Genomic DNA, 57,671 nt, shown 5'->3' on the forward strand with positions numbered 1-57,671 from the left:
CTGTTCATTTTATTAGGTAGTATTAATATTCTGCCACAGTATATTGGCAATCAGGCTGTTTTAGGTATAACTGTTTTTACGGTGATGTTGCTGGCCATGCTGCTATTGGTGGCAGCCATTATTTTCTTTCTGGATACTCTTCTCTTTAGTGCTTTCAAAAAATCCCGATGGTTTTCATCCATCTATTTTCCGCTCTATAGGCTCTTTAGCATAATAAGCCTGTCGTTCATTTACAGAAGCATATATTATCACCTCATCACCAATTACAAGAAGAAGCACATTGTGAGCGTTAGTGCTACGCTGCTAGTGCTTTTGCTTTTGTCGGTGCAGTTCGGTAAATGGGACAGATACATGTATTTTCCCCATCAAAACGGAAGCAACCGGTTTATTGTAAAAAATGATGTTTATGACGATGAAAGGGGTAATGCCTATATAAGAGAGGCCAGTATCCCTTCCAAAATAGTAGGTTCGGACTTTCTTCCTCTTTTTATTCGCTACAGCCCTGAACAAAACACCAGTTTTAAATACTTCTGCCCTGAGGTGAATTTTTTGAACGATGAAGTGACTATCACCGATGGTATAAAGGCCGGTATGGCTTCGGCTCAAGATACTATCCACACCCTTAGCGAACTGATGTACGATGCCGGGTCTTTTGAAGAAAAGCTGGCCAGAGGATTGGCCTGTGTTCAGAAAAACTACGAGGTATATTTAGACGATGAGTTGGTGGAAAATGACTTCCTTTATACCACTCATGGCAACAGGAATGAGAAAGGTTTTTTGCAAATGCTGGATTTAACCGAGATAGAACGGGGTAAGCACGTGATCTCCATCAAGCGGCTCGACTTTCAGGGCAATCCCATGATTCAGGAAATGTCAGACAGTCGCTTTAAAATGGTTGATATGCTGGAAATAGTATTCTGGAAAGAATAAGTAACCGCTAACATAATGAGCAAGAATTAACCTGTTGGGGCTTAGTATATTAATGCTTGCAAATGCATTGATATGATTAGGAACTATCTCAAAGTTGCTCTTAGAAACATTCTCAGACAGAAGTTTTTTGCAGTTATTAATATCAGCGGGCTGGCCATTGGCATATCTTGCTGCCTGCTTATTTTGGCCTATGTAAGCGAGGAGTTTAGCTATGATAATTTTCACCCTGAAAAAGAAAATATTTATCGAATAGCCTTAGACCGGAAGTTTCCTGATAACGCCTTTGTTTATGCCCGTACTCCCATGCCAATGGGCACAACCCTGGCCACCGATGTGCCCACCGTTACTTCATTTACTCGCATTTATGCAGCCTTTAACTCCCTCACATTTGTGGATGAAGACCGTCAGTTCGATGAGCGAAATGTAATGGCAGTAGACTCAACCTTCTTCGATTTCTTTGCTGTAGAATTTGTGGCGGGCGATAAAAACACAGCACTCGACATGCCCAACTCGCTGGTTGTAACGGAAGATATGGCCAGAAAATACTTTGGAGACGAACCGGCTGTGGGTAAACAGCTAACTATACAAAATGTGGGTGAAGTAATGGTTAGAGGGGTAGTGAAGCCAATGCCCGTAAACAGTCACTTTCATTTCGATTTTCTGTTTTCATTGAGCACTATTCCTAGCTTGTATCAGAATAATTTTTGGGGCTCTTACAATACGCATACCTATATAAAACTAGAACCTGGAACTTCGGTGGAAAGCATTGAGGCCAGTATTCGGCAGATTGTAAAGACCTATATGGAGCCTCAGGTACAGAATATTTTAGGCATAAGCTGGGCTCAGTATGAGGAGGCTGGTAACGACCACCGGTATTTTCTTCAGCCCCTGGAGTCAATTCATCTCAACTCAAACCTTCAGTGGGAAATAGAGCCCAATGGCAATAAGACAGTCGTTCATTTATTCCTGGCCATATCTATATTCATTCTTCTCATTGCCTGCATCAACTTTATTAATCTTACAACGGCACGGGCGGCCAATAGAGCGCGCGAGGTGGGTATGCGCAAGGTGCTTGGTGCACTCAAAAACCAGCTCATAGGTCAATTTTTGGTAGAGTCAATTATTATGTGTCTGCTAGCTACTGTGTTGGCCACCGGAATGGCCTCACTACTCTTACCTTTTTTCAATCAATTGGCCGGAAAATCATTCAGCATTGAAGGTTTGCTTAGCACAGAGGTATGCCTGGGACTGGCGGCCTTTTCCATGGCTTTAGGCATATTGGCTGGTTTATACCCGGCCTTTGTGCTTTCGGCATTCAAGCCGGTAGTTGTGCTTAAGGGCAAGGCCAGTATGGGAGCCAGAAATTCCTGGTTACGCAATACCCTGGTAATTCTTCAGTTTGGTATCTCCATTATTCTTGTGATTGGTACACTCATTATCTATCAGCAAATCAATTACATGGTCAACAAGCCTCTTGGCTTTGATAGAGATCAGCTGGTTATAGTAGAAAGAGCAGGCATGATGGGGCAGGAGATTGAGACGTTTAAAAACATACTATTGGACAACCCGAATATTAGTTCGGCAGCCGGAGTAAACACCTTTCCCGGCCGACAGGTAAATGGCGGAACTTTTATGGACGTGCAGGGAAGCGCCAGCGACCGGTATTTAATTCCGAACTTAAGAGGAGATTATGATTTGATTGAAACCATGGGGCTTGAAGTGATTGATGGGCGAGCTTTTGACCGCAACATAGTAACAGATACCACTGCCATTATAATCAACGAAGCAGCCGTGCGTACTTTTGGATGGAGCGATCCAATTGGCAAACAATTGCAGCCTATTAATGGGCCAATCTATAACGTGATTGGGGTGGTAAAAGACTTCCACTTTGAATCGTTGCATCAAAACATTGGGCCTTTGGCCTTGATGGCCTCCGACTTGCGAAACGGAGCCGGACTTATGGTATTAAAAATGGGCAACGAAAATGTGGCTTCAACCATGGCTACTATAGAACAAGCCTGGAGTAATTTTGTGCCTCAGCGCCCTCTACAACTCACCTTTGTAGATCAGGAGTTTGGGGCACTGTATGAGGCAGAAAGAAGGAGTGGCCGGTTGTTTTCTTCCTTTGCGGTACTGGCCATAGTTATAGCCTGTTTGGGAGCCTTCGGACTGGCGGCATTTTTGGCTACTCAACGCAGAAAGGAAATTGGTATTAGAAAAGTACTTGGGGCTTCAGTGAGTAGCATTGTTCGTCTGCTGAGTATGGAGTTTGTAAAACTCATATTGTTGGCCAATCTCTTGGCCTGGCCTTTAGCTTACTATTTAATGCAGCAATGGCTAAGCAGCTTTGCCTATGCGGTGGGGGTTAATCTGTGGTATTTTGGAATAGCCACAATTGTCTCTATTCTGATAGCTCTATTGACTATATCATTCCATAGCATAAGAGCGGCTCTTATGAACCCCTCTCATACATTGCATACGGAATAATCTATTTGGTGAAGAAGGGAGTCCTTATTGTCCTTTTACGATTTGACGAATCTTAAGAAATACAAAACCAAAGATCATCAAATAACCAGTTGCCATTAGGGTAAGTGTTGTTTCAATTGCCATATCTCTTTCTTAATGTTTATTCAAAATTGAGACATTTGGGCAGGGTATGACTGAGCGATTTGCTCAAATTGTTTTCTACGTATTTTGCGTAGACGGCCTATGGTTTACCCTATGGCCTAGGGCTATCTCCACCGTATACGATTAAACTTTTTGGCCTTCACAAAGCTATCGGGGATATTCTTTACAATACTTTCTCTGAGGCTTTCCAGTACCGCTTCTTTATTGAATCCCTTATGTACAGCCAGACTTATCTCTCGGGTAGGCTCTGGCTTTTCGAAGCGTTTTATGCGCAAATCATCCATTTGATCTATTACTGAAAGTTCAGGTACAAGGGTGTAGCCCATGTGGTTTTTTACCAGGTTGCGCAATGTTTCAATGGAGCCACTTTCATAACTAATGTTTTCCATTTTGGACGAGCGCCTTTGGTTGCAAAGAGAAAGTACCTGATCGCGCAGGCAATGCCCCTGATTGAGCAGCCATAAGCCTTTCTCGGGCAATTGCTCGGGAGTAACAGATCTGCGGGCAAAAAGTGGGTGCTGTTCGGCAACGTAGAGTAAAAAAGGCTCGTTGTACAGCGGGATTTCACGGATGTTGGATTCATCGAGAGGGGTGGCCAAAATACCAATGTCCAGCAGATCGTGTTTGATGTCATGGATAATTTGTTCCGATTCAATTTCCCTTACCTTCAGCGAAATTTTTGGATTGTTATCAGTGAAGTGTTTTAAAAAACGAGGCATAAGATAGGGCGCAACGGTAGGAATTACGCCAATGCGGAATACCCCACTCATGGCATCTTTCTCCGTATTTACATAGTCTTTCAAACCATTTACCTCTCTCAGAATTTGGCGAGCCCTATCTATGATCTGTCGCCCGGTTTTTGTCGGTTCTATAGGGTGCTTGGACCGGTCGAAAATCAATGTCCCCATTTCGTTTTCCAGCTTTTTTATTTGCAGCGTTAGCGTGGGCTGCGTAACAAAGCAACTGTCGGCTGCCGTAACAAAATGGCGGTGAGTGTCTAAGGCAACGATGTACTCTAATTGTTGTAATGTCATATTTATGAAATCAATAGAGAGTAAAGGAACATATAAATTCTAAATATAGTTGGATTATTGTATGAGTACAGTAAAAACAGAACTTAAAACAGAAATGCAAATGGGAATACAAGCAGATTCACCAGTAGTTGAAAAACTCAACCAACTTTTAATTAATTATCAGGTGCACTACCAAAACCTCAGACTTTTTCACTGGAACGTGAAGGGGCCTTTTTTCTTTGTGTTGCACGATAAATTTGAAGAACTCTACAGAGAAGCTGCCGAAAAGATAGATGAGATTGCCGAAAGGGTGCTGGCTCTGGGGGGCACTCCCAAAGGTTCGTTAAAAAACATTGTATCCAACGCACATGTAGAATCTCATGAGGAGATAATGGAGGCCAATAAAATGGTAGAAGCTGTTGTAACGGCCAACAAAATTCTAATTGGCAACCTCAATGAGTTGCTCGATGCGGCCGGTAAGACCAACGATGAGGGAACTACGGATATCTTTACCTCCTATATTCAGGAGCTCGAGAAACAAAACTGGATGTTCAAATCTTATTTACAATAGCCTATGAATTTCCATACCAGAAAATGGGTGAAACCGGAAGACCTTAACCCCAACGGAACACTATTTGGGGGGAGTCTTCTGGCTTGGATCGATGAGGAGGCAGCGCTTTATGCGGTGGTTCAATTGGAGAATAAACATGTGGTAACCAAGTTTATTTCGGAGATCAACTTTATCTCAGCTCCTCGGCAGGGCGATATTATTGAAATAGGAATAGAGGCAGTGGCTTTTGGAACCACCTCCATTACCATGAGGTGTGAGGTGAGAAATAAAATCACCAGAGAAGATATTCTCTCTATTGATAAGATAATAATGGTTAACCTGGGAGAAGATGGTAAACCTAAGCCGCATGGTAAAACCAAAATAGAGTATGTGAAAGATAGACTCTCTTCGTAGTATACGAATGAAGTCCTCGTGTTTAAAAAGATTCAAGAACCTGTTTACTCGTAAGCAGGTTCTTGTGGTATCTTAAGTTTTCCTTATTACCTGTGACTGTCATAATCTTCCAGCATGCTTAGGTAGCTCATGTAGCGTTCAGGAAAAATTTCTCCGTCTTCCAGAGCTTCTACTATCCGGCATCCGGGTTCGTTTACATGCAGACAGTTGTTGAAACGACATTCACCCAAATGCTCCCTCATTTCAGGAAAGTAATGACTAATTTCTTCAGGTTCCATATCTACCAGACCAAGCTCTTTGATACCGGGAGTATCAATGACTTTGGAAACGCCATCTATATCGAACATTTCGGCAAATGTAGTGGTGTGTGTGCCTTTATTTGCAAAGGCCGATACCTCTCCGGTTTTCTGTTTTAACCCGGGTATCAGGGCGTTGAGCAAAGTGGATTTGCCTACTCCTGAGTGCCCTGCAATGAGTGTTGTTTTATTTTTGAGGTATGATAGAACCGTGTCAATTCCTTCTTGGGTTTCGAGCGAAATAAGGTCGGTAGTATAGCCAATATGCTCATACATTTCTTGCCATTCATTTACCTTCTCAAGCTCTTTTTCGTTTAGCAGGTCTTTCTTGTTAAAGATAACCAGGCTTGGAATTCGAAACGATTCGGCACTTACCAGAAACCGATCGATGAACCCCTGAGAGGTTCTCGGAAATGACACCGTAGCCAATAAAAGTGTTTGGTCTAGATTAGAGGCCAGTATATGCGAAAACCCACTCTTACGTGTAGATTTCCTGATCAGATAGTTTTCTCTGTTTAAAATGCCCGTTATAAGCCCCGTATTTTCATGCTGTTCATCAGGCTCAAGTTCAACAAAATCGCCCACGGCAATGGGGTTGTTTACTTTTAACCCTTTTTGCTTGAATTTACCCCTTAGCCTGCTTTGGTAAACTTTTCCATCTTCGGCTTTTACATCATACCAACTGCCGGTCGATTTGTATACCTGCCCCTTCATTGTAAAATCCCTTTTAAATGACGCATTATTTTTTCCGTGGCTCCGGCATTTTCAAGCACATAGTTTTGGCAAATGGTCGAGGCAACTTCTCGTTCTTCTTTATTCATTAGTTTTTTTAGAGCCTCATAGGCCTCCTGCTTATTGGCAATGGCAATAGCTCCTCCAAGTTCAATAAGTTCGGTAGACTCAGGAAACTTTTCCAAACCCTTATTGCCAAATGTAACCGGCAATCCAAAGGCAACGGCTTCGAGTATGTTGTGTAGCCCATCGCCAAATGCTCCGCCAATGTAGGCAAAGTGGCCATATTGGTAAACGGAAGAGAGCATTCCAATGGTATCTAATATGAGCACAGCAGTGTTTTCTAAGTTTTTGCTGTCGGTGTACAGGCTATAATCTACCGATAGGTGCCTGGTGATTTTATTGAGAGCTTCCGGCTCTACAAGGTGAGGAGCAATAATCACTTTGATCTTTCCGGAAAAGTCATGGATGAACTGTTCAATTACCAGCATATCTTCTGGCCATGCGCTACCCACAATCAGGGTAGTGTAATCTTTCGTCCAGCGTGCAATTTCCGGGTAGTGCTGAGGCTTAGATATGGTTTGAATCACCCTGTCGAATCGGGTGTCTCCAGAAACAGAGGCTCGATCTATTCCTATGGACTTAAGCATTTGAAGCGAAGACTGATTTTGTACAAAGAGGTGGTCGAACCTATGCAGCATTTTGCGGTAAAAGGCCCCATACTTTTTAAAGAAGATGTGTTTTGGAGTAAAAAGTGCAGAGATAGAAACAAGGGGGACTCGCTGCTCGCTGCAGGCCTTAAGGTAGAAATGCCAGAATTCATATTTTATGAACACCGCCATTTCGGGTTTAAGAGTCTCTACAAATCGCCTGGCATTTTTGGGTGTATCTAATGGAAGATAACATACCCAACTGGCTACGGGATGGTTTTTTCGATACAAAAAGCCGGAGGGTGAAAAGAAACTGACTACCAGTTGGTGGTTAGGGAATTGTTGGCGCACAGACTGCATCACCGGCAGCCCCTGCTCGAACTCTCCCAACGAAGCCGCGTGAAACCAAATCACGGGCTCCTGGTGTTCCGCTTTGAAATGTTCTAGCTGAGACCATATCTTCTGGCGGCCTCTCACAAACTCTTTTGCTTTAGTATTGAACATGCCCGCCATTCTAATAATGGCTCCATAACAGTATATGGCAATGGTATAAAGGGCAGACATTTTGTTTCTTCAGGATAATAAGCCCCAAAGATAGAGGCTTTGTCCGATCCTTGGGCTAATTCTTTGCGCTCTTATACCGCGCATGTATTGCTCAATTAAATTCGATTGAAAAATTCGTAACTTGTTGAGGCAATTCAAACTCAATGAAAAAGCTATTTTTTGCTTCCCTTATACTTTTTTTAGCGGCTTGTACAGAAGAAGGTCCTACCATTACCGAACCTGCGTCCGGTTCTTTTCAATTCAATATTTCGCGCCATACCATTAATAATTCGGCCACTTTAGAAGCAACGGTGGAGAAGAATGTTGTGCCGGCTCAGGTGTTTAATAGAAATGGTTCACAAATACGATCGATAGAACTGGTTGATCTAAAAGCGACCATACAGAATTACAACAATAGCGGGTCGGCCGAAGAGCGTATGACGCTTATTTTGCAGACAAGAATAGATGATCAGCTCACGGAAATAGGCAGGTTGGAAGAACTGGTTCTTGAAAATAAGTCGGGTATTGTTTTATTTGAAGAAGGAAACAGTAAGTCGGTTTTATCTTCTGCCCAAGTAGGAAGTTTGGAAGCAATTCTCGATAATTACGAACCATTCAGCTTTGTGCTGACCACTCAATTGAACAAGACTGTAGACAGTGACTTCTCTGTCGTATTATCACTGAATGTAAACCTAATGGTGGCCCATGATTGATTTTGTTGAGCCCCAGGCGTTACTTTCCTTTGCTGCACTAACTAACTAAATTATTAACATTAACTATTTAATCATGCAAAAACGTCTTTTACCATTTTTATCACTGTTACTGGTGATTTGGGGATGTGGAGATGCTGGCATTGAGTCAGACATTTCTAAAAATGTGGCTATCGACCCGATTGAAGTTCAGCTATCTGTACCTCCCATTTTTGTTGGACAAAGAGTTGATGAAACTCCACCAATCAACACAAACACCGGAGCCATTGATATATCTGACAACGAATTCAGTGAATATCTGGACGATGCGGAGCGCTTTACCATTAACAAAATTACTTACAGTATTGTAGGATTTCCGCAAAACAGCGAAGCCGATTTGGATTTGAGTATAGACATTGAGATTGGTCAGAACACCCAAGAGTTACTTTCTATTTTGGTGGCCGATGCACAGTCTAATGTAACCGATGTAGTATTGTTTGAAGCGGGAACTCCCGGAAACGTAAACCTCAACGCAATTGCAGACCTGGAGAACGCATTGCTTAATGGCCAAACTTTTGCCATGGATATTGAAATTATAGGCAGAGATGTGCTCTTGAGAGAGGAGGAAGTAAACTTCCAGTTGGTGTTCAAATTTGATGTAACTACAAGAATTAAACTTGACTAATCTTCAACCAAAAGATGATCATGAAAAGAATTAACAGACTTTTAATAGCCGGCCTTATGTTGTTTAGTACAACCTTTGGCCTAAAGGCACAATTGGATTTCGATTCGTTTTTGGAGGCTGGTATTGTAGATGCCAACAAACTTCTTCAAAACTACATGCAGCCTGCCTTCGAAGGTTTTGGCTATGGCCTGGCCAGCGGATGGTACAACACGGCTAAAACTCACAAAACTCTCGGTTTCGATTTATCTCTGACTATTTCTGCGGCTCGTGTGCCTTCCTCGGCCGAGTTTTTCACCTTCAGAAATTCAGACTACAGCAATGTGCGATACGATGGTGGTGCTTCTGTGGATATTCCAACCATGTTTGGTCCCAATCTTGGCGCAGACGACCTGCCACAGCTAACTTTTCTTGACCCCGATACTGGCGATGAGATTGTGAGAATTTCTGCGCCTACCGGTTTAGGGGTTGAAGAAGGCTTTATGCCCTTCAATGCTGTGCCGGTGCCAATGGCACAAATAGGTATTGGTTTACCTAAGGGCTTTGAGCTTAAGCTACGGTATGTTCCTGAGCAAACTATTGAAGAAGATGGTAGCGTGAAGCTTTTTGGTATTGGCCTAATGCACGATATTAAGCAGTGGTTGCCGGGTGAAAAAATTCTTCCTTTTGATCTTTCGGCCTTTGTAGGTTACACCAGCATGACCGCTCAAGCGTTCATAGATGTAGATCAGGATCAGGTAGCCGAGTTCGATGCCAGCTCCCTGGTAGTACAAGCGGTAATTTCTAAGAAAATACTCTTCATGACGGCTTTTGCCGGTCTTGGATACTCAAACTACGATATCGGACTTAATCTACTCGGTACATATACTACCGAAACTTCATCGTTTACTGATCCTATAAGCCTGAGCTACAAGAACAATGGAATAAGAACCAATGTTGGAGTTCGAATGAAACTTCTTTTCCTTACCCTCACCGGTGAATACGCCTTCCAGGAGTACAACACCATGTCTTTGGGTGTGGGCTTTTCTTTCAGATAAGATAAGCAAGAGAAAAGTTAAAAAAGGCTGCTTTGGTTTTACTAAGGCAGCCTTTTTCTTGTGTGGTAAGAAAGGTAACAGGCTTCTTAAAGAAGCGGAGTATATTTTTTTACCTGCCTTTAAAGTCAGGCTTTCTTTTTTCTACAAAGGCATTCATGCCTTCTTTCTGGTCTTCAGAAGCAAATAACATGTAGAAGTTTTTTCGCTCAAAATGGAGGCCTTCTTCCAAATGAACTTCAAACGATCGTTTAACAGACTCTTTGGCCATTTGCACAGCAATGGGCGACATTGCGGCAATTTCAGAGGCTAGTTTTGTGGCTTCTTCCAGATATAGTTCAACCGGCACTATTTTGTTCACTAGTTTATACCTGAGAGCTTCTTCAGCATCGATAAACTTTCCTGTAAGTACCAGTTCCATAGCCTTAGCTTTACCTAAAGCTTTGGTAAGGCGCTGCGTTCCTCCGGCTCCGGGCATCACACCAATTTTAATTTCAGGTTGCCCGAACTGAGCTGTTTCTGAAGCCACAATCATGTCGCAGGTCATGGCCAACTCGCAACCGCCTCCCAGGGCAAAGCCAGAGACAGCTGCTATAATTGGCTTGCGGGTTTTATTTATCTGATCCCAGGTGCTGAACTGATCGACCTTCCACATGTCTATGGTTCCTTTGCCAGCCATTTGCTTAATATCGGCACCGGCAGCAAATGCTCGTTCGTTTCCGGTAAGAATAATTACCCGAACATTGTCGTCATTATCTAGTTCTTTCAGGGCATCGCGCAGTTCGCCCATGAGCTGCAAATTCAGAGCGTTTAATTCTTTGGGTCGGTTAAGCTCAATTAAAGCAATGTATGGTGCGTGATCTTTGGTTACTTTTATAAATTCCATAGGTTTGATCGTTCAGAATGCTAAGTTAAAACAGTATGGTAAAATGGCTCAAGTGAAAGTGTTATTTGTGTGTTTGGGAAATATATGTCGCTCTCCGTTGGCCGAAGGTATTTTTCGGAACAAAATTGAGAAAAAAGGAATGGCCAGTCGGTTTGTAGTAGACTCGTGTGGTACTGCGGCTTATCATGTTGGGGAGCATCCTGATGGCAGGTCTGTGGCTAATGCCAGAAAAAATGGTGTGGAGTACGACCATTTGGGAAGGCAACTGAAAGAACAGGACTTCTATCGCTTTGACTATATACTGGCTATGGATGAATATAACCTGGCCGATATTCACCGACTACAGCCTGCCGATGCTAAAGCACAGGTAATGATGATGAGGGCCTTCGACCCAATGGATGAGAACGCCAATGTTCCCGACCCATACTATGGCGGAGAAGATGGGTTTCAGCTAGTGTTTGAAATACTGGAAAGGTCTACCGAACATCTTCTGGCCCGGCTTATGAAAGATCATTCCCTTAGCTAATGCACGATTATTATACCGAATTGCTTGGAAGTATGTTGTTTCAGGTGCTGGGCGATGACCTGACCATTGAAGGTATACTTATGCAAAGTGGTGGCGATATTAATATGGCCGTTTGTGTGCAAACCGCGCACGGTGATTTTTTTGTGAAATGGCACGAGGGAGGGTATGAAGACATGATGGAAAAAGAGGCACTTGGCCTTAAGCTACTCAAGAAAGTTCCCGGTCTTAAAGTACCTGAAGTGTTCGGCCATGGCCGCTTGAATGATATCTCGTTTTTGGTATTGGAGTTTTTGGAAAGAGGCAGAGAAGATGAAGTCTATTGGACCCGCCTTGGTGAGGCCCTGGCCGAACTACACCGCGTAAAGGGAGATAGCTTTGGTTTAGACCATGACAATTACATTGGTAGGTTGCAGCAATGCAATAAACCAACTCAAGATTGGGTATCGTTTTTTGCAGAATTTCGTTTGAACGCGCAGCTGGGTCTGGCTATTTATAATCAGCAGGTCAATCAGGAGTTTGTTAGAGATTTTAAGCAGTTTCTGCATAAACTGCCCGGATTAATGCCCGAATCGGAGCCTTCGTTGCTGCATGGCGATCTTTGGAGCGGCAATGCTTTTGGTTCTACCAAGGGCCCCGCGTTGTTCGATCCGGCTGTGTACTATGGTGCCCGCGAAATGGATTTGGCCATGACCCGTCTGTTTGGAGGGTTCAATCAGCGGTTTTATGAAGCATATGATGCAATCTACCCCTTGCCCGATGATTTCGATGCTCTGGTGGAAATATATAATCTATACCCACTGATGGTGCATGTAAATCTCTTTGGAGCCAACTCGGGTTATCTGGGCTCTGTCTGGAGAACCATTAAGAGGTATATATAGTCGCTGGTCAATAGTTACAGATCATTCCCTAAATGGCATCAACAATATCTAGTTAACTTTATAAACCATCTGGAAGTTATTTCTGGAACGCTGTTCAATAATCACCTGCTTGCCCTGCATCAACTCGTTAATTGTTTCTTGATTGTAGTTCTTTACGGTAATCATTTCCAAGCCCTCGTTGTAGTAAATGTTGAATTCTTCCATAAGAGCCGTGCGCAACTGCTCGCGCTTTTTGGGGTTGTCATCCATGCAAACGGTAAAAGTAATGGCCGAATTTTGCATGAGATTAATGGATAGGTTCAGTCGTTTGATGTGCTCAAATATGGTATAGATGTGATGTTCATTAATGAATGAAAAGTCGCTGATTTTAAAGGAAATAACCGTTTGCTTGTCTTTATGAATGATGGCCGGGTTTAAGTTGGGCACCTGGCATTCTTCGATTACCGTGCCACTGGCTTCCACCTGTTGAAAAGAGCGAACAAACAGTGGGATTTTCTTTTGTGCAAGTGGTTTGATGGTTTTGGGATGAATAACCGTAGCACCATAGTAAGTCATTTCGGCTGCCTCTTTATAAGGCAGTCGCTCATAGAGTTTGGTATTTTCAAATTTTTTAGGATCGGCATTGAGCACTCCGGGAACATCCTTCCAGATGGTTACCGACTCTGCGTTCATGCAAGTGGCAAATATAGCTGCGCTAAAATCGCTGCCTTCCCGACCAAGTGTAGTGGTATTATACTTGGCATTACTTCCTATAAACCCTTGCGTGAGCACTATCTTGTCTTTGAGTAGCGGAACTACTTGCGATTTAATCATGGCCTGGCTGGCACCCCAATCTACCATGGCCTGCCGGTGTGTGTTGTTGGTTTTTACCACTTTGCGAGCATCTACCCATTCATTGGTAATGCCTTGATGGGTTAGGTAAGCCGAAATAATTTTGGTGGATATAACCTCGGCAAGCGATACGGTTTGATCATAGATAAAATCATAGCCGGTGGCCGAACTGTAACTGTTTAGCCGCATCACCAATTGCTCGTAAATCTCTTCCAGGTCTTCCTGAAGCTGCTTTTGAGTAGCAATTTCCAGCCCTTTTACAATAGATAAGTGGAAGTTCTTTACGTCTTCAATGGCCTCTTCAAAAGGTTCCTGATCAATGGTTTTTGCTAAAATGGCTTCGAAGGCATTGGTCATTTTACCCATAGCAGAAACCACAACTACCAACTGCTCATTCTGGTGTGCCGCAATTATGCGAGCCATGTTCTGTACCGACTGGGCATCTTTTACAGAAGCTCCACCAAACTTAAATACTTTCAAGTGACCTTTTTAAATTTTACTATTTTCGCGCAAGTTATTAACGTTTGATTAGAATCAAATTATAACTCACCCATGGGAAAAGCTGAAAATTCGAGAATTGCCCTTCCGGTAGGCTCTAATCTCGACAGGTTCATAAACAAGAACCAAGAGGCATTTAAATATGCCACCGGAGAATTGTCACAACTGATTCGCGATTTGGCCTATGCAGGCAAGGTAGTGAACCGGGAAATCAACCGGGCCGGCTTAGCGGGCATCACCGGTGCCTACGGTTCGGAAAATGTGCAAGGGGAGGAGCAACAAAACCTCGATGTAGCTGCTAATATTCGGTTTACCAGAGCTCTCCAAAAAGGAGGAGAAGTAGCCGCTATTATTTCTGAGGAGGATGAGGACATTATTGATCTCAACAACCCCAGGTCTAAATACATTATCGCCATAGATCCTCTCGATGGATCGTCTAATATTGATGTGAACGTTTCTATCGGTACTATCTTTAGTATATATAGGCGTATTTCGCCCCTCGGTAGTCCTGTGCAGATGGAAGATGTGCTCCAGGCGGGTAAACATCAGGTGGCGGCAGGCTATATTTTATATGGCTCGTCTACAATGTTTGTATACACCACCGGCAAGGGGGTCAATGGGTTTACCTATGAGCCAAGCCTTGGCGAATACATACTTTCGCACCAGAACATGAAAATGCCTAAGGACGGAACCATTTATTCGGTAAATGAGGGTTCGTATAATTCCTTTGGTCCCGAGGTAAAGAAGTATATAGAGAAATGTAAGGAGCGCGGATACTCTGCCCGTTACATTGGCTCATTGGTAGCCGATTTTCATAGAAACTTGCTCAAAGGAGGTATTTACTTTTACCCATCTACAAGCAAAGCACCTAACGGTAAGTTAAGGCTTATGTATGAGTGCAATGCCTTGGCATTTATTGCAGAGCAGGCCGGAGGAAAAGCTACTGACGGAAAGAACCGAATTCTCGATATCGAGCCGGAAAGTCTGCACCAGCGTGTTCCCTTCTATGTGGGTAGCAAGCATATGGTAGAAGAGGCTTCGAGGTAGTTTGTGGTTCACGATTCATGGTTTATAGTTCATGGTTCACGGATTATAGTTCATGGATCATGGTTCATGGTTTTTCGTGTCAGTAATGAGCTGATCACAAAGGTGGCGCCTTGCGGTAGGTAGAGAAGTAGCGTCAGTTCACGGAAGAAACAGGGGGAAGAATAGTGGACAATGGGGGAGCTTGCTTTTGCCTAAGCCAGAGGCAAGCGCTTATTGGTTGGCTACTTGCTGTATTTCTTTCTGAACTCCACTTTTAGCAGTTCGCGTTCAATAATCATCTTGGTAATAACAGAGGCGGGGTTGTCTGTAGAGGTGGCCAGAGCTTCTTTGAGCTTTTCTTCGGAAACATCGATTCTATAGAGCACATTAACCAGTTGCTGAAAGTCTTTGGCTAAGAGGTCTTCTACCACTCGCATGATTTTTAAAAACGCCTCTTCGTAGGTGTACTCCTTTTTTTTGGCCAGTTGCAGGTAATCCTTGTCGAGCTGAAAATCCTTCTCGAAAAGCTTTAAACTCTGCTTGATATCTTTAGAATCAGACATGATCAAATTTAGGTAAAAGAGTTTTTCTAATTGTTAATGGGTGTATTAAGAAAACGAAAAATGCCACCGCTTTCGGGTGGCACTTAGTATGTTTTTGGTTATTTCATCGTCACCCTGAACCTGTCTGCCGAAAGGCAGGCTTGTTTTATGGTCTTTGCATGCTGAAAGGTAGATTCTGAAATAAATTCAGAATGACGACTACTCGGCCTCTTTTTCTTCTGGTGCTTCATCTGCCGGCTGCTCCATAAAAGATTCAGGAGCTATTTTGGCCAACAGGTTGTACCAGGTAACCAGTTTTTTGATGTCAGACACATATACGCGGTCCTCATCATAGTCGGGCAATATGTGCTTTAAAAAAGACTTCAGCTCTTCTCCGTCTGAGTTTTTATCCAGCCCCGTATCTCCTTCAAACTCTTCATGAATTTTTCGCATTACTTCAATAAGAGGAGTTGAGCCTTCCTGGGTATGGGTGTAGATAGAGATTTCAGATAAAATTGAAACTCTGGCATCGGCCCCTACTACCAGCTTGGTTTTCTTATCATCGAGCGATTCTAAAATTACACCTGCTTTAGAGGGTTTCAGTACCTTAAATAATCCGCCTTTTCCGGCTACTGCTGCTATCTCACCAAAATTCATATTGTTCTCAATTTATGCGGCAAAGTAAGTTTTAGTACAATCGAAAGACAAACAAAAAATCAATTTTCAAGAAGTGATTGAATATAGCTTGTGATTTGTTCTTTACCCAGGCCTGTCTCAGAAGAGGTCAGAAAAAATGGAGGCAATTCGGCCCAGTCTTTTTTCATCACCCTCTTAAACTTGGCCATGTTTTGTTGCCCCTTGTTTACGGATTGTTTATCGGCCTTAGTAAACACCAAAGCGAAAGGCACTCCATTTTCTCCCAGCCAGGTAATAAATTCCAAATCGATTTTTTGAGGGTCCAGCCGTGAGTCAATCAACACAAAAACAATCTGCAAGCTCTCTCTGTGAACCAAATAGTCTTCGATCATCAATGCCCAGGCATCTCTATTTTTTTTGCTGGTTTTGGCATAGCCATAGCCGGGCAAATCGACCAGATACCAAGAGTCATCGATCAAGAAATGATTGATGAGCTGTGTTTTGCCGGGTTTTCCTGAGGTTTTGGCCAGGTTCTTTCGCCCAGTGAGCATATTAATGAGTGAAGATTTTCCCACGTTAGATCGACCAATAAAAGCAATCTCAAACTTATCCGGTTTTGGGCATTGGTCGTAGCTGGGGCTGCTTATCAGGTATGTGGCTTGTTCGAACATTTCGCAAAGTTAGGGCTTATTCTTTGTTTGCCATCAGGGTAAAAACCTTTCAGCTCTATCTTGCTATTTGTTTCTCTTGCAGAGAACGCTGTGAACAATTGGCCTGATGCCATGCCGGAAAACACGGCATTAGAGCTACATCCAAATAAACACTGAATGGGAGAAGTGTTGGCTCGGGGGTGTTAATGCTAATTAGACTGAGGTTTTGCTTTCCATACTAAACCTGTACCTTTGCAAATCCTTGATATTGAGGATTAATCAAAAACAACAAATTATGCCAAAAGCAAAAAAAGGCGATAACGTAAAAGTGCACTATACCGGTAAGCTTAAAGATGGAACCATTTTCGACTCTTCTAAAGGTCGTGAACCATTGGCTTTTCAGGTTGGTGCCGGACAAATGATTAAGGGTTTTGATGCGGCTGTTGACGGTATGGAAATGGGAGATACTAAAGTGGCTGAAATTCCGGCTGCTGAGGCTTACGGAGAAGCAAGACAAGACCTGATTTTTGATGTGCCTAAGACAAATTTGCCGCCCGATTTAAAGCCAGAGGTAGGTCAGCAATTGGCCATGACTCAGCCCAACGGTCAACAAGTACCCGTAACCGTAGCTAAAGTTGAAGAAGACAAAGTAGTAATAGATGCCAACCATCAATTGGCAGGTAAAGACCTGGTGTTTGAAATTGAGTTGGTTGAAATAGCCTAGCTATTCTAAGAGTTCACCCGAAGGGAGGTGTGGCAGTGTTCGCTATTGGCTTTCGCAGTAAAGAAAGTTAACTCAGGCGCGCTGAAATGCCTCTCTTTTTAGTTTGTGAGCGATCGCTTTTTGAGCAATTCATTTATCATGTAATAGAGCATTTGTTCTTGCCCTACCATTTCGTCCATAACCAGATTTAGCTGAATGAGCGTAGTTTCCAAATGTTCTTTCTCGTGCGTTTGGCGATCCATGTACACCTCCAGAAACTTGGCAGTGGTGTTTTCCATCAAGATTTTTTGTAGCCCATAAATTCGGGTAAAAGCCTGAACTTCTTCAAAATCAAAATCGGAAGCCGCTTTTGTAGATTTGGCCGCTTCCCAGGCTGTTTCGGTCAAAAGTGCATCAATTAAAACCTGGCCATCGGTTATCACTTCAAAATCCATTCGTGGGCCTTTCACCAAAAGCTGTCTCACACTGTCTTGCTCATTGGCCACCATATTTCTTATTCTATCTCTAATTTTTCCATGGGTTACAGTCCATCGTTTTAGGGTAACGAAATTTTCTCCCAACTCCTGATAGATGTAATCAAGAGCCTTTTCCTTCGCCTTTTCGGCATTGCTTTTTTCTACCAATTGGCCAATAAAAAGAGCGAAAAGCACACTGAATACAATTAAGAACCCTTCGGTGAAGAGTTGCTTGATGCGATTGGTTTTAGGTTTCATAAAAGGTTTTTCAGGTTCTGGTTAAAAAAAGACCAAAGAGTCTGTTGAAAAAAATCCCAATTTGGTGGTAGTGCATGAAAACAGAAAGTGACTCACACACTAAAATAAGCATTACAACGGAATAGGATAATGCTGCTGATTCCAAGCTTTTTCTAACAAATTGCCCAATCCCCCTGTTTCCTTCGTATTATTGCACCCAAATTTGAGCAGATGACAGTAGTGCCTTATAAAGAAAAGCAGTCGGGGAAGAAAGAGCAGGTGGCCGAAATGTTCAACAACATTAGCAGACGTTATGACTTCCTCAATCATTTTCTAAGCCTTGGAATAGATATTCTATGGCGAAAGAAGGCCATCCGATTGCTCAAAAAAGACCAGCCCAAACAAATTTTAGATGTAGCCACAGGAACGGGAGACTTTGCTTTAGAGGCTTTGGCCCTAAACCCGGATCGGATAGTGGGAGTGGATATTTCTGAGGGCATGCTGGAAATGGGGCGTAAGAAAATGGAGCGCAAAGGTGTTGACCATATTATTGATATGCAGATGGGAGACAGCGAAAAGCTGCTCTTTGATGACAATACCTTCGATGCGGCTATCGTTGCTTTTGGTGTTAGGAATTTTGAAAACCTAAAGCAGGGACTCAGCGATATGTGCAGAGTGTTGAAGTCGGGAGGAAAGATTGTGGTTATTGAATTTTCACGACCAAAACGCTTCCCCATGAAGCAGCTCTACAATTTTTATTTTAAGTCGATTCTGCCGATTATTGGCAAGATAATTTCCAAGGATCAATCGGCTTATACCTATTTGCCGGAGTCAGTCGAGGCTTTTCCTGATGGACAGGATTTTCTCAATATCCTTACGGAAGTTGGATTTAAGAACGTAGAATGCAGGCCACTCACTTTTGGAATCAGTTCTATTTACATAGGGCAAAAATAATTACCCTCTTTTTACTTTGTGTGTGTGCGGCACTGGGAGCCCAGTCCAGAAAGCAAGGGGTTACCTTGCACCGCATAGATAGCGATAAGAAGAAAACCCAGTATGGTTTTTTTCTGGGAGCACATCAGAATTATTACGGTATTCGATATTCTGAGGCCTTTGAGAGCACTCAGTACGACCAGATTCACTCCATAGTCTCCGAAAAAAGTGCCGGGTTCAACCTTGGGTTTATGGTCAACTTTCGCCTGGCCGATCAGTTTACCCTAAGGCTTGTGCCGGTTAAAATTGGTCTTTATCAGAATACCGTAGCCTATCATAATGTAGATGGTAGCGTAGATAGACAGCTCATAGAGTCTACCCGGGTAGAACCCGGAATTTTCTTAAAATACCGCTCCATTCGGAGAGAAAACTCGCGTATGTATATCATTGCCGGAGTGAGTGGTTCGCTTAGAGCGGGCAAAGAAGACCTTGTGACCAACACCGACAGGTTAGAGATAAGAAGAATGGATGCTAAAGCAGAGATAGGCTTTGGGCTAGAGCGCTACTTCGAATTTTTTAAGTTCTCTCCGGAAATCAGGTATGCAAGAGGGTTTATGAATGTAATGAACAACTCCAGCAACTTTTACCATGACGGTATTTCGCGTATTACCACCCATAATTTTTCACTGTATCTCCATTTCTCCGATTAATGCGCCTTTGCTTCTAAGAGTTTTTACCGGCAAGTGTTTCATGTAATTTCCACTTAGCGCTTCATCTATTTTCTATTAACTTGGAGCTTTACTAGCTACAGAAACAATGCAAAAAACAGCTTTGATAACCGGGGCAAGTTCCGGAATAGGTTGGGCCACAGCCCTGGCACTGGCCGAGGAGGGTTTCCGACTGATTTTGTGTGGAAGAAGGAAAGAGAAACTAGAAGAACTGGCCGGTTTGGTGTCTGTAGACACTCACTTACTGGTGTTTGATGTTCGCCATAAAAAAGAAGTGGATGAGGCTCTGGTAGCTCTGCCTGATGGTTGGCAAACGGTAGATGTTTTGGTGAACAATGCAGGCAATGCCCACGGATTGTCTAAGTTGCACGAAGGCAATGTGGAAGACTGGGACGCCATGATAGATATTAATGTTAAGGGCTTGTTGTACATGACCCGGGCCATAGTGCCGGGTATGGTAGAGCGGCAAACCGGGCATGTAGTCAATGTAGGCTCCATTGCCGGTAAAGAGGTGTACCCCAATGGCAATGTGTATTGCGCATCAAAACATGCCGTAGATGCCATCAATCATGGCATGCGTATGGATTTGATGGGTACAGGAGTTAAGGTATCGCAGGTTTGTCCGGGCCTGGTAGAAACGGAGTTCTCTTTGGTACGTTTTAAAGGAGACAGTTCCAGAGCTGAATCGGTTTATCAGGGATATGAGCCCCTCACAGCTCATGATATTGCAGACCTTATTCGCTTTATTGTTACACGTCCGGCACACGTCAACATTGCCGATACACTAATTCTGCCAACCGCCCAGGTGGCCTCTACCATGGTGCATAAAACGCTTTAGAATGGAGGAAAATAAAAACGAAGAAAAAAGCGGAATACCTATACCACAGGTTTTTCTCAATACCGATACCGGAGGCCCAATAGAACGCTGCATTCAGTGCGACTATCAGGTTTTGGATGGCGGGCGCCACTACATGATCGAAAAAGTGTTTAAGCGCTATCCGGAGTTTAAAAAGACAGAGGTTTTGTTTGAGTATGCTATATGCAGCAAGTGTTATGAAGAAATGAAAGAAGCCATGTCGGCCGAAAGCATGCAGAATCTGTCGGCTTACATGATGGGCAATATGAACTTCAGCCAGTTGCAACAGCGTATGGAAGAAGAACCTGATAATCCGGACCATTGGCTGTCGTCTTGCCTCATAAAAGGCACCCCTAAGGAAGAACTCAGGGAGTATCAGATGGGGGCGTGCTTCAAAGGCGATCGGTTAGTTATGGACATGATGCCTCCCTTTTTAATTGGAGAAATGGCACTTGAAGAACTCAATGCGCTACTGTCTAAAGAGACCAAAGATGAAATGGATGGTTTTATGGGAGATCACTTTGGTATTCCTCCCGAACTAAGAAAAGACTTAATACTTATCTAATGAAGAGACTATTGTTGGTGGTTTGGCTGGGCGCATGCCTTTTGGGCTGTTCTTCCGATACCAAAGAATTGGAAGCGCCTGAAATTGGTGTTTCACTCGAGCTGGCGGAATACAGAAAGTCTGTTCTTTCAGGCATCAATTACAAACTGGAGTTTAGAGTGCCCGAAGAATTTGGTAGGCAAATACAGGCTTTAGAAGAGCTTACCTTCAATTTAGAGGACAATTCCAGAGATCTGCCTCTCGATTTTAAAGTGCCCCAAAGCCACCTGAAAGGTCTTGTGGTGAATGGCAAGAGCCAGCCGCTGGAGATAGTCAACGAACACATTGTTTTAAAGGCCCAAAACTTACAGAAAGGATACAACAAAGTAGAAGTGAATTTTTGGGCTGGAGAAACTTCTCTCAACCGCAAGGAAGACTTTCTTTATACCCTCTTTGTACCCGATAGGGCAAGAACTGCCTTTCCTTGCTTCGACCAGCCCAACCTGAAAGCCCGTTTTAATCTTACCCTGGACCTGCCGACTAATTGGAGTGCTATAGCCAATGCACCTGTTTCGCTGGCTCGTATAGTGAATAATCGAAAGAACATAATCTACGAAGAGTCTGATTTGATAAGCACCTACCTTTTCTCTTTTGTTGCCGGAGAGTTTAAGCGGGTAACACAAACGGTTAATGGTAGAACTTTTACCATGCTTCATAGAGAAACGGACGAAGAAAAGGTGGAGCGTAATAAAGACCTCATCTTCTCTCTTCACGCAGCCTCTCTCAAATGGTTGGAGCTATATACAGGTATAGAATACCCTTTCAAAAAGCTTGATTTTGCTCTAATTCCCAGTTTTCAGTATGGAGGAATGGAGCATGTGGGAGCCATACAATACCGAGCCAATAGTTTGTTTTTGGAAAAAGACCCTTCTCAAAATCAGTTATTGGGCAGAGCAAGCCTCATTGCTCATGAGGTAGCCCACATGTGGTTTGGCAATTTGGTGACTATGGACTGGTTCAACGATGTTTGGACCAAAGAGGTCTTTGCCAATTTTATGGCCTCTAAAATGGTCAACCCAAGTTTTCCCAACATCAATCACGATTTGAGTTTTCTGGTGAGACATTACCCATCGGCCTATGGTGTAGATCGTACTCAGGGAGCCAACCCTATTCGTCAGAATTTGCCTAACCTCAATGAAGCGGGGCAAATGTATGGAGCGATTATATACAATAAGGCGCCAATTATGATGCGTCAATTAGAGTCCTTACTGGGAGAACAGGCCTTTCAGTCGGGCATGCAAGAGTATCTGAGAACCTACGGCATGAAGAATGCCACCTGGCCCAATCTGATCGAAATTCTGGATAAAAGAACACAGGTCGACCTGAAGCGTTGGAGCGAGGTGTGGGTAAATACCTCAGGCAGACCGGTATTTGAATTGGAAACAATTAACAACGAAGGGCAAGTCGAATTGCAACTTAGCCAAAAAGATGTTTCCGGTAAAAACAGGGCCTGGCCACAGAGTTTTAGAATGAAGCTCTTCAATGCCGATAAAAAGGATAGAAAAGAGCTGTTAGTGGTAAGTGCCGACCAGCCCTATAAAGTGAAATTGGGAGCCGAATGGGCGAATTTTGAGGCTTTGGCCAACTCCAATGGCATGGGTTATGGCCTTTTTTCCTCATCGTACAGCCTACTTGTGAGTCAGTGGGAACGACTTAACGAAGTAGAGAAGGGTAGCCTTCTCATCAACATGTATGAGAACTTGCTCGAACCGGGCTTTATAGGGAGAGAAGGTCAATACAAACCCACCGAATACATAGAGTTGCTCAAGTGGTTTTTGATGAAAGAGAAAAATCAATTGCTCATCAACCTGGCATTGGGGCAGTTGCGGTCAGTTTACTGGAATTTGATTTCGGAAGATCAAAGGGCCAATCTGGCTCCCGATTTAGAGAGAACCTTGCTGCATTGCCTTAATGATATTCACGAAGATCCGTCAATCAAGAAAATATTCTTTAACACCTACAGCCAGTTGGTTACCACAACAGTGAACTTGCAACGATTGTACAGTATTTGGGCCAAAGATGGTATGGTTCAGATTTCGGGGCTCAACTTATCGGAGAATGATTATATAGGCCTTGCCGAAGATCTGGCCATTAAAATACCTGAAAGAGCCGAAGCCATTGTGGTTCAGCAGTTGGAACGTATAAAAAACCCTGATTCAAGAAAAAGATTTGAGTTTATTGCTCCAACACTCTCGGCCAGTGCCACAGTGCGCGATGCATTTTTTGAGACCCTGAAAGAGGAGAAAATGCGCGAAACAGAATCGTGGGTTCTAGCAGCTTTGAGTAATCTTCATCATCCGCTGCGCAGAGACCAGGCCAGAAGCTATATATTGCCAAGTCTGGAATTATTGCAGGAGATTCAACAAACGGGTGATATATTCTTCCCTACTCGTTGGTTAGATCAGACATTGGGTAGTCATAATTCACATGAGGTTGTGAAAGTGGTAGATGACTTCCTTGCAAAAAGGCCGCGATACAATGAACAGCTAAAAATGAAAATCTTGCAGTCGGTAGATATGGCTAGAAGGGCTAGCCAAATACTTGACAAAACGGCAAAAAAATAACCCCTCTTTCGAGCGGCTTTTTATTCATCTCATTTTTCTGACTAGATGATGTCACTTATTTAATCTATTGCCCCATTTTATAGCGACTCGGGTTTGTCATTTCAAGAGTAAAACTAAGCTGAGTTTAGATTAGTTCATAATGCATTGCATGAATTTTTTGTGAAGTTATTATGAGTTCTGAATAGATGATGGGATTTGTGAAGAACTTTCATAAAACTTGTTTCTACATTTTATCCCTTCGTTTGATACGATCATTTAAGGTCAGGTAATGGAAAGTTAGCAAAATTCTAAGTTCAATATTTTGCTGGTGTTCAAGAGGAATGAGTGAAGCCAATTGGCCAATACTAGCGGGACTAATGTCTCCTACGATATTGAGACGATTCAGGTAGTCAGTAACTGTTTTAACTTTTTTAGACTTCTTCTTCAAATAGTGAAATAAGGGGCTCCCTGACTTCAGGTTTAGTAAGATATATGTGGTTCCGTCCGGGCCGTATGATGCAAGTCCGTAGTCCCAGGTTTGAATGAAAAAGTGAGTGTCTAACTTTTGATATAGTTCCTGTTGGGCCGAAAAGTCTAATGGTATTTCAAATTCGGGGTAATTCTCTTCAGTGTATTCTATATACATGGCTATAGGGTCTTGCCCTGAGTTCTCACTTAGGTTAAAGAAGGTGCTGAGCTCGTGTTCGAAGAACTCCATGCAGAGTAATATGCTTTCCGTTTTATCTTCATCAAACTCTTTTAAAAGTCTCCTTTTGAGTTCGTATTTGAATAGCTGTGCTGAAGCTTGAAATGAAGTAACGATTAAGAATGTGGCTATTAGTATTCGGTTAACCATGGCCTGAGTTGACTATTTTTGAAGTATCTTTTCCTCCTGGAACCATTGTTTGGTACATCGCATAGCTCTCCGGAGAGGAGAAATTAAACTATTTTATAGGGTTACTTACTTATGTTGCAAGAAGCGCATTTCTGAACCTTGCCTCCATTTGTGTCTTCACAAATGGTTGTTAAAAGACGCTGTGAGGACACAGCTTATGGCTAGTATACTGGGCCTAACAAATGCGATCTAAATGAGTAACCCTACTATTTTATTCTAAGTTTTTCTGAACCACCACATTTCCGGTAGCCACAACTAATTGCCTAAACCGTTCTAATAATCCCTTTGAGTACGCTTTACATATTCATTCATTGCACATTCTTTTGTGTAAGGTTATTTCAGGACGATACAGGTTTCAAATAAAAAAAGCCCTGATGGCAACATCAGGGCTCTATATTCACTTTGCTTTTTAATTAGCCACCGATTTTAACGATAAGGTCAGCGGCTCTGTTAGAATAGCCTGCTTCGTTATCGTACCATCCTACTACTTTTACCAAGGTACCGGCAGCGGCAGTCAGTTCTGCATCGAAAATATTTGAGTGAGGGTTTCCAATAATGTCCACAGAAACAATTGGATCTTCGCAGTACTCAATAATGCCTTTCATTGGGCCTTCAGCGGCAGCTTTCATGGCCGCATTCACTTCTTCGGCAGTTACTTCTTTTTTCACCACTACAGTTAGGTCTGTCAATGAACCGTCCGGCACAGGGACCCTTAAAGCAATACCATCGAGTTTGCCGGCTAGGTGAGGAAGCACCAAACCTACAGCTTTGGCTGCTCCGGTAGAAGTTGGTATGATGGAAACCGCTCCGGCTCTGGCTCTTCTCAAGTCTTTGTGAGGAGCATCCTGAATTCTTTGGTCGGCCGTATAAGCGTGTACAGTAGAAATATAACCCTTTTCAATGCCAAAGGCATCGTCCAATACCTTAGCCATTGGAGCCAGGCAGTTGGTGGTACAAGAGGCGTTAGAAACAATGGTTTCGTTGCCGGTTAGAATATCTTCGTTTACTCCAAGCACTACCGTAGGGATGTTGCCTTTGGCAGGAGCAGAAATTACAACTTTTTTGGCTCCGGCCTGCAAGTGCCCTCCGGCTCCTTCTTCATCAACGAATCTACCAGTAGACTCAAGAACTACATCAACGCCCAACTTGCCCCAAGGAAGGTTCTTTGGTTCTTTTTCAGCGTAGATTTTAATTTCCTTGCCATTGACCACAATGCCGTCTGCAGTAGACGATACAGTGCCGTCAAATTTGCCGTGTACAGAATCGTACTTTAGCAGGTGGGCAAGGGTAGCAGTATCGGTCAGGTCATTGATCGCTACTACTTCAACGTTTTCTTTGCTCAATAACGCTTTGAAAGTCAGTCGTCCGATTCTTCCAAAACCATTAATGGCTACTCTAATTTTAGACATGTCCTTTTACGGTTTTATTTGTGATTGATGTGGCGCAAAACTAAGAAAGCCCTATGCCATTTCAAATATAAATCAATGTTGTCGTAAAGGGGTTCCATCGGAATCGATTGAAATATTTCAATGAAAATATTTTTGGAAATAAAAAACCGAAATCTATATTTGCACACCGAAAATCAAGGAGCTCTGAGGCAAATTGGTTTAAGGTTGTGAAAATCCTAACACGGTCCCTTCGTCTAGGGGTTAGGACGCCAGGTTTTCATCCTGGAAACAGGGGTTCGATTCCCCTAGGGACTGCTGAAAAGCCCGACATTTGTCGGGCTTTTTTTGTTATGCTCGTTTCAAAGATTAGGAAATCAGAAGGCTGTGTCCGTTCCTAATGAAAGGTGTTCATGAGTCGCCAAAGAAGCTTGGAGTGTCGACTCATTTCTACTCTTTCTATCAAAAAATGCCTATAAAAGGATAGTGTAAGGAGGAATCCTGATTGGGCTGGTTGGTTTAGAGAACTTACTGATCGGACTCTATTCTTCCCAATAGCTCAAATTTGAGTACAATTTCAAACCGCTCTCCGGAAGTCACCAGGTGAATGTTTTTACCTACGCCATCGAGCTTAATGTTAATTCTTCCTCTGGCCATGGTAGTGGTTATGAGAGCCAAGCCGTTGGCATTGGTGTTGCCAGGGTTTTCAGGATCAAAAATGGGGATCTCTGCAAATACTTCGTTGTTGTCGTTGTCCAGGGTAATGGTGTTCTCAACATCTACAATGGTAAAGTCGGTCAGACGTTCTGTGTAACCACCATCGGCAATAGCACTTAGGCTGGCTTCAAAGAGGCCAATGGAGTTGCCGCTTTCTATGCCTCTAATGTCGTAGTAGAGACCAACCAGTTGAGGGGCAATAATGGCCTTGCCGGCCGGAGCGTCAAAATCGTTGGTAGAAACAGCTATAAACTCATTGAGGCTAAGCAGATCTGTTCGGGCAATGTCTTCGTTGGGAGGTAAATCAGACCAATCAATTTCAATGGTATGGGTTAACTCACCACTTACAAACTCGTAGTTCGGACCGTCTTCATCGGGAAAACATCCGGTAAACATTAGAACCACTACAATGAGTAAAGACAGCTTCTTCATATAATTATTAATCTCTTGCAAACTTAAAACTTTTGGGGTTGTATATATTAGCTTTCCTGATTTTAACACATCTCTTTTCGAACAACCTTACCCGGCAACTTTCTCACCAATGGGCTTTGTTCCGGTATTTACGCATATGAGCGTCAATGACCTAACGTTCGAACTTGAGCCACAGGAAAATGCAACCACATTATTTTGTAAAACTTTGTGCATGAAGTCTACTGAATGACACCCTTACTTTTTAGCGGGTTGTAAACCAGCAAAATATGGGCATGTGCATTGATGTAAGAAATGCTCCAATAATCAAAAAAATGCATGTGAACGTTTCTTTCTTGGGCATATTCGTGTTTTGTTTCTCGCAAGTCGTGGCAGAAAGGCAAAGGCTTAACCCATGCAGTTCGGTTAATTCAAAGCCAATTCCAACCATTATCCTGTTCAGGCAGTCGAGAAACATGTGCATAGAAACTGCTTTGAAGCCTTGGTCGCGCAAGGTTTCAGGGTGAAACGCGATTTTTTGGTAAGGAAGATTAGGAGTATTTACCTCATAACAATGTGGGCGTATTTGGGCTTGGATTGAACCATAGTCCCTTAGCTTATTGTTGAAAAGCGTGTTCCGTTTTCAGGTTCTGGTATTTGCCGGAAATGCACTTCTCTTTCCATTAATTTATTCAAAGCATAACACTAAGGAAGCACGTAATATGGGCATAATGCCATCTTTGCGGGCAATTGGGCTTTGGCCCAGGCATGTGCCAAACTATTCTCGGAATATCTGTTAGGGCAGACGGTCCTAATGATTTTTCATACAATCATTTTTAAGAACCCCGGTACGCAATCACCGGGGTTTGTTTATTCCCTCAAAAGCTTTAGAAGCACTCCATTTGTCCAGCCAAAACCATCTTGTACCGGATACTCGCCTCCACCGCTAAGCAGGCTTGTGTCAACCACGTTGTACTTTTCCATAAGCTTGCCCGTATTTTTAAAAACCTTAATATTCAGGGCTGTCCAGCGATTTTTAATGGTTGTGGCCAAATGGTCGTGGCCGTAATTTCTAAGTCCCCAAATGGCCATCCACTGCAATGGAGCCCAGCCGTTGGGGGCATCCCATTGCTCGCCAGACTCAAAGTTTGTGGTAAGCAGCCCACCATCTTTCAGTAGTTCTTGTGCCAGGGTATTGGCTACACTTTCGGCCTGTTGGGCAGAAGCGAGCTGAAAAGCCAGTGGATAGACAGCCGCGGCTGTCAGGCTTGTGGTTTGAGCCTCATGGTGGTGGTTAAAATCAAAGAAGTAGCCTTCAGAAGCATTCCAACAATATTGCTGAATGGCCTTAGCCCTGCTTTCTGCTCTTTGGGCATAGTTGGTGCCCAACTTGCCTTCTCCTTGCAGTACATAGGCTTTGCTAATCATCTTTTCCAGATGGTAGAGCAGGCAATTTAGGTCTACAGGTATCAGGTTGGTGGTATAAATGGTGGTGAGATCGTCAGGTACTTCGCACCATCGCGAACTAAAGTCCCAGCCGCTTTCACAGGCCGCCCGTATATTCAAAAGCGTTTGCTTACCCGCTTTCCCTTTTCGCTCAATTAATTCCACATCGTCTTGATACATTTCTGCTCTCGGACTGAAAATATTATCATAGTGCCGATTCAGTACTTCTCCATTCGGCATGAGAACTACTCGTTTGTAATTGGCTTGCGTTTTGGACAGTTCTTGTTCACCCTCCATCCAAAATTTATGTTCTTTTACCATGGCAGGTAAAAAATCTATAAGATACTTTTCTCCCTTTTCTTGTGCCAGCAGGCTTACCATAAGTGAAAAGAAGGGAGGTTGGGAGCGGCCTAGGTAGTATGTTCGGTTGCCATTGGGTATGAAGCCGAAATTTTCAATCATGTATGCAAAGTTTTTCACCATATGCTCCACCATGTCGGTTCGGCCACTTTCTACTAAACCCAGCATGGTAAAATAGCTATCCCAGTAATAGATTTCATTAAAGCGCCCGCCCGGAACTACGTAAGGATAGGGCAGAGGAATAAGCGTGGAAAAGTATTCCTCATTGTCGGGCTCACGGGCAAGAACAGACCATAAGCGTTCTATGTGATCTTCTACAGGCAGGGAGCTATCGCTTTGGTATTCTTTCCCTTGGCTTTGAGCACTCACAAAATAATTATTGAAGAAGGTTTTTAGGTCAAAATTGGGGTGGTTCTTTTCTTGCCTGTAGATGGCAAGTATATTGGCCGGATCTTCAATAGCATAGGCATCGGAAATCTCCTTGCCATCTGCCCACTGCCCGGAAGCATGCAAGTCAGTGAACAATTCTTTTAGGTCTTCCTCCAAAAAAATCAGTCGATTGGCCATAATCTTGTGGTTTTGAGCCATTCAAGTTACAAGGTTAACTTGTTCTTTTCCAAAGCGAGCCCTTGCGCATTTTACGATTTCTAAGCACGGAATGAGCTCTTTGCCAATGCATTGCAGCCTACACTTAAAAAAAAAATCTCAGGTTTGTAAGAATCGCCAGGTTAGAGGGTACTAATAGGTTGACAGGTTGAAATGACAGAAGTACAGCAGAAACAGATTTTTGAATCTTGGTTGGAAACCCACAAGGGTATCTTATTTAAGGTGGTGCGGTCGTACTGCGAGCAGGAAGAGGACCGCGAAGATTTGTTTCAGGAGATTGCTGTCAATGTCTGGAAATCGGTTAGCAATTTCAGGAACGACTGCGCGGTCTCTACCTGGGTTTATAGAATAGCACTTAATCAGGCTTTAAAATGGAAGCTGAAGAAAAGCAGGGATCAAAATAAAGCAGATAATGGTGAGGTGGTTCGAATTCTACAGCCTGCAGAAGAAAAGCCAGACCAAAGACTAGAATGGCTATATGGGCAAATTCAACAGTTGGATGAGATAGATCGCTCCCTTTGTTTGCTTTTGCTCGATGGATTCAGCTATAAAGAAATAGCTTCGATTGTTGGTATTTCTGAAAACTACGTGGGAGTGAAGATTAATCGAATAAAAAAGCACCTCACCGAACAGTCTAAAAAAATGTTGAACAATGGAATTTGATGAAATGAAAAAAATATGGGATGAACAGAGTCAAAAGGCGTTGTATGCCTTAGACGAGGAAGCGCTTCACAATAGGGTGATACAGCGTAAAAATAAAGCTGCTGCAGTGGCCGGGAGAAGTGAACAACTAATGATGGGGTCGCTGGTGTTTTGCACGCTGGTTATTTTGGGTGCCAGTCTCATCAAGTCGGATTTTCAGCTATTCCCTAGTCTGTTGGCCGTAATTACAATGGTATTGGCCGGAGTAATATACCTTAGAAGACAGCAACGACTGAACCATCAAAACACTTTCGATAAAAGCATATTGGGCGATATGAACGCGGCCATTGCCCATGCTGATTTTCAGGTCAGGCTATCGGCTATGGGTAAGTGGATTTATTTGGTGGTGGCTTTGCTGAGTATTGCCTCTGTTGTCGATGAGTGGGCAGAGTGGTACAAGGGAGCCTTATTGCTTCTGTTTTTTGTGGCCGGGTACTTTGGTGCCCGTTGGGAGCATAAAACCTTTTACGTGTCGCAGAAGCAAAAGCTTGAGCACATGCGCGAAAAACTCATCAGTTTGAAAGATGGAGCATCAGTCTAATGATCTTAAATCAGCAGCCGTTTCATTAGTAAATCGCGCTGCAGGTCGCCTCCCAATTTAAAAGGGTGGCTGCCAAATACCTCAAAGCCATGGCGTTTGTAGAAGGCTATGGCTTTATTGTTTTCTTCCCAAACACCCAGCCAAATGGCCATCAGCCCTTTATTTTTGGCTTCTTGCATTGCAAAATTCAATAGTAAAGTGCCAAGGCCCTTGCCCTGAACATGTCTTTTTAGGTATATGCGCTCAACTTCCATGGCATTGTCCAAAACCTGGTCTGACTGAGCTTTTTTCGTATTGAGCTTAAGATAGCCCACCGGCTCATCTGTATTTTTTAAAAAGTAAAAGTAACTGTCCGGGGTTTCCAGTTCGTTGCGCAATTGGTTGGCATCGAATGCCTTTTGCAAATAACCGTCAAAATCGGCCTGATGGTTCTTATCGCCAAATGCATCGGTAAAAGTCTCTATAGAAATAGATCTGAGCTCCTCTAGCTGCTCGATAGAAATCTTATCGATTCGATAGTTTTCCATAGACTTTGGGAATTTTAAAAATTACTTAACCGTCTAATATACAATTATAAGCTCTTGTGGAGGCTTACTTTTCGGGTCGCAAAAATATATTTTTTGAAAACGTGATCAATTCGGATTTGGCATTTGTGCCTAACCTGCTAATCATTTAAATTCCACCCATTCAAGTTTTGAGCATGGAAACAAACATTCGCAAATTCAATAAAATACTGGTGGCCAATCGTGGCGAAATTGCTATACGCGTACTGAGAGCAGCTTCTGAAATGAAGATTCGTACGGTGGCCATTTACACATACGAAGACCGTTATTCCCTCCATCGATACAAGGCCGATGAGGCTTATCAGATTGGAGACGATGATGATCCGCTCAAACCTTATTTGAATATTGATGAGATCATTGCTCTGGCCAAAAGGGAAGGGGTAGATGCTATACATCCCGGTTATGGGTTTCTTTCAGAAAACGTACACTTTGTAAGAGCTTGTAAAGCAGCCGGAATCACATTTGTTGGCCCCGAGCCGGAAGTAATGCAACGCTTGGGCGACAAGGTGCAGGCTAAAATTGTGGCCCGCAATGCCCAGGTGCCGCTTATTGAAGACAGTCAGGAGCCGCTCACAAGCAGTGCCATTGCTCTTAAAGAAGCAAAGCGAATTGGCTTTCCTGTAATGGTAAAGGCCGCAGCCGGTGGGGGAGGCCGCGGTATGCGGGTGGTACGCTCGGAAGATGAATTGGAGCGCGCTTTCAATGAGGCTCGTGGAGAGGCTGGAAAAGCCTTTGGAGACGATACTATCTTCATTGAAAAATTTATTGATAGCCCCAAGCACATTGAGGTGCAAATCATGGGCGATAATTACGGTAACCTTGTACACCTGTATGAGCGCGATTGCTCAGTGCAGCGCAGGTACCAAAAGGTTGTAGAAGTGGCTCCTTCCATAGGGCTAAAAGATGAAACTCGTGAAAAACTCTATGAGTATGCGCTGAGAATTACCCGCGAAGTGAATTACAATAATGTGGGTACAGTAGAGTTTCTGGTCGATGCCGATGAGCAGATTTACTTTATTGAAGTAAACCCAAGAGTACAGGTTGAACATACGGTGACTGAAGAAATTACAGGCATTGATATTGTTCGCTCTCAAATAGAAATAGCCCAGGGTTATCCGCTCGACCACCCTCGGATTTTCATCAAAAGCCAGGCCGATGTGCAGAAGAATGGTTTTGCCATTCAGTGCCGAATTACTACAGAAGACCCGGAAAACAATTTTAAGCCCGATTATGGCACCATTATAGCCTACCGGTCTCCGGGAGGGTTTGGTATTAGGCTAGATGCCGGTAACTGCTATGCCGGAGTAACCATATCGCCCTTTTTCGATTCGATGTTGGTGAAAATCACTGCTTCAGGACGCACGTTAAAAGGAGCTGCTCAAAGGCTGCAACGCGCACTTTCTGAGTTTAGAATACGAGGCGTAGTAACCAACAAAGGCTTTTTAGAGAATGTACTTAGTCATGAGACTTTCTTTACCGGAAAGGCCACAGTAAAGTTTATAGAAAATCATCCGGAGTTACTCCAGATGCCACGGTACATGAACCGGGCCACAAAGTTACTCAACTACCTGGGAGAGGTGGCCGTAAATGGCAATCCGAGCGTAAAGAAAATAGACCCTTCAGTAAAGTTGAGGGTACCGAAGGTTCCTGAGTTCGACCGTTTGGGAGCGTATCCTTCCGGCACCAGGCAAATTTTGGAAGAAAAGGGAGCCGAAGGATTGGCCAAGTGGATTAAAGAGCAGCCGCAAATCCTATTTACCGATACTACCTGGCGCGATGCCCATCAGTCGTTGTTGGCTACGCGAATGCGTTCGCTGGACATGCTCAAAGTGGCCGAAGGTTTTGCCAAAAATCAACCCAACGTATTTTCTTGGGAAATGTGGGGAGGGGCTACCTTCGATGTGAGTATGCGGTTCCTTTATGAAAACCCATGGGACCGGTTGAAGCGAATGCGTGCGGCAGCACCCAACATACTTATGCAAATGCTTATAAGAGGTTCCAACGGTGTAGGTTACAAAGCTTATCCGGATAACCTTATTGAGCGATTTATTGAGAAGTCGGCTGAGAATGGCATGGATATTTTCCGAATATTCGATTCTCTCAACTGGGTGGAGGCCATGAAGGTGAGCATTCGCACGGTTCGTGAGAGAACCAACTCAGTGGCAGAAGCTTGCATTTGCTATACGGGCGATGTGCTCGATAAGGAAAGCAAATACAACTTGCAGTATTATCTGGACATGGCTCGGGCACTGGAAGACGAAGGAGCCCATATTATAGCCATTAAAGATATGGCAGGTTTGCTAAAGCCCGAAGCAGCTACCGTATTGGTAAGTGCTCTTAAAGAAACGGTGAATTTACCCATTCACCTGCACACTCACGATACATCGTCCATGCAAGCCACCACATACTTTAAAGCCATAGAAGCTGGAGTAGATATTGTGGATGTAGCCATTGCTTCCATGTCAGGCCTCACTTCTCAACCCAATTTTAACTCGCTGGCAGCGGCACTCAAGGGGCATCCCCGAGACCCTAAGATTGATGTGCAAAACCTGAATAAGTATGCCAACTACTGGGAAGATGTGCGCGAATATTACTACCCCTTCGAAAGCGGTCTGAAGGCCGGCACAGCTGAGGTGTACGACCATGAGATACCGGGCGGGCAATACTCCAACCTAAGACCACAGGCTGCTGCTCTGGGCCTGGAGCATAAGTTTGAAGAGGTAAAGCGTAATTATGCGGTGGTCAACAAAATGTTTGGAGATTTAGTAAAGGTGACCCCGTCTAGCAAGGTGGTTGGCGACATGGCCATATTTATGACTTCTAACAACTTGACACCGGCCGATATACTGGAACGTGGCGAGACCCTCTCTTTTCCGGAGTCAGTCATTAGCTTGTTCAGGGGAGATCTGGGGCAAATGCCTGGAGGTTTTCCGCAAGAGCTTTCCAGAATTATTCTAAAAGGCGAAAAGCCATATACAGACCGGCCAAACGCACACCTGGAGCCCGTAGACTTTGATAAGGAGTTTAAAGCGTTTCAGCAAGAGTTCGACATTTACTGCGATGAGCTGGACTTTCTTTCGTACAAGTTATACCCCAAAGTTTTTAAGGATTTCTATCAGCATTGGCAAAACTATGGAGCCGTTTGGCAACTACCTACCAAGGCATTTTTCTTTGGCTTAAAGCCTAATGAAGAGGTGTTTGTGGAGATTGGGAAAGGCAAGCATATCATCATTAAGATGCTTTATATTGCTGAGCCCGATGAAAACGGAATGCGCAAAGTGTACTTTGAGCTGAATGGCCAAACACGGGTGATCGATGTTCGGGATCAGAACCTTAAAGTTACTAAGGTTGCCAACCGCAAGGTAGATGGTGAACATCAAGTAGGAGCACCTCTGCAGGGTAGAATTGCTGAAGTAAAAGTGAATGTCGGTGATACTGTAAAAGAAAATCAGGCTCTTTTTGTAGTTGAAGCTATGAAAATGGAGACAACAGTCTCAGCTCCTGAAGCCGGAAAGGTAAAGGCCATTTATCTCAAAGGCGGAGATATGGTTGAACAGGACGACCTGGTGGTTGAATTGGAATAGGTTTACGATTCCGGCAGTTGCCGATGATTGGGGAGAGTTGAAAAGGCTTTAGCTCTTTCGTTATCCCAACTGCCGGATTTTATCTCTCACACCCCAACTTCCGTCTTCCCAATTCCACCATTATGGAAAGATCTGCTAGGCTAGATCATGGGCAGATGCTTCGGCTTCGCTCAGCATGGAAACCAAAGTGTCCTCTTTTCACAGCTTTTCGCTTCCCGCTCCCGACTTCTGATTTCCGATTTCTGGTTTTTAATTTCTGTCTTCCTAGCTCCGAACTTCCGTCTTCCCAATTCCTCCATTATAGAAAGATCTGCTAGACTAGATCATCGGTAGATGCTTCGGCTTTGCTCAGCATGGAAACCAAAGTGTCCTCTTTTCACAGCTTTTCGCTTCCCGCTCCCGACTTCTGATTTCCGATTTCTGGTTTTTAATTTCTGTCTTCCTAGCTCCGAACTTCCGTCTTCCCAATTCCTCCATTATAGAAAGATCTGCTAGACTAGATCATGGGCAGATGCTTCGGCTTTGCTCAGCATGGAAACCAAAGTGTCCTCTTTTCACAGCTTTTCGCTTCCCGCTTCTGACTTCTGATTTCCGTCTTCCTAGCTCCGAACTTCCGTCTTCCCAATTCCTCCATTATAGAAAGATCTGCTAGACTAGATCATCGGTAGATGCTTCGGCTTCGCTCAGCATGGAAGCCAATGTGCCCGCTTTTCACAGCTTTTCGCTTCCCGCTTCCGACTTCTTATTTCCGATTTCTGGTTTTTGATTTCTGTCTTCCCACTAAAAGCAGTCGGTCCTCAAGAACATTAATGCTTACTCGCTCCTTAGTCCTTCCGTAGGGCTGGTGGTCATAACTTTACGAACCTGGGAAGAGATAGTCAGGGCAACCATTAGAATTACTACAGCCAGAGCCAGAGAAAAGGGTAACCAGGTGATGGGTACGTGAACAGCATATACAGAATCGAAAAGCATGGTTAACAAGTAGTAGCTAATGGGAATGCCTAAAATCAGGGCAATTATCAGAAACACAGCAAACTGCTTGTTTATCACATAGACAAGGTTTTTGAGGCGTGCTCCCAGGGCTTTTCTAATACTGAATTCTCTTACTCTACTGGCAACATTGAGAGAAACCAGCCCATAGAGGCCCAGGCAGGAGAGCAGTATACAGATGGTGGCTACATACTGCATCAGGCGACTATGCCCTTCAATATTTCTAAAATACCAGTCGAGTGAACTGGCCTGGTAATATCCGTCAAAGGGCTTGTCCGGAAAAAGTTCGGCCCAGGTTTTTTCCAGGTCTTCATAAGCACTGGTCAGGGAACCTTCATTCACCTTCATGGAAAAATAACGATACTGTTCTTCTTTGGCCAGCATAATAATCATGGGCTTTATGGGGTCATAAAAAGACCATTGATGAAAATCTTCAACTACTCCGGCCACCCGATAGGTAAGGCTATCTATTCTAAAGCTTTCACCCAAAGCCTTTTCCGGATTTAGCAAGCGCGCCATTTTCTGGTTCACCAATACATTCTGATAGTCGTTTTCGCGTTGAGCATCAAAGTTTCTTCCTTCCAAAAGTTTTAGTCCCAGCGTTTCTAAATAGTTGTGGTCTACGATTAGGCAGGGGATGTCGTACTTTTGATCAATCACCTGGACTATCTTATTGGAAGTAGATCGGTTGAGGTGCCCCATTGAGGCAGAAACAGACTCTACTCTGGGGTTTTGCTGCAAGGCATTGGTGAGTTGTTTTACTTGTGTGGCATCGCCCACAAAGGCCGAAATTACCCGGCTTTGATCATAGCCCCAATCCCGGTCTTTTTGGAATGCTGTGTTTTGAGTAAAGAGTATTCCACCCACTACGGCAATCAGGGCAAGAATGTATTGAAAGGTGAGGAAGATTTTGGTGAGTATATTTTTGCCACCAAACTTAAGGCTACCCCTGAAAATATTCACTGCGTTGAACCGCGAGATATAAAGGGCCGGATAGGCACCGGAGAGCAAACCTGTACTCACCACCAATACCAGCAGAAATATCCAAAGTTCGGGTTGGTTGGTGTGAAAATCGAGTCCCACATCGAACAGGCGATCGAACCCCGGAATGAGCAAGGTAATGGCCAAAATGAACCCAAAGACCAGAGCCAATAGTGTGAGTACTATGTTTTCTACTAAAAACTGAAAAACCAATGCCTTGCGTGTGCCACCCATTACCTTTCTAACCCCAATTTCTTTGAGCCTTTTTGTTGCGGAAACAATGGCAATGTTTATGTAATTGAATACAGCCAAAACCAAAACAAAGGCACCAATTACCGATAAGACTATTCGAGCTACCGAATCACCCTCACCGGTCATCACACTGCTCATGTCTTCTGCCTGAACAAACAAGTCGGTCCATGGAACAAAAGAGAAAGCAGTGGCGGGCCAGTCTTTTTGCACGGCATTCTGAGTTTTAATATGCTGTTGAACCGAACGCTCTACCTGCGCCACGGACTGAGGGTCGCTTGTTCTTATGTATACAGCATCGAGAAATCGGCTCCAATCGCTTAGGCTGTAGTCTGGGTCTATTACTTCCAGCTGGTCAAAGTTGACTAATACTTCAAAATTCAGGCTGCTTCTTCTGGGAAACTCCTGAGCTACGCCTGCTACTTCAAATGAAAACTTTCTTCCTTCAAAGTCAAAAGTCATCGACTTACCCAAGGCATTTTCTTCGCCAAAATATTTAACAGCAGCGTTATGGCTGAGAATGATTTGATTAGGTGTTTCTAAAGCTTCTTTTTGGCCGTAAGCCAGAGGAAAAGTGAACAATTCCAGAAATTCCGGGTCTACAAATGAGAAAGATTGGTTGAATACGTTTGGCCCCGATTTAAGTATGCCGCTTCTTCTTTCAACACGAACCACCTGACTAATTTGAGGGAAATCGTTTTGAAGAATGGCCGCATAGGGAGCCGGAACAATACCGTGATGCCCTACCTCTCCATTTCGGTTGAGATAGGAAGTAGCCAGGTATATTTCTTTTTTATTTTCATGAAACTGATCGATACTAAGATCCAGGTCTATGAAAGCATAGACCATGATGGCTACTCCGAGAGCTGTAGCCAGACCAAAAATATTGATGAATGAAGAAAGCGGGCTACGCTGTATAGCACGAAGTGTTGTTTTGAGATATGACCTGATCATGGAGCCTGAGTTTTTGATGGTATGAACGACAGATGCAACCATGCGCTTTAGGGTTGCACACTAGCCATCAGGCAACTGGTCTACTATTTTGGTTACTCAACGGCTTTTAACGGCAATTGAACGTAAGCCGGGCAGCGTGCCAAAGCAATTGAGTACTTTTAGTCCAATAGGCTTTGCTGGAATTTTAATCATCGATATCTTTTATGAAATGTTCGAAATACCAACATTTCTTAATTTAAAAAATGATTAACTAGCGCACTTTTTAAGAAAATTTGAAAAGAACAGAAGACGATAAGATCAATGTCCTTCTTATTTCTGAAGGAACCTATCCGTTTTACGGAGGAGGTATTTCTACATGGAGTCACATGTTGTGCGATAGGGTTTCTAACGTCCACTTTAATTTATACTCCATCAATGCCGGCTACATACCTAAGCCCATTTTTGAGCTAAGTCCTTCAGTAAAAGAGGTAATACAGGTACCTCTTTGGGCTCCCGATGAGCCGCAGGATTATGTGAGCTATAAGCGAGACTACTATAAGGTAGTGAGCAAAAAAGAAGAGACCACCAGCGAAGTAGTGCAAGAGCGGTTTATTCCCATTTTTGAGAAGTTCTTGCAAATGGTGTATGAGGGGTCTACTGACATGAAAGTGCTGGATGTGGTGTTCTATGAATTGTGGCTTTACTTTCAAGACTACGACTACAAACGCACCATGCAAGACCAGGCCGTTTGGGAAGCTTTTAAGTATGAAGCCACGCGCAAGACAGAAGAAGATGGCAGTTATGTGGCCTCTTTGTTCGATATTACCGTTGGGCTGCGTTGGCTCTATCGTTTTCTCATTCCGTTTTCTATTCCTATCAAGAAAATGGATTTGTGCCATATTACACTCTCGGGTTTTCCGCTCATTCCTGCACTGGTATTAAAATATAGATACGGTACACCGTTGATGATTACCGAACATGGGGTATACGTAAGGGAAAGATTGCTTTACATTAACCGGTCAGACTACAGTTACTTCATTAAGGATTTTCTGATCAGGCTTACAGAAACCATAACAAGGCTCTCCTACTATAAGGCCGATAAAATTCTATCGGTAAACAAGTTTAACATTACCTGGGAGCTCATGTATGGCGCCAGCGAAGATAAAATTGAAATTACTTACAACGGGGTAGACCATGAGAAATTTACTCCCCGCCAAAAACCTGAGCACTTAAGGGGGATACCTACCGTGGTGGCTGCCGCACGAATTTTTGAATTGAAGGATGTGCTCACCATGATTCGCTCATGCGATGTGGTTCGGAAGAAGATACCCAATGTGAGATACCTGGTGTATGGCGATAAGAATGCGGTGCCGGAATATACCGAGCAATGCGAAAACCTGATTAAGCAATTAAAGCTGGAGAACAACTTCTTCTTAATGGGGTATCATAGTGAGCCCCACCTCATATTCAGTGAGGGAGATATATCCATTCTCACCTCTATTTCAGAAGGGTTTCCTTTCACGGTAATTGAATCTATGAGCTGTGGGGTGCCGGTGGTGGCAACCGATGTGGGTGGAGTAGCCGAAGCAATAGATGAGGGTTCGGGCTTTGTGTGTAAACCCAGAGACCCTGAAGCCATTGGTAAAAGGGTAATTCAGTTGTTGGAAGATGAAGAACTTAGAAAGACCATGAGTGTACACGCCCGAAAGCGGGTTATGGAAAACTTTACGCTCGATATTTTTATAGAATCTTATGAGCGTATTTATGAGGAGGTTTACCAGAAACAACAACCAAAGAAGCAGAAGATAAAGAAGGAGTTGAGCTTATGACACATACGCAGAAAATAGAGCAATTGGGATATGATGTTTATGATAAACTGGGCAAGCCGGTCAATGTGAATGTGGTGCGTGCCATGCTAGAATCTATGAGCATTAGAGCCATAGATGCTAAGCAAGACTATGGCATAGACGACCTTCAGGAATTGGCTCAACTGGTTTATGATCAGATAACCAATCCTCGTTTTCTGGAAGAAAACCCTAGCCAGCTGCCTGTAAATGAACAGTTCAGAGCAGACTTTACCTCTGCGACAGACTACCTGAAAATAAAAACCAGGTACTTCTTTTATTACTATCCGCTCGGTTTGTTTCATGGTGTTCCTGTGTTTTTGCAAATAGCTACCATCATCGTATTTGGGTATTCTATGTGGACCTACGTAGGTTTTAACCAGTTGCAATCTACGGCTGTGGTGTTGGGAGTAATTTTCGGACTGATCGGCACAGGAGGTTTTGTGCAGGTAATAGGTAGGCAGGTTTCTCACTATTGGTTTAGCAAAGACTTTCATATGGCGCGAAAGAGCACCATTATGGTTATTCGCGATGGGTTACTTTTTATGGGGGTGCTCTGCGTTTTGGCATTGGTGCTTAATTTCTTTGCCAATTTTTATCCGTATAAATTTTTGTGGTTGGTGTATGCCTATGCCTACTCCATTGGGTTGTTGTTATTGCTTTCGGCAGTGTTTCACCCCCTCAAAGAGCGGTGGTTCATTACGGTGGCATTTATTTTGGCAGCGGGGCTTTCTTTGGTACTACACCTGTACACCAGCCTGGAAACCTATTATACACATTGGATAGGCATCTGGACGGCCATAGCCCTTATGGTACTTTACCTCAACTGGTTTTTTAAACGAAAAGTGAGTAGAACCAAAGTGTTCAACCGGGCCACCAGCAAAACGGCTGTAATGGTTTACCGCAACTATCGCTACTTCTTTTACGGGTTCGTTTTCTTCATTTTCATTTTTACCGATCGTTTTTTGGCGTGGTCCACATCAGACGATGGAGCTTTGCCATACATTCTCTATTATGAAAAAGATTATGAAATAGGCATGGATATAGCCATTCTCATTTTCTTTCTTTTGGTGGGGGTGTTGGAGTTTGGTATTGCTTCGTTTAGCACAATCAGCGACCTGCTACAGAAACAGATTCCTTATAATCAGGCCAAGGTGTTTAACAGACGATCGCTCAAAATGTACTGGGAACATGTGCTCATATTGCTCATTGTGGGAGCGGTTATGACCTTTTTGCTTTACCTCATTATCTGGGAAAGGCTGGGCTATCAGCGGGCGTTCGATCAGGTATTGAATACGGTGAGTATTAAAGTAAGTATTATTGGAGGGCTGGGCTATATTCTTGTGGCTTGGGGCATGCTCAATTCACTTTATTTATTTACGCTCAACAAACCAACACAGCCGCTCAATGCGCTGCTTTTAGGGTTGTTGGTCAATGTATTGGTGGGGCTGGCGGCAAGCCGTCTTATCTCTTATGAATACAGTGTGGTAGGCATGTTTGCCGGTTCGGCCGTATATATGCTCATGACACTGCGCACAACGTTACAATTTTTCCGAAATCTCGACTATTACTACTATGCCGCGTATTAAAAAAATGGCCTCATTTCTGGCTCTGTTTTCTTTTACGAGCCTCTTTTGCCAAGAGCCACCAAAAGCTTCAGTATTGGTGTGCTATGGCGATATCAATGCCGATAGAATCAGAAATTTTAAATATGTAATTCTGGAGTCGGAACAATACAACCCCTTTGATATACGCCTAATGAAAGAAACCAACGAGCTGGTGTTGGGTTACATTAGTGTGGGAGAGGTAAGCACGGCCCGATATTACTTTCCGGAGCTAAAAGACCGAACCCTGGGCAAAAATAGCTTATGGGACAGCTATTATCTTGATTTGGCCGATCCGGTGACCCAAAATGCGCTTATGGGCCTGGTCGACCGGATAAAGCAAAAGGGTTTTGATGGCCTTTTTCTGGATACGGTTGATGCTTATGGCCCCTGGGGGCCACATCCGGAGAAAGTAGGGGCCTATGTGGAGTTTATTAGTCGTGTCAAAGAGAAATACCCCGATTTTCATTTAATGCAAAACTCAGGGGTTTCTATCACCCCCCGAACCAAAGACTTTATCAATTCGGTTGCTCTGGAATCGGTAATTACCGACTATAACTTTGAAAAATCGGATTATCGTATGCGCAGGCTAAGCGAATACAATGAGCGTGTGGCCGGGCTTAAGAATGTAGAAGAAAAATATAACCTGCCCATTGTGCTTATTGAATATGCCAATACAAAGAGCATGTTCAATCGGGTGAGAAACCAGGCCACGGCATTGGGTTGGGATTATTTTATTGGAAACATAGGTTTAGAAGAATTGCCAAGGTTTAAATGAACATACCCTACATAGATACCATCTTTCTCGGCATAGTCAGGCTGCTGCTGTGGGTGTTCTTCCTGTATTTGCTCAAACGCTTGTTCATTAAAGACAAGCCATCGCAAAACCAGGTGAAGACCATGGGTAACTATTGGGCAGTTTTCGGAAGTGTGGTTTTGGTGCTTATCTATGTGCTTGTGCAGGTAAACAGCTACGACCTGCTGACCATCATTGCCTTTATGATTTTCTTCTTTGGCTTTCGGCTGATTGGCGTAAAACAACTCAAGCTGAAAAATAACCTTTGGCTTAGGAGGCGAAAGGCCATACTTATCAATGTAATTGAGAACATTGAAGATAAGGAGCCGATTATTGATGTACGAAAGGCCAAAGCCAATAAACGCTTTTCGGTAAAGGCAGGCTTTTATTTTGCCACACTGGCTTGCTTTACGGCCATGATGGTTCGCTTCTACCTGATGCAGTTTGATAACTATCAGCTTTCGGCCGCCTGGTTTCAGGAGCTCAAAATTCTGGACGGACTCAGTGATCAGCGTTGGTTCAACAACGAGATGGTTATGACAGGCCAGTATGCTTTAATGAGCTTCTATGGCCTTATTACCGGTATAAGTGCCGAAATGGCTCTTGAGTCCTTTGGTCTTTTCCAAATATTCATTTTATGCTTCGTTATTTTTTGGTTTATCGATGCCATGACCAACAGCTTGGTTACCATTCCGCTTTTAGGTACCCTGGCTTTTGCTCTATTCTTTAACCTGGTACCCATCAACCTCACACAAATAACCCACAGCAAGTCCACCTTTATGGCCATGACTTTCTTTTTGCCGGCCTTAATATTTATTCGGAAACCCTGGGTGCTTTATAAGAATAAACGAAGTAATTATTTCTGGCAAATGCTGGTTATTTTCTGTGCCATTGCGCTTATAGACCTGTTTACATTACTTATTCTTTTGCCTCCCTACTTCATGGTGGTAATACCATTTATTCGAAGAGGATACTGGAAATTCTTTATGCAATCTTTTTGGGCTTATTTGGGGGCCTACGTCTTCATACTAGGCTCTTTTGCCCTTTCGGCTTATAATAATGATACGGATTTCTTTCTTTTTCTTCGATCCAATCTTCTTTCAGTTAGTTCTACCACCACTACCGGTAACATGATATTGTCTTACGATACCCTCATCTGGATATTCCAGGGCATATCCTTAGTGGGGGGTGTGGTCATGTTCTTTCTCTATCGCGACCATGAACGCAAGTGGGCCAGCCCGCTCGCCTTCATTATTTATGTAAATGTAATGATACTCTACAGCACCATGGGTTTTGAGTATTTCGATAGAGACCTGTTCAATGAAATATTGCCGGTGTTGGTAGCATGCGCTCTCAGCCTTGTTTTCTACATCATTTACTACTATTTCAACACTCGCTTAACTCGTGTAGAAATCCCTGACAAGGTTTCGGTGCCACTGATTTTTGCCTTGTTTTTAGTAACAGCCTATTACAGCCAGCCTGAGCTGGTGAACCGTACCTCTAAAACCAACTCACTGAGTAAAACCATACTAGAGGCCTATCAGAATATTAAGGCCAGTTTTATACCCTACGGGTATGCCGTGGTAAATGCAAGCAATATGCTGCCCATGAGTAGAGACTCTCATATATTCATTGGCTACGATGATTTTCTCAATGCTTACCCCGAGCGAGACTCTGTTTATTTTGAGTACAAAGACGACAAGGAATTTCTGCGGCTCAACACAGAGTACATTTTGCCGAATAGCGTGCTCGTTTTTATTTATCATAATGTATCGGATGAGTTTAGGCGTAAGGTGCGCATTGAAGAGGAGGTACAAGACGATGTAGTGCGATTGGTCAATGACCTAAGATTACGAGGAAGACCTATACGTCTCTTCTATGAAAAGGATAATTTAAGGGTCTATGAAATTGTGAATAAACCCAAAGAAGCAAGAATTAAAGAGTTGTTGTGAGTAAGAAGGCTTTCACCGGTTGTGTAGTTAAATGGCTTTTACTAGTACTTGTAGTGCTTGTTCAGGCTTGTTCTGACGATGAAAAGAACGAGCCCAGAAAGAAAGTACAGGTAGTGGATAATCAGCCCATTGTGCTGTACCTGATTGACTCTACCCATGAGATGAGCCGGCCCTATGCCAAAGAACTGGCCAAAGTTTTCGATTACAATAAAATACCCTACGCCACTCAGGAGCTACCTGATTATGCAGACGACCCCTACATAGATCCTTCCGTTAGGGTGGTTTATATAAATACCACTCAAAACCTGGATGATCTGGGCAGAGAAATATTGGTGGAGTTTGTGGCCATGGGGGGTACATTGGTGTTTCCAAGCCTCAATGAAGACCCCAATGGTGGTTTCCTTTCGGGTATAGATGTGGGAGCCGACTTTATGTATGATCTGGAGTCGCAAGGGATTCACTTTGTAAAGAACATGGTGCCCGGTATGGAAGGAAAGTCTATTTATCCTCAGAAGAAAAATATTGGGCTCAAGCGCGAAAGTTTTAAAGACTCCATCAATGTGCTAGCCACTGCCGCTACGGATCCTACCCAGCCGCTCATTTTTGAACATTATATAGGTGCCGGCAGAGTGGTGCATTTCAATACCAATATGGTTTTTGAAAAGCCCGACAGGGGTCTGCTCTTTGCTCCGGCACTAAAAGGCCTGCAGGGAGTGCCATATCCTATTGTGAGTGTAGGAGCTATTTTCATAGACGATTTCCCCAGCCCACTCTACGACTATAAGGCCGAGCCAATAGCCAGCGAATTGGATATTACCCAGGCCGAGTATGTAATGGATGTATGGTGGCCCGATATGCTCAAAGTAGCCGAACAGTTCAATATCGATTATTCGGCCTATCCCTGTTTTAACTACGACCGAATAAAACAACCGCCATTTATTTTCAGAGAATGGGATATGCACCGTTCCATACGCGATGGCAAAGAGGTTATTAGTGCTAACTGGATGACTAAACAGGTGATCAAACACAAGTTTGAAATGGCCTTTCATGGCTATAACCACGAGTCGTTGGTAGATACCATTTGGAGAAACCCGGAATATATGGAAGGGGCACTTATTGCGGCCCGGAAAAAATGGAGAGTGAACGGCTTTGGCCCCTTTCCGGTAACCTATGTGCCACCTTCGAACGATATCGATAGCATTGGACTGGTTCACCTGGCCAATGCTATGCCCGAAATTGAGTTTATGTGTTCTATTTACGAGGGCGATTTCTACGAAGGAGGCGAAAGAGAATACGATGTAGACCCTCTTGAGCCGAGACTGTTCGATTTTCCGAGGGTTTCCAGCGGCTATGTGTTTAGCGATTTTAAAACCTACAGTTGGCAATCGCTATACCTTTTTACCGGCATCTGGTCGCATTTCATTCACCCTGATGATATTTACCAACTCCCCGTTGAGAGCAATACCAGTGCAGGAGATTATGCATACAGAAATGCCGAGCGATTGGGGTGGTATACCTCCAGCAACAACCGAAAGGGGATGCTCACACGTTGGGTAGAGTACCTGGAAGAGGTAACGGAGACTCACCCCTCTATGCGCTTTTTAGATGTGGCAACCGGTGCTACCATTACCCGCGATTGGCGCAACAGCAAGTATGAGTATATACCCAATGGAGATACCTATAACGTAAAAAAGGTCAGTGCTAACAAATGGAAGAAGAAGCACTTTTTTTGGAATGTATTCGTAGAAAAGACCAATCAACAACTGCTTCAGGAAGAACTACAACGCAAAGGTCTCAATTACACCAAAACGCCCGTTATGGGAGGATATCTGCTTACGGTAGAAACGCCTGAAGCCGCCATTGCCTTTAGCGAAGGACTGCGATTTAAGAATACTCGTCAGTACTCCTTAGATGAAATATTTTCTGACATTAAAGATCAGTTCAAGGGCTACGAAGAAAAAAGAAAAACCATTGTGCAGGAGGTAGACGAAGGGGAGTATGTGGAGGAAATTGAGCTTCCGGTTACCGTAGAAGACTCGGTGCAATATTTCGTGGAAAACGAAAATCTGGATGCCGCCACCAACATCTTGTTGCGTCAGCTCAGGGAGAGTACTCAACCCGATACGGCTATTTTTAGCCAGTATGCACTGTATTTGGCTTATAACGAAAAGCCTCAGGAGGTATGGGGCTTTCTGGAAAATACCTACAAAGAGTCGCCCAAAACAGCTATGGTTTACCTCAATCATTACCTGGCTACAGAAGCCTACCCCAACGAAGAGCTCAACGAACTATGGCTGAGAAGAAAGATTGAGCGCGCCCCTACCAATATGGAGCTCATAAAAGAATACATGCAGTATTTCTATACCGACCAATACAAAGAGCAGGTAAAAGAAATGCTGGTAAATGCTCAAGAGGGCAATAGTGCGGAAGAGGCCTATGCTCTTTATGTACGTTATCTGATTGACTGGGAACCCGAAGAGCTGCATAGAGAACTGGTGAACAAAAGCCCCGAGAGATACCCAAAACTCTTGCCCATGGCCACTTCTATAGCCTATGCATTTTCAGACAATGGCATGTTGCAAGATGCCCTTTTGTGGGCCGAATACAGCAATGAGATAAGCATGCTTACCCAATTGCAGTGGTGGGCCGACCTGGAAGCCTTTAATAAGATGGAGACGGTATACCTCCGATACATTAAGAACAACCCCAATGATGAAGAGGTGAAGAGCTTTGTGGCCAACACATGGTTTGATATTGGGGAGTTCGAAAGAGCCGGTTTAGTGGCTAAATCCATGAACAACCCGTTGAAAAAAGACAGCTTAAGAGAGCGCATAAACCCCGAAGCACAATACTTTGAGAGCGATGTTCAAAAATTCATGATTCTCAATACGCCCGGTGTATTCTACCCCGATACATTGCAAAACTTACTTATGCGTCTGAGGTATAACGAACATGCTTCAGTAGAATATACGACCGACTTTGTGGAGGATAACTTCAATCAGTCGGTGTGGAACAATATGGTTACCCTCCATATGAAAACACGCAAGCTCAACCAGCACAGCCTTTCGGTTACCTATAGTGATGTTTCAGACCTGGTCATTAATACATTCGATGCCAACAACGTGGCGCATCAATTGTATGGTTTGCGATACCGCTACCAAACCAGAGAGAATACAGATAAGCCCATTTTCTATGCCTTGGCCGGTTTAGAGAAAGACGATTTGTCTAACACCTTCTTTTCACTGGGGGCAGGAATATCACAGGCCAACGAAAAGTCTTTTAAGTCCATTGGCTACACCTTTAGCCCGGTAAAAACGGGTCCGGCCATAAGTAGAGAAATTTATTGGGGCGAACTGGTTGGCTACTATGAAAGAGGCTACAATAAGGCCTGGCAAACCTCTCTGTCGCCCGTGCTTTCTCACTACACTACCGGAGTCTACGAAGGAGCCGTTACCGGACGCCTTTTCTATAATATTAAGCCCCTTAACAAGTCTCGGTTTTCACCATTTGCTGAGGCATTTGGTTCGGTATCTAATGGCATGCAAGAAGGTGGTAACCCCTTCTGGGTAGTAGAGCGAAGGTTCTATGGAGGAGGAGGTTTGGCCTGGAATTACGGTAGAGACCAAACCAGAAAGCCATACATGCGTGTGGAGGCAGGAGCCTTTTACGATACCTATACCGGAAACTTCCTTAGAATTACCGGCAATTTCGCCTTCCCTATAAAGAAATATACTTTCGTTACCGGGCAGTTTGAGTTTTACAACCAGGCCCTTTATTACTCCAATGGCTTTCAGTTAGGTATAAGGCACTTCTTTAGAAGAAGAAAACCATATTACGTGAAGCCAAGGGAATATGACGACTGGTACGATGAGTAATAAAGCCCTTTCCATACCCCTTGGCCCGTTTAAGCGCTAAGACAGAGATAAATCACTCGGTTTTTTTGGTAGCCTCAAACTTTCGGTTGCCTCCTTCAAAAGTTAGTGAAATCACTACGCCTTCTTTGTTTCGAGTGAAAGAAATACGGAGCCCCTTCGTGTTCTTCAATTCATATTTGTCTCCTGCCACTTCAACCATTTCTGTTAGAGGCTGAGATTTGTCTGAGGGTTGAGCCATGAGTACATTTTCGTTATTTAAACTCACCGTAATGTCAAAGCCCCGGTCAGTACTGGAGATATATTGTCCCACATAATCTTTTGCCGCCTTGTCCTGAGCCAAAAGCGTGGAGACTGAAAAAAGAATAAATGCCATAAATAGTGTTCGAATGGAGTTTTTCATAAGACCTTTTGGAACCTTAGATGTGTTTAGCTTCGGCAAGGTTACATACCTGAGACAGACCAGTGCACTATCCGCCAGGCTTACTATTCGCATTTGCTTCAATAAGGCAAAAACAGCAAATAAAGTCCCGTTAGTAAGTTGACGCCAATACAAACCCACCCGATGATTGTTTTTAGCTTTTTGTTGAAAGCTAGCAACAGAACAAACAAGAAGAATGTGAGGCCTCCAATAAAAGGAGGTGCAAAAAGCCACAACAGCCCACCAAGTCCGGAGTTTTCGGGTAGACTGGCACTTGAAGAGAGGGCAAAGGATGTAATGACCGAAAGTAGAATTCTCATTAGAAACTTCTCTGTTTTGTCATCCATAAATTTCTCCGCCTCAGCAGGAGCCTTTCTGTCTTGAATGACCATGGCAATAATCAGTACCACAAAGGAGAGCGCAACGGCTGCTATAAATATCAACATTGTATTACCAAGTTCTAAAAAAGAAATGAGGTAAGGGTGTATGCACAATAAAAACTAATATTCTAGTTATTTATTCAGTGAGGCTTTTTTGCCTATCTTATTAACAGTAATCATCCTCCTAAACGTAGTCCAATGCACATTAAAAAAATAATGAGCTCACTGCTCTTGTTTCTCCTAATTCTGGTTGTTTTTAATGCTTGTCAGAAAAATAAAAAAACTTCGTCTGACTATGACCGGATAGCCGATCAGCAATACAGTCAGGTAATAACCGCCTATACTTCAGGAAAAATATCGAGCCGATCGGTCATTACCCTTCAGTTAGCCGAAGATATATCTCCCGATCGCCAACAAAAACTGGCTCTTTCCTTTACTCCCTCACTCAAAGGAGAGCTTCGTTGGATAACCCCTCGGGTAGTTGAGTTCAAACCATCTTCGCCTTTGCCAAACGGTAAGTCGTATGTAGGCAGACTATCACTGGAGGGGCTTGGTTTGGCCAAGGCAGAAGGATTGAAGCCTTTCGAATTTCAGTTTGCTGTTATTGAGCAGGATTATGATCTAAACATTATCGGTCTGGTGAGCGATGAGGATGAACCCATGAGGCAGCAAATTATTCAAGGAGAGTTTACTACAGCCGATGTGGTTGACACTCTTAACCTGCAAAAGGCAGTAACTTTTGAACAAGAAGGAAATACTTTGCCGGTGCATTGGCAGTTCGACCGAACCATAGGCAAGAAGCACAGCTTCTATGTAACCTCTGTTCAGCGCAAAGAGCAAAGTTCAACGGTGCGATTTAAAGTAGATGGGTCGGTCATTGGAGCGAGGAGAGATCGTGAAGAAAACCTTGAGGTGCCTTCGCTCAATGATTTTTCGGTGATAAGTACACGCATGGAAAAAGGAGAAGACTCGCATATAGTCCTTCACTTTTCAGACCCGCTCAACGAAAGACAAGATCTTACAGGCCTCATAACTCTTGAGGACGACCCAAATCCCAAATTTGTGGTTTCAGGCAATTCAGTAAAGGTTTATCCTTCAACCGACTTGAATGGCGATAAGCTTGTGCAGGTATATGCGGGCATACGCAATCGGCTCGATTTCAAGATGGCCAAAGGGTACCAGCAGGCAGTAAACTTTAGCCAATTAAAACCGCAGATACGGCTAACCCGCCAGGGCTCTATTTTACCGGGAACCCAGGGGCTGATTCTTCCTTTCGATGCCGTAAACCTAAGAGCAGTAGAGGTTACCGTCATAAAAATCAATGAGTCAAATGTGCTTCAGTTCTTGCAGGTGAATAATCTGGATGGTGATGAGCAATTGAGAAGAGTGGGTAAACCCATTGTACATCAGGTGATAATGCTCGATGAGTCTGGAGTCACCGACTTTAGTCGATGGAATCGGTTTACACTCGATTTAGCCGAATATATGACTCCTGAAAAAGGAGGGATCTATCAGGTGCGCCTGAACATCAGAAAAGAATTTTCACTTTACAATTGCGGCCAAACTATAGAAGACCTAAACCTGGAAGGAAAAATACCCGAAGATAACTGGGCGACATACTCGGCCGAAAGAGGAGGAGAGTATGATAGCTACTATACCTACAGTTATGGAATGAATTATGACTGGCGGGAACGTGACAATCCTTGTCACGATACTTATTACGCCTCCAATGCCAGAATGGTGAAAACTAATTTACTGGCATCAGACCTCGGCCTTATGGCCAAGTTGGGAAACGACCGGAAACTTTCTGTGTTTGTTACCGACCTTAAAACCACTCAGCCCCTAACTGGTGTAGAACTGAAGGTATACGACTATCAACAAGAATTATTAGAAGTATTGCGTACCGATGAGAAGGGCCGGGCAGCACTCCAAACCCAGCGAAAGCCGTTTTTGTTGGAGGCTGTTCGCGGTTTAGACAAAGGATACCTGAAATTGACTGACGGAACATCTCTTTCAGTGAGCAACTTCGATGTTGGAGGAGCACGGGTAGAAAGAGGGATTCAAGGATTTCTTTATGGCGAACGAGGCGTTTGGCGGCCCGGAGATCCCATTTACCTCAACTTTATTCTAGAAGATAAGACCCATCAACTTCCTGAAGACCATCCGGTAGTGCTTGAGTTTATAGATCCCTCCGGACAGGTAAAAGACCGAAAGGTTAGCAATCGTTCAGTAAATGGCTTTTATCACTTTCCGTTACAAACCAATGAAGATGACCCAACAGGCAATTGGCTGGCCAGGGTTCAGGTGGGTGGCTCCACTTTTACCAAGCGGGTTAAAGTAGAAACCATTAAACCTAACCGACTAAAAATCAACTTCGATCTGGGCAAAGAAAAATTAACAGTGACCGATAGGCAGGTGAACGCCCGCCTACATGTTAATTGGCTTACGGGAGCTACCGCCAAAAACCTAAAAGCCGAATTCGACCTTTTTCTTAACCCTGTGGCTACCGTATTTGAAAAATATCCAAACTATATGTTCGATGACCAGGCCAGAGAATACTACCCCGAAACGCAGCGTATTTTTGAAGGCCTTATTGACACAGAAGGTAAAGCACAGGTGCCCATTGGCTTGGTTAGCCAGCCCAATGCTCCGGGCATGCTCATGGCTACTTTTAGTGGTAAAGTCTATGAGCCGGGTGGAGATTTCAGTATCGATCAGTTTTCTGTTCCATACTATCCCTACACGCACTTTGTAGGAATAAAAAAGCCGGAAGGTGACTATAGAGGCAGGTTGGTTACTCAGAGAGACCACACGCTGGAAATAGTTTCAGTAGATGCGGATGGTCGGCCCGTAGACCGTTCGGAGCTCATTTTTGAGGTCTTTCGCTTACAATGGCGCTGGTGGTGGGATCGCTCGGGCGATAATCTGGCTTACTATGTAAGTCGCAACGAAGATAATCCATACAAGCGCCAATTGATAAGTACCAAAAATGGTAAGGCTCAGGTTCATTTAAATATACCGAACGATGAGTGGGGCAGATACTACATTAGAGTGAGAGACCCGAAATCGGGTCACTCAGCCGGTTCGGTCACTTACTTCGATTGGCCGGGGTGGGCCGATAGTAATCAGCGACCGGGAGGGGCTTCGCTACTCAATTTCTCTACCGATAAACAAGAGTATAAAGTTGGGGAAAAGGTGACGGTCCGAATTCCGGCTAGTAATACAGGCCGGGCTTTAGTGAGCATAGAAAACGGCAGTCGTGTAATAGATGCCCATTGGCTTGAAACCAAAAGCGGAGCCAATGAATTCAGCTTTGAGGTAACCCCGGATATGGCTCCAAATGTATACGTCAATGCCACGCTATTGCAGCCGCATGCGCAGACTCAAAATGATTTACCCATGCGCTTATACGGTATAGTACCCATTCAGGTAACCAACGAACAAACGGTGCTGAATCCGCAGATCACCTTGCCCGATGTACTCAAACCTGAGGAGTCTTTTGAGGTAAATGTGAAAGAAGCAAACGGAAAGCCCATGACATACACCATTGCGGTGGTAGACGAGGGATTGCTCGATATTACGCGCTTTCAAACCCCAAACCCCTGGCATACCTTCTATGCGCGTCAGGCTCTGGGTGTAAAGAGCTGGGACGTTTATGATCACGTAATTGGGGCCTACAGTGGAGACCTTTCTCGTATGTTAGCTCTTGGAGGCGATGGTTCCGGAATGAGGCCGGAAAATTCCAAAGCCAATCGCTTTAAACCTGTGGTTAAACACCTGGGCCCCTTTCGGTTGGAAAAAGGAAAAACAGCTACCCACCGCATAGACATGCCCAACTATGTGGGTTCTGTGCGTACCATGGTTGTGGCAGGAGGCAACGGGGCCTATGGCCACACAGAAAAGGCCACGCCTGTGCGCAAGCCACTCATGGTGTTAGGTACCTTGCCCCGTGTTTTGGGGCCGGGCGAACAATTGCAACTTCCTGTGAGTGTCTTTGCTCTGGAAGATTTTGTGAAGCAGGCAGAGGTTGAGCTAAAAGTGAGTGGCCCACTGCTGCTCAAAGAAGGAGCCAGCAAAACAGTTAGATTTTCCGGCCTGGGCGATGAGTTAGTCAATTTTGCCCTTGAGGTAAAGCCGGAACTTGGAGTTGGCAGAATAGAAATACTTGCAAAGTCGGGTAAAGAAACGGCCAGACATTCAATAGAAATTCAGGTGCGTAATCCTAACCCCATGAGCACCAATCTCTATCAGGCGGCATTGCAACCCGGAGAGAGCTGGGAGCAGAGTTTTACAGCCATTGGCATTCAAGGTACGAACCGTACAACACTTGAGCTTTCTGTTATTCCGCCTATAAACCTGGAGAAAAGACTGGGATATTTGATTAGCTATCCCCATGGGTGCATTGAACAAACCACCTCAGCGGTGTTTCCTCAACTCTTTTTAAACGATGTGATGGAGCTAGAACCGCATAGGCAAAATGAAGTTCGAAAAAATGTGATCGATGCTATTGAGAAAATAGGCCGTTTTCAGACAGCCGATGGAGGCTTTGCCTATTGGCCGGGCAACAGCGATAACAATGATTGGGGAACCAATTATGCCGGACACTTTTTACTGGAAGCCAAAGACAAAGGATATAGCATTCCTTCGACTCTGCTTACCAACTGGAAGGCCTATCAAAGTCAGCAAGCCAGGCGTTGGAGTCGCTACGGAAGATATAATGACGATGCTGTACAAGCCTATAGGCTTTATACCCTTGCTAAAGCTCAGGCACCGGAGCTTGGAGCCATGAACAGACTGAGAGAAGATGAAGGGCTGAGCCTGGAAGCCAAATGGAGATTGGCGGCTGCTTATGCCCTGGCCGGTAAGCCACAAGTAGCCCAGGAAATGGTGAGCAAGTTGCCAAAAGTTGCTTCCAAACGCTCTGACTATTACTTCTATGGTTCGCTACTACGCGATAATGCAATGATTCTGGAGGCCATGGGACTAATGGGTATGCAGCAGGAGGGTATGGACTTGCTGCGCTCTGTGGCTTCCGAACTGGCCGAAGACCAATGGCTAAGTACTCAAACGACCGCTTTTAGTTTGTTGGCTATTATAAAGTTCGTAGGCATAAATAACAATGCCTTTGGCAGGAGTCTGCAAGCCGAGTATCAGGTCAATTCCGGCAGCAATCAGCGCATTGCTACCAGTAAACCCATCAGGCAAATTGTTCTTTCGGCCAATGAGCAGAGTGGAAGGTTGAAGCTTAGTAATACCGGAGAATCTATGCTGTTTGTCCACCTCATACAGCAAGGACAGCCGCTTGTGGGAGAAGAAAAAGATGGTAGCTCGGGCCTTCGCTTAGAAGTAAATTATTTCGACCGAGGAAATAACCCCATTGATCCGTCTCAAATGGAACAGGGAACGGATTTTTATGCTGAAGTAAAAGTATCTAATCCGGGCAGCCGTGGCATATACAGAGATATTGCCTTAAGCCAGGTGTTCCCATCCGGCTGGGAAATACTCAACGATAGACTGAACGAAATACCCGGAACTTCTCAGGGAGGAAACTACACCTACCGAGACATACGAGACGACCGGGTGTATACTTACTTCGACCTAAGACCCAATGAATCAAAAACCTTTAGGGTAAACCTAAACGCCACTTATACCGGTAAGTTTTACCTGCCGTCTGTCAATGCAGAGACCATGTATGATCATACTATTTATGGGAGAAAAGCCGGACGATGGGTAGAAGTAAAGCGGGTGAATTAGCCATCAGGCACTGAACATATTCGGCAGTTGAAAACCAGATTAACATTGAAAAGGCTCAGGAAGCATAAGAAGTTGCTGTTTGTAGTAGGTCTTCTTTTAGGAATGATCTACTACTTCTCTTTGCCTGAGCAACTGTTTGACGACCCCTATGCCACTGTTGTAAACGACAGAAATGGAGCCTTACTTTCTGCGAGAATTGCTCATGATGGACAGTGGCGCTTTCCTCCGCTGGATTCACTGCCTCAGAAGTACATTACTGCACTCCTTACCTTCGAAGATCAGCGGTTTTACCAACACCCAGGCGTAGACTTGCTAGCCATGGGGCGGGCCATTCAACAAAATATTACTTCCGGCCGGGTGGTGAGTGGAGGCAGCACCCTCACCATGCAAATTGTGAGGCTACACCGTAAAGGGAAAAAACGAACCGTATGGGAGAAGATGCTGGAAATGATATTGGCCACACGGTTAGAGTTCCGCTACAGCAAGCATGAACTTTTAAAACTCTATGCTGCACATGCGCCATTTGGGGGTAATACAGTAGGGTTAAATGCGGCAGCCTGGCGTTATTTTGAACGCAGCCCCCAAACCCTTTCATGGGCAGAGGCGGCTTTGCTTGCGGTGTTGCCCAATCAACCTGCCATGCTTTACCCCGGCAAAAGTATCAGACCGCTCAAGGCCAAGCGAGATCGATTGCTTGAACGATTATACCAATTAGGTCACCTATCGGCTACCGATCTTTCGCTTGCTTTGGCCGAACCTGTGCCGGAAAAGCCGGAAGAGCTTCCACAATGGTCGGCTCATTTTACAGACTTTTTGGTAAAGCGGGGGTACTCGGGCAGGCAGATAAAGTCAGGTATAGACATGCATGTGCAAAAGAGTGTGGTGGGTGTACTCAAGGCGCATCACCAATTGCTAAAAACCGATGGCATAAACAATGCGGCTGCTTTGGTACTCGATGTTCGCCAAAACAAGGTATTGGCCTATGCCGGTAATGTGGAAGGTGCAGGTAGGGAGCATCAGGAGTTTGTAGATGTTATTCAGGCCCCTCGAAGTACAGGGAGTTTGTTAAAACCATTGCTCTACGCCAGTTTGCTAAGTGAAGGGCAAATTCTTCCTAAAACCCTGGTGCCCGATGTCCCCGTATTTTATGGTGACTTTGCTCCCCAGAACTTCACCAAAACCTACGATGGTGCTGTTCATGCCGATATGGCCATCGCACGATCCCTCAATGTGCCGGCAGTAGAAATGCTTAAAACATACGGTTATCCCAAATTTTATCAGAAACTGAAGGATTTGGGCATGACCACACTCACTCAGCCGGCAGGGCACTACGGTCTCTCACTTATTCTTGGCGGCTCGGAAGGCACACTTTGGGACTTAGCAAATATTTATGCCGGCATGGCCCGAACGCTAAGCCATTTCAACACTCTTGGCTATGCCTCCAATCATCAGGCCTTTGCAGGCTTAGAAGCTTCACCAGCTGGTAATAACAGAGCAACTTCAGGCTCAGACAAAATAAGAACAGAAAGCCCTCATCTATCGGCCGCCTCCATTTGGTTCACCTTTCAGGCCATGTTAGAAGTTTACAGGCCGGCAGAAGATGCAGCATGGAAAATGTATTCCAGTTCTCACAAAATTGCCTGGAAAACGGGAACCAGCTTTGGGTATCGCGATGGGTGGGCCATTGGCATTACCCCTGAATATGTAGTGGCCGTGTGGGTGGGTAATGCCGATGGCGAAGGCCGACCCGGGCTTACGGGCATTAAAGCTGCTGCTCCTATTATGTTCGATATTTTCGATAGACTGCCCGAAACCACCTGGTTTCGAATGCCAGTGGCCGAGATGACTCTCGCAGCCATAGACCGGCCAAGCGGACATCTGGCTTCGCCATATTCGGCTCAGGTAGATACGGTGTGGATTCCAAAGGTAGGTTTGCGCACCTCCGCTTCGCCATACAATCGGCTCGTTCATCTCAACAAGGCACAGAGCCATCAGGTAAATGCGGGTTGTGTTCCTACCGACCAGTTAATTACAAAACCCTGGTTTGTTTTGCCTCCCAAACAGGCCTTTTATTTCAAAATGAAGAATCCTACCTATGCCGATTTGCCTCCTTTTTGGCCCGGTTGCGGCACAAACCTGACTGCACTAAAGTCTATGGAAATGATATATCCTGAGCAAAATGCATCGCTCTATTTGCCGGTTGAACAAGATGGTGAGGTTGGTAAAGTCATATTTGAGGCTACCCATCAAAGTCGGTTGGCCAGAGTACACTGGCACCTCAATGGCACATACTTAGGGTCCACACAGTCGGAGCACGTAATGGCCTTGCAGCCGGAGAACGGCAGACACAGGTTAGTATTGGTCGATGATTCTGGCAACGAGATTATAAGAACTTTTGAAGTGCTAAGAAAAGGAGAGTAGGATTGAGAACCTCTCTTTTAATGCTGTAACCTCGTATATCATTACATTCTAATTAGGGGTACTTCTTTAGATTACAAAGATGTAAACAGACTACTCGAGCAAAAAGCTGTGCTACCACAAATGGCAAAATATGAAAACATGCCTCTTAAGTAAGTAACCCTAGTTTTAATTTTCTTTTAATAGGAACATTAGCATATTTAGATACAATAAACTATTCACTTGGAAAATCAAGATACCACGCTCGACCAAGCAGTCCACGTCTGCTCAAATTGCCAAAATACCATAGATGATACTGCTACCTATTGTTCGCATTGTAGTTATCCGCAAAACGGAACAGAGGAAGAAAAGGCTAAATTTCAGAGGCGCATCGATGCCAAAAAGAGGCTTTTGAATGTAGTTGAAAAGGAGGTGAAGAAATCGAAAAACACACTGATAGCGCTAGGAGTGCTCAATATTTTGGCCGGTCTAATACTAGGTTATTTTGCTGATGATATGGCAACTCTCATTGCTTCTTCGGTTTTGGCCATGGTTTACTTTGGTTTGGCCATTTGGA

44 protein-coding genes and 1 tRNA gene (2 of these 45 only partly in view) are annotated in these 57,671 nt (G+C 44.0%); 28 read left to right on the plus strand and 17 right to left on the minus strand.

Translation table 11 applies throughout. The features are described 5' to 3' along the window. Positions 1-930, plus strand: the 3' portion of a protein-coding gene (locus tag IE164_RS11595) for a hypothetical protein (RefSeq protein WP_189630400.1). 513 nt of this gene lie to the left of the window's left edge; only the last 930 of its 1,443 coding nucleotides appear in the window; its start codon lies off the left edge, out of view; its stop codon occupies positions 928-930. A 72-nt stretch (positions 931-1,002) separates the two neighbouring features. Further along, positions 1,003-3,417, plus strand: a complete 2,415-nt coding sequence (locus tag IE164_RS11600) for an ABC transporter permease (RefSeq protein WP_189630401.1) — start codon at positions 1,003-1,005, stop codon at positions 3,415-3,417. Between the two features lie 245 nt (positions 3,418-3,662). Here IE164_RS11600 and IE164_RS11605 read toward each other — a convergent pair whose 3' ends face one another. Then, positions 3,663-4,592, minus strand: coding sequence for a LysR substrate-binding domain-containing protein (locus IE164_RS11605; RefSeq protein ID WP_189630402.1), 930 nt, complete (start codon positions 4,590-4,592; stop codon positions 3,663-3,665). A gap of 61 nt (positions 4,593-4,653) precedes the next feature. On the opposite strand from IE164_RS11605, the gene IE164_RS11610 reads away from it, so the two are divergent. After that, on the plus strand, positions 4,654-5,142 hold the full coding sequence (locus IE164_RS11610) for a Dps family protein (RefSeq protein WP_189630403.1): 489 nt from the start codon (positions 4,654-4,656) through the stop codon (positions 5,140-5,142). 3 nt (positions 5,143-5,145) lie between these two features. Next, a complete protein-coding gene (locus IE164_RS11615; protein ID WP_189630404.1) occupies positions 5,146-5,535 on the plus strand; it encodes an acyl-CoA thioesterase in 390 nt (129 codons plus the stop codon). Between the two features lie 86 nt (positions 5,536-5,621). Here the strand turns inward: IE164_RS11615 and rsgA are convergent, their stop codons facing one another. Then, on the minus strand, positions 5,622-6,545 hold the full coding sequence (gene rsgA, locus IE164_RS11620) for a ribosome small subunit-dependent GTPase A (RefSeq protein WP_189630405.1): 924 nt from the start codon (positions 6,543-6,545) through the stop codon (positions 5,622-5,624). Further along, entirely contained in the window at positions 6,542-7,777 is a 1,236-nt protein-coding gene (locus IE164_RS11625; RefSeq protein ID WP_189630406.1) for a 3-deoxy-D-manno-octulosonic acid transferase, read from the minus strand. The genes rsgA and IE164_RS11625 overlap by 4 nt, the downstream gene beginning before the upstream one ends. Before the next feature lie 143 nt (positions 7,778-7,920). On the opposite strand from IE164_RS11625, the gene IE164_RS11630 reads away from it, so the two are divergent. From IE164_RS11630 to IE164_RS11640, 3 genes are all read left to right on the plus strand, one after another. Further along, positions 7,921-8,469, plus strand: coding sequence for a hypothetical protein (locus tag IE164_RS11630; RefSeq protein WP_189630407.1), 549 nt, complete (start codon positions 7,921-7,923; stop codon positions 8,467-8,469). A 73-nt stretch (positions 8,470-8,542) separates the two neighbouring features. Further along, positions 8,543-9,130, plus strand: a complete 588-nt coding sequence (locus IE164_RS11635; RefSeq protein ID WP_189630408.1) for a hypothetical protein — start codon at positions 8,543-8,545, stop codon at positions 9,128-9,130. 20 nt (positions 9,131-9,150) lie between these two features. Further along, positions 9,151-10,164: a DUF6588 family protein gene (locus IE164_RS11640; RefSeq protein ID WP_189630409.1), complete on the plus strand. Its 1,014-nt coding sequence runs from the start codon at positions 9,151-9,153 to the stop codon at positions 10,162-10,164. A gap of 109 nt (positions 10,165-10,273) precedes the next feature. Here IE164_RS11640 and IE164_RS11645 read toward each other — a convergent pair whose 3' ends face one another. After that, a complete protein-coding gene (locus tag IE164_RS11645; RefSeq protein ID WP_189630410.1) occupies positions 10,274-11,047 on the minus strand; it encodes an enoyl-CoA hydratase-related protein in 774 nt (257 codons plus the stop codon). A 43-nt stretch (positions 11,048-11,090) separates the two neighbouring features. On the opposite strand from IE164_RS11645, the gene IE164_RS11650 reads away from it, so the two are divergent. Together IE164_RS11650 and IE164_RS11655 are read left to right on the plus strand one after the other, a co-directional pair. Then, positions 11,091-11,573 (plus strand): low molecular weight protein-tyrosine-phosphatase, encoded by a 483-nt coding sequence (locus IE164_RS11650; RefSeq protein WP_189630411.1) that lies wholly within the window; start codon positions 11,091-11,093, stop codon positions 11,571-11,573. Continuing rightward, the gene (locus tag IE164_RS11655) at positions 11,573-12,451 is read left to right on the plus strand and encodes a fructosamine kinase family protein (protein ID WP_189630412.1); all 879 of its coding nucleotides are present in this window, start codon (positions 11,573-11,575) and stop codon (positions 12,449-12,451) included. Before IE164_RS11650 ends, IE164_RS11655 begins: the two co-directional genes overlap by 1 nt. A 48-nt stretch (positions 12,452-12,499) precedes the next feature. Here IE164_RS11655 and IE164_RS11660 read toward each other — a convergent pair whose 3' ends face one another. After that, a complete protein-coding gene (locus tag IE164_RS11660) occupies positions 12,500-13,762 on the minus strand; it encodes an aspartate kinase (RefSeq protein WP_189630413.1) in 1,263 nt (420 codons plus the stop codon). 72 nt (positions 13,763-13,834) lie between these two features. Here IE164_RS11660 and fbp point away from each other — a divergent pair, with 72 nt between their 5' ends. Then, positions 13,835-14,827 carry a class 1 fructose-bisphosphatase gene (gene fbp, locus IE164_RS11665; protein ID WP_189630414.1) on the plus strand — a complete coding sequence of 331 codons (993 nt, stop codon included), beginning with the start codon at positions 13,835-13,837 and terminating at the stop codon, positions 14,825-14,827. A 221-nt stretch (positions 14,828-15,048) separates the two neighbouring features. Here fbp and IE164_RS11670 read toward each other — a convergent pair whose 3' ends face one another. The 3 genes from IE164_RS11670 to yihA form a co-directional block, all read right to left on the minus strand. Further along, a complete protein-coding gene (locus IE164_RS11670; RefSeq protein WP_189630415.1) occupies positions 15,049-15,369 on the minus strand; it encodes a hypothetical protein in 321 nt (106 codons plus the stop codon). 198 nt (positions 15,370-15,567) lie between these two features. After that, positions 15,568-16,005, minus strand: coding sequence for a DUF5606 family protein (locus tag IE164_RS11675; protein WP_189630416.1), 438 nt, complete (start codon positions 16,003-16,005; stop codon positions 15,568-15,570). Between the two features lie 59 nt (positions 16,006-16,064). Then, complete coding sequence (yihA, locus tag IE164_RS11680) at positions 16,065-16,655, minus strand: ribosome biogenesis GTP-binding protein YihA/YsxC (RefSeq protein WP_189630417.1); 591 nt, start codon at positions 16,653-16,655, stop codon at positions 16,065-16,067. Between the two features lie 274 nt (positions 16,656-16,929). Here yihA and IE164_RS11685 point away from each other — a divergent pair, with 274 nt between their 5' ends. Continuing rightward, positions 16,930-17,358: an FKBP-type peptidyl-prolyl cis-trans isomerase gene (locus tag IE164_RS11685; RefSeq protein WP_189630418.1), complete on the plus strand. Its 429-nt coding sequence runs from the start codon at positions 16,930-16,932 to the stop codon at positions 17,356-17,358. Positions 17,359-17,456: 98 nt separating this feature from the next. Here the strand turns inward: IE164_RS11685 and IE164_RS11690 are convergent, their stop codons facing one another. Continuing rightward, a complete protein-coding gene (locus IE164_RS11690; RefSeq protein WP_189630419.1) occupies positions 17,457-18,071 on the minus strand; it encodes a hypothetical protein in 615 nt (204 codons plus the stop codon). A gap of 210 nt (positions 18,072-18,281) precedes the next feature. On the opposite strand from IE164_RS11690, the gene ubiE reads away from it, so the two are divergent. The 5 genes from ubiE to IE164_RS11715 all read left to right on the plus strand — a co-directional run bounded on the left by ubiE (position 18,282) and on the right by IE164_RS11715 (position 23,735). Continuing rightward, positions 18,282-19,004 (plus strand): bifunctional demethylmenaquinone methyltransferase/2-methoxy-6-polyprenyl-1,4-benzoquinol methylase UbiE, encoded by a 723-nt coding sequence (gene ubiE / locus IE164_RS11695; RefSeq protein ID WP_189630420.1) that lies wholly within the window; start codon positions 18,282-18,284, stop codon positions 19,002-19,004. After that, positions 18,953-19,693 carry a type IX secretion/gliding motility protein PorT/SprT gene (gene porT, locus IE164_RS11700; RefSeq protein ID WP_189630421.1) on the plus strand — a complete coding sequence of 247 codons (741 nt, stop codon included), beginning with the start codon at positions 18,953-18,955 and terminating at the stop codon, positions 19,691-19,693. Before ubiE ends, porT begins: the two co-directional genes overlap by 52 nt. Positions 19,694-19,799: 106 nt before the next feature. Continuing rightward, a complete protein-coding gene (locus IE164_RS11705) occupies positions 19,800-20,549 on the plus strand; it encodes an SDR family NAD(P)-dependent oxidoreductase (RefSeq protein WP_189630422.1) in 750 nt (249 codons plus the stop codon). 1 nt (position 20,550) lies between these two features. Further along, the gene (locus tag IE164_RS11710) at positions 20,551-21,132 is read left to right on the plus strand and encodes a hypothetical protein (protein ID WP_189630423.1); all 582 of its coding nucleotides are present in this window, start codon (positions 20,551-20,553) and stop codon (positions 21,130-21,132) included. Next, complete coding sequence (locus IE164_RS11715; RefSeq protein ID WP_189630424.1) at positions 21,132-23,735, plus strand: M1 family metallopeptidase; 2,604 nt, start codon at positions 21,132-21,134, stop codon at positions 23,733-23,735. The genes IE164_RS11710 and IE164_RS11715 overlap by 1 nt, the downstream gene beginning before the upstream one ends. A 223-nt stretch (positions 23,736-23,958) precedes the next feature. On the opposite strand, the gene IE164_RS11720 is transcribed toward IE164_RS11715, so the two are convergent. Both IE164_RS11720 and gap read right to left on the minus strand, forming a co-directional pair. After that, entirely contained in the window at positions 23,959-24,570 is a 612-nt protein-coding gene (locus IE164_RS11720) for a hypothetical protein (protein WP_189630425.1), read from the minus strand. Positions 24,571-25,022: 452 nt separating this feature from the next. After that, positions 25,023-26,018, minus strand: coding sequence for a type I glyceraldehyde-3-phosphate dehydrogenase (gene gap, locus IE164_RS11725; RefSeq protein WP_189630426.1), 996 nt, complete (start codon positions 26,016-26,018; stop codon positions 25,023-25,025). Positions 26,019-26,240: 222 nt separating this feature from the next. Between gap and IE164_RS11730 the strand changes: the two genes are divergently transcribed. After that, positions 26,241-26,312: transfer RNA gene (locus tag IE164_RS11730), tRNA-Glu, on the plus strand. A 210-nt stretch (positions 26,313-26,522) separates the two neighbouring features. Here the strand turns inward: IE164_RS11730 and IE164_RS11735 are convergent. Then, entirely contained in the window at positions 26,523-27,143 is a 621-nt protein-coding gene (locus tag IE164_RS11735; protein WP_189630427.1) for a hypothetical protein, read from the minus strand. An 846-nt stretch (positions 27,144-27,989) separates the two neighbouring features. Beyond that, a complete protein-coding gene (treF, locus tag IE164_RS11740) occupies positions 27,990-29,492 on the minus strand; it encodes an alpha,alpha-trehalase TreF (RefSeq protein WP_189630428.1) in 1,503 nt (500 codons plus the stop codon). Between the two features lie 192 nt (positions 29,493-29,684). On the opposite strand from treF, the gene IE164_RS11745 reads away from it, so the two are divergent. Both IE164_RS11745 and IE164_RS11750 read left to right on the plus strand, forming a co-directional pair. Continuing rightward, positions 29,685-30,194 carry an RNA polymerase sigma factor gene (locus IE164_RS11745; protein ID WP_189630429.1) on the plus strand — a complete coding sequence of 170 codons (510 nt, stop codon included), beginning with the start codon at positions 29,685-29,687 and terminating at the stop codon, positions 30,192-30,194. Positions 30,195-30,198: 4 nt separating this feature from the next. Next, positions 30,199-30,774 carry a hypothetical protein gene (locus IE164_RS11750; protein ID WP_189630430.1) on the plus strand — a complete coding sequence of 192 codons (576 nt, stop codon included), beginning with the start codon at positions 30,199-30,201 and terminating at the stop codon, positions 30,772-30,774. 5 nt (positions 30,775-30,779) lie between these two features. Here the strand turns inward: IE164_RS11750 and IE164_RS11755 are convergent, their stop codons facing one another. Then, a complete protein-coding gene (locus IE164_RS11755; RefSeq protein WP_189630431.1) occupies positions 30,780-31,301 on the minus strand; it encodes a GNAT family N-acetyltransferase in 522 nt (173 codons plus the stop codon). 173 nt (positions 31,302-31,474) lie between these two features. Between IE164_RS11755 and IE164_RS11760 the strand changes: the two genes are divergently transcribed. Further along, complete coding sequence (locus IE164_RS11760) at positions 31,475-34,921, plus strand: pyruvate carboxylase (protein ID WP_189630432.1); 3,447 nt, start codon at positions 31,475-31,477, stop codon at positions 34,919-34,921. 813 nt (positions 34,922-35,734) lie between these two features. Here the strand turns inward: IE164_RS11760 and IE164_RS11765 are convergent. Beyond that, positions 35,735-38,095 carry an ABC transporter permease gene (locus IE164_RS11765; protein WP_189630433.1) on the minus strand — a complete coding sequence of 787 codons (2,361 nt, stop codon included), beginning with the start codon at positions 38,093-38,095 and terminating at the stop codon, positions 35,735-35,737. 272 nt (positions 38,096-38,367) lie between these two features. Here IE164_RS11765 and pelF point away from each other — a divergent pair, with 272 nt between their 5' ends. The 5 genes from pelF to IE164_RS11790 are packed head-to-tail and all read left to right on the plus strand — an operon-like array spanning position 38,368 to position 48,145. After that, complete coding sequence (pelF, locus tag IE164_RS11770; protein ID WP_189630434.1) at positions 38,368-39,903, plus strand: GT4 family glycosyltransferase PelF; 1,536 nt, start codon at positions 38,368-38,370, stop codon at positions 39,901-39,903. Next, complete coding sequence (locus IE164_RS11775) at positions 39,900-41,507, plus strand: hypothetical protein (RefSeq protein ID WP_189630435.1); 1,608 nt, start codon at positions 39,900-39,902, stop codon at positions 41,505-41,507. The genes pelF and IE164_RS11775 overlap by 4 nt, the downstream gene beginning before the upstream one ends. Beyond that, positions 41,494-42,300: an endo alpha-1,4 polygalactosaminidase gene (locus IE164_RS11780; RefSeq protein WP_189630436.1), complete on the plus strand. Its 807-nt coding sequence runs from the start codon at positions 41,494-41,496 to the stop codon at positions 42,298-42,300. The genes IE164_RS11775 and IE164_RS11780 overlap by 14 nt, the downstream gene beginning before the upstream one ends. Next, positions 42,297-44,270: a hypothetical protein gene (locus tag IE164_RS11785; RefSeq protein ID WP_189630437.1), complete on the plus strand. Its 1,974-nt coding sequence runs from the start codon at positions 42,297-42,299 to the stop codon at positions 44,268-44,270. The genes IE164_RS11780 and IE164_RS11785 overlap by 4 nt, the downstream gene beginning before the upstream one ends. Further along, the gene (locus tag IE164_RS11790; RefSeq protein ID WP_189630438.1) at positions 44,267-48,145 is read left to right on the plus strand and encodes a DUF2194 domain-containing protein; all 3,879 of its coding nucleotides are present in this window, start codon (positions 44,267-44,269) and stop codon (positions 48,143-48,145) included. The genes IE164_RS11785 and IE164_RS11790 overlap by 4 nt, the downstream gene beginning before the upstream one ends. A gap of 52 nt (positions 48,146-48,197) precedes the next feature. Here the strand turns inward: IE164_RS11790 and IE164_RS11795 are convergent, their stop codons facing one another. Together IE164_RS11795 and IE164_RS11800 are read right to left on the minus strand one after the other, a co-directional pair. Beyond that, positions 48,198-48,545, minus strand: coding sequence for a hypothetical protein (locus IE164_RS11795; protein ID WP_189630439.1), 348 nt, complete (start codon positions 48,543-48,545; stop codon positions 48,198-48,200). Positions 48,546-48,643: 98 nt separating this feature from the next. Continuing rightward, complete coding sequence (locus IE164_RS11800; protein ID WP_189630440.1) at positions 48,644-49,009, minus strand: hypothetical protein; 366 nt, start codon at positions 49,007-49,009, stop codon at positions 48,644-48,646. Between the two features lie 132 nt (positions 49,010-49,141). Here IE164_RS11800 and IE164_RS11805 point away from each other — a divergent pair, with 132 nt between their 5' ends. The 3 genes from IE164_RS11805 to IE164_RS11815 form a co-directional block, all read left to right on the plus strand. After that, positions 49,142-54,697, plus strand: coding sequence for an alpha-2-macroglobulin family protein (locus IE164_RS11805; RefSeq protein WP_189630441.1), 5,556 nt, complete (start codon positions 49,142-49,144; stop codon positions 54,695-54,697). 45 nt (positions 54,698-54,742) lie between these two features. Beyond that, positions 54,743-57,118 carry a penicillin-binding protein 1C gene (gene pbpC / locus IE164_RS11810; protein WP_229838647.1) on the plus strand — a complete coding sequence of 792 codons (2,376 nt, stop codon included), beginning with the start codon at positions 54,743-54,745 and terminating at the stop codon, positions 57,116-57,118. Positions 57,119-57,337: 219 nt separating this feature from the next. Continuing rightward, on the plus strand, positions 57,338-57,671 hold the 5' portion of the coding sequence (locus tag IE164_RS11815) for a zinc-ribbon domain-containing protein (RefSeq protein ID WP_189630442.1). 203 nt of this gene lie beyond the right edge of the window; 334 of the gene's 537 nt are visible here — the first part of the coding sequence; it begins with the start codon at positions 57,338-57,340; its stop codon lies beyond the right edge, outside the window.

This window comes from Roseivirga thermotolerans (genome assembly GCF_014653175.1).
Lineage (GTDB): Bacteria > Bacteroidota > Bacteroidia > Cytophagales > Cyclobacteriaceae > Roseivirga > Roseivirga thermotolerans.

Excerpts from the sequence above, each read along its gene's own strand:
- IE164_RS11650 (WP_189630411.1), top strand. The coding sequence starts at position 11,091 with ATGGCTCAAGTGAAAGTGTTATTTGTGTGTTTGGGAAATATATGTCGC.
- IE164_RS11715 (WP_189630424.1), top strand. The coding sequence starts at position 21,132 with ATGAAGAGACTATTGTTGGTGGTTTGGCTGGGCGCATGCCTTTTGGGC.
- yihA (WP_189630417.1), bottom strand. The coding sequence starts at position 16,655 with ATGTTCGAACAAGCCACATACCTGATAAGCAGCCCCAGCTACGACCAA.
- IE164_RS11635 (WP_189630408.1), top strand. The coding sequence starts at position 8,543 with ATGCAAAAACGTCTTTTACCATTTTTATCACTGTTACTGGTGATTTGG.
- IE164_RS11710 (WP_189630423.1), top strand. The coding sequence starts at position 20,551 with ATGGAGGAAAATAAAAACGAAGAAAAAAGCGGAATACCTATACCACAG.
- IE164_RS11745 (WP_189630429.1), top strand. The coding sequence starts at position 29,685 with ATGACAGAAGTACAGCAGAAACAGATTTTTGAATCTTGGTTGGAAACC.
- IE164_RS11675 (WP_189630416.1), bottom strand. The coding sequence starts at position 16,005 with ATGAATTTTGGTGAGATAGCAGCAGTAGCCGGAAAAGGCGGATTATTT.
- IE164_RS11605 (WP_189630402.1), bottom strand. The coding sequence starts at position 4,592 with ATGACATTACAACAATTAGAGTACATCGTTGCCTTAGACACTCACCGC.
- IE164_RS11760 (WP_189630432.1), top strand. The coding sequence starts at position 31,475 with ATGGAAACAAACATTCGCAAATTCAATAAAATACTGGTGGCCAATCGT.
- IE164_RS11705 (WP_189630422.1), top strand. The coding sequence starts at position 19,800 with ATGCAAAAAACAGCTTTGATAACCGGGGCAAGTTCCGGAATAGGTTGG.
- IE164_RS11785 (WP_189630437.1), top strand. The coding sequence starts at position 42,297 with ATGAACATACCCTACATAGATACCATCTTTCTCGGCATAGTCAGGCTG.
- IE164_RS11600 (WP_189630401.1), top strand. The coding sequence starts at position 1,003 with ATGATTAGGAACTATCTCAAAGTTGCTCTTAGAAACATTCTCAGACAG.
- IE164_RS11645 (WP_189630410.1), bottom strand. The coding sequence starts at position 11,047 with ATGGAATTTATAAAAGTAACCAAAGATCACGCACCATACATTGCTTTA.
- IE164_RS11780 (WP_189630436.1), top strand. The coding sequence starts at position 41,494 with ATGCCGCGTATTAAAAAAATGGCCTCATTTCTGGCTCTGTTTTCTTTT.
- IE164_RS11775 (WP_189630435.1), top strand. The coding sequence starts at position 39,900 with ATGACACATACGCAGAAAATAGAGCAATTGGGATATGATGTTTATGAT.
- IE164_RS11765 (WP_189630433.1), bottom strand. The coding sequence starts at position 38,095 with ATGATCAGGTCATATCTCAAAACAACACTTCGTGCTATACAGCGTAGC.
- treF (WP_189630428.1), bottom strand. The coding sequence starts at position 29,492 with ATGGCCAATCGACTGATTTTTTTGGAGGAAGACCTAAAAGAATTGTTC.
- IE164_RS11750 (WP_189630430.1), top strand. The coding sequence starts at position 30,199 with ATGAAAAAAATATGGGATGAACAGAGTCAAAAGGCGTTGTATGCCTTA.
- IE164_RS11685 (WP_189630418.1), top strand. The coding sequence starts at position 16,930 with ATGCCAAAAGCAAAAAAAGGCGATAACGTAAAAGTGCACTATACCGGT.
- fbp (WP_189630414.1), top strand. The coding sequence starts at position 13,835 with ATGGGAAAAGCTGAAAATTCGAGAATTGCCCTTCCGGTAGGCTCTAAT.
- IE164_RS11670 (WP_189630415.1), bottom strand. The coding sequence starts at position 15,369 with ATGTCTGATTCTAAAGATATCAAGCAGAGTTTAAAGCTTTTCGAGAAG.
- IE164_RS11655 (WP_189630412.1), top strand. The coding sequence starts at position 11,573 with ATGCACGATTATTATACCGAATTGCTTGGAAGTATGTTGTTTCAGGTG.
- IE164_RS11800 (WP_189630440.1), bottom strand. The coding sequence starts at position 49,009 with ATGTTGATATTTATAGCAGCCGTTGCGCTCTCCTTTGTGGTACTGATT.
- IE164_RS11805 (WP_189630441.1), top strand. The coding sequence starts at position 49,142 with ATGCACATTAAAAAAATAATGAGCTCACTGCTCTTGTTTCTCCTAATT.
- gap (WP_189630426.1), bottom strand. The coding sequence starts at position 26,018 with ATGTCTAAAATTAGAGTAGCCATTAATGGTTTTGGAAGAATCGGACGA.
- IE164_RS11720 (WP_189630425.1), bottom strand. The coding sequence starts at position 24,570 with ATGGTTAACCGAATACTAATAGCCACATTCTTAATCGTTACTTCATTT.
- IE164_RS11615 (WP_189630404.1), top strand. The coding sequence starts at position 5,146 with ATGAATTTCCATACCAGAAAATGGGTGAAACCGGAAGACCTTAACCCC.
- IE164_RS11610 (WP_189630403.1), top strand. The coding sequence starts at position 4,654 with ATGAGTACAGTAAAAACAGAACTTAAAACAGAAATGCAAATGGGAATA.
- ubiE (WP_189630420.1), top strand. The coding sequence starts at position 18,282 with ATGACAGTAGTGCCTTATAAAGAAAAGCAGTCGGGGAAGAAAGAGCAG.
- IE164_RS11690 (WP_189630419.1), bottom strand. The coding sequence starts at position 18,071 with ATGAAACCTAAAACCAATCGCATCAAGCAACTCTTCACCGAAGGGTTC.
- IE164_RS11630 (WP_189630407.1), top strand. The coding sequence starts at position 7,921 with ATGAAAAAGCTATTTTTTGCTTCCCTTATACTTTTTTTAGCGGCTTGT.
- IE164_RS11625 (WP_189630406.1), bottom strand. The coding sequence starts at position 7,777 with ATGTCTGCCCTTTATACCATTGCCATATACTGTTATGGAGCCATTATT.
- IE164_RS11640 (WP_189630409.1), top strand. The coding sequence starts at position 9,151 with ATGAAAAGAATTAACAGACTTTTAATAGCCGGCCTTATGTTGTTTAGT.
- porT (WP_189630421.1), top strand. The coding sequence starts at position 18,953 with ATGCAGGCCACTCACTTTTGGAATCAGTTCTATTTACATAGGGCAAAA.
- IE164_RS11735 (WP_189630427.1), bottom strand. The coding sequence starts at position 27,143 with ATGAAGAAGCTGTCTTTACTCATTGTAGTGGTTCTAATGTTTACCGGA.
- IE164_RS11755 (WP_189630431.1), bottom strand. The coding sequence starts at position 31,301 with ATGGAAAACTATCGAATCGATAAGATTTCTATCGAGCAGCTAGAGGAG.
- IE164_RS11795 (WP_189630439.1), bottom strand. The coding sequence starts at position 48,545 with ATGAAAAACTCCATTCGAACACTATTTATGGCATTTATTCTTTTTTCA.
- rsgA (WP_189630405.1), bottom strand. The coding sequence starts at position 6,545 with ATGAAGGGGCAGGTATACAAATCGACCGGCAGTTGGTATGATGTAAAA.